We start from the raw sequence: 57,671 nt of genomic DNA on the forward strand, positions 1-57,671 counted from the left end.
GCCATGACCGGCTCGCCCGGCTGGAGAAGGAGAACGCGGCCCTCAAGGCGAAGCTCGGCAGCGACGACCGCAACCGCAGCCGCCTCAATCAGCTCGACAGGATGCTGAAGATCGCGGGTGAGGGCCAGTACGGCATCAAGGGCGCCCAGGTCATCGCCATAGGAGCGGCCCAGGGCTTCTCCTGGACCATCACCATCGACGTCGGCGCGGGCGACGGCATCAAGCGCGACATGACCGTCCTCAACGGCGACGGACTCGTGGGGCGGGTCACCACCGTCGGACCCGGCACCGCCACGGTGCTGCTCGCCAGCGATCCCGACTTCACCGTCGGCACCCGTCTGGAGGGCAGCGACGAACTCGGCTTCGCCTCCGGGCAGGGCGACCGCCCGCTGCGTGTCGAACTCCTCAACGGCAAGGCGGAGGTGAAGAAGGGGGACCGGCTCGTCACCTTCGGCTCGCAGGCCGACCGGCCCTTCGTGCCCGGCGTGCCCGTGGGCGTCGTCTCCCGTGTCGACCCCTCCGGCGGTGGTCTGACCCGGACCCTGTCCGTCACGCCGTACGTCGGCTTCACCAAGCTCGACATCGTCGGCGTCGTCGTCCAGGCCCCGAAGAAGAACCCGCGTGACGAGGTGCTCCCGGCCAAGCCCAAGCCGACCCCGACCCCGACGGTGACCGTCACGGTGACCCCGTCCGCGAACGCGGGCGGCACCACCGACCAGCAGCAGAACTACGGCAGCGACCAGCGACAGAACGACAGCACCGGCCGGCCGCAGGACGGCAGCACCGATGAGCCGCGGAACGGCGGCACCGATCAGCCGCAGACCGACACGACCGATCAGCAGCAGTAGGAGCTGAATCCCCCATGCGCGTCAACCGGATCCTGCTCTCCATCGCCCTGGTCGTCATCGCCCTGGTGCTTCAGGTGAGCGTCCTCGCCCGCCTGCATCTGCCGGGCGCCGTCCCCGATCTGCTGCTGCTCACCGTCCTCGGCCTTGCCCTGGTGTACGGCCATGTCGGCGGCGCCCTCGTCGGCTTCGGCGCGGGCCTGCTCGCCGACGTCGCGCCGCCCGCCGACCACGCCGCCGGCCGCTACGCCCTGGTGCTGTGCGTCATCGGCTACCTCGCCGGGCTCGCCAAACCCGACTACGGCCGGCTCAAGTCGGCCACCGGTTCCATGCTTGTGGTGGTCGCCGCCGCGATCGGCTCGACCCTGCTGTACGCGGGCGTCGGCGCCCTCGTCGGCGACACCGCCGCCCGCCATGTCGGCCTCGGCGGACTGCTGTTCACCGCCGCCCTGTACGACCTGCTGCTGGCGCCGTTCGTGGTGCCCGGGATCATGGCCCTGGCCCGCCGCGCCGAGAACGACCCGCTCGCCGAGAGCGGGTCGGCGGCCAAGGGCACGGACATCTCCTCCGGCTGGCTCTCCTCCGGCACGGGGCTGCGCATCGGCGGCCAGCGCGGCGGCCTCGGCGGTCTGAAGGCCAAGGCCCGCATCCGCAGCACCCGCGTCGGCCGTATCAAGGGAGTCAAGAGGCTGTGAGACCACGGCAGTTCACGACGGGCGTACACAGCTTCATCGGATATGACACAGGCACACACTGAGAGGGGGCGGCAACCACAGTGACCAACGCCGACCCGTCTCCCACCACCCTCAGCGGAATGGGCTCCGCCCATGACTAACATCCCCGAGACCGGGCGGACCCCACGGGTTCAGATCCGGCTCGTCGTCATCCAGATCCTCGTCCTCTCCCTGCTCGGCACCCTCGGTGGCCGGCTGTGGTACCTGCAGATCCGCGAGGGCGCCGCCTATCAGAAGGAGGCGTCCGGCAACCACGTCCAGCAGGTCGTGGCGCCCGCCGTGCGCGGCGCGATCCTGGACGCGCGCGGCGTGCCGCTCGCCGACAACGAGACCCGGCTGGTCGTCTCCGCCTCCCGTACCGAACTGCTCAAGCAGAAGGACGACGGCAAGGCGGTCCTCACCAAACTGGCCGACGTCCTCGGCATGTCCCCCGAGGAGGTCATGCAGAAGGTCCGGCTGTGCGACGCCAAGACCCCGCAGCCGTGCTGGAACGGCTCGCCGTACCAGCCGATCCCGATCACCGACGAGGCCACCCCCCAGCAGGCCCTGCAGATCCGCGAGCGCTCCGAGGACTTCCCCGGCATCACCGCCGAGCCGGAGGCCGTGCGCCGCTACCCGGGACCCGGCAAGGCCAACACCGCCCAGGTGCTCGGCTATCTCTCGCCGGTCACCGACGACGAGATCCAGCAGGCCAAGGACAGCGACTCGCCGTATCTGCGCTCCGACATGGTCGGCCGCAGCGGTCTTGAGCGCCAGTACGACAAGGAGTTGCGCGGCAAGGCCGGTGTCACCCGCTACGAGGTCGACAACCTCGGCCGTGTCATCGGCCAGGCCGAGTCCGACGCCGCCGAACCCGGTGCCAACCTGGTCACCAGCATCGACTCCCGGGTGCAGCGCGTCGCCGAGTTCGAGTTGGACAAGGCGATGAAGACGGCCCGCCAGCAGTTCGACAAGATCACCGGGACGAACTACAAGGCGGACTCCGGTGCCGTCGTCGTCATGGAGGCCAAGACCGGCCGGGTCGTCGCCATGGCCTCCGCGCCGACGTACGACCCGAACGTATGGGTCGGCGGCATCTCCGCCAAGGACTACCAGGCCCTCACCGGGAAGAATTCCGACTACCCGCTGCTCAACAGGGCCATACAGGGTCAGTCCGCGCCCGGTTCGACGTTCAAGGTGGTCTCCACGGCCGCCGCGGTCGAGGCCGGCTACGTCTGGAACGGCGGCTACCCCTGCACCAGTTCGTACTCGGTCGGCAACCAGGTCTTCAAGAACTTCGAGGGCGAGAACTTCGGACCCATCTCGCTCGGCCGGGCCCTTGAGGTCTCCTGCGACACCGTCTTCTACGGCCTCGCCCACAACGAGTGGAAGAAGGACGGCGGCATCAACCCGAAGAAGGGCCAGACCAAGGACTACTTCTTCAAGGCCGCCCACCAGTTCGGCCTCGGCAAGGAGACCGGCATCGACCTGCCCAACGAGGTCACCGGCCGTGTCCCCGACCGCCAGTGGAAGCAGGCGTACTGGGAGGCCAACAAGGACGCCTGGTGCAAGAGCGGCAAGAAGGACGGCTCCTACGTCGAGAAGATCGCCTACGAGAACTGCCTCGAAGGCAACCAGATGCGCGCCGGTGACGAGATCAACTACTCCATCGGGCAGGGCGACACCCTTGTCACCCCGATCCAGGAGGCCGTGATCTACGGTGCCCTCGCCAACGGCGGCACCATGTACGCGCCGACCCTGGGCAAGGCGGTCATCAGCGCCGACGGCAAGACCGTCCAGGAGATCAAGCCCAAGGCGCAGGGCAAGCTGCCGATCAACCAGGCCACGATCAAAGGCATGGACGACGCCCTCGCGGGCGTGGTCACCCGCGGCACCGCCGCCTGGAAGTTCGGCGGCTGGCCGCAGGACAAGATCCCGCTGCACGCCAAGACCGGCACCGCCGAGGTCTACGGCAAACAGACCACGTCCTGGCTCGCCACGTACTCCAAGGACTACACGGTCATCATGACCATCGCCCAGGCCGGTACGGGCTCCGGGGCCTCCGGTGAGGCCGTGCGCAACATCTACAACGCGCTGTACGGCGTCCAGGCGGACGGCTCCACCGACAACAAGAAGGCGCTGCTGCCCACCCCGCAGAAGGGCCTGCCGAAGGTCCGCACGGACGGCACGATCAGCTCCCCGAAGATCTCCGACGACCCGGTCAAGGACGTGCTGACCTCCCCGTCGCCTTCGGCGTCCGCGGACGGCACACCGCCCGCGGCGACCACCTCGCCCGGCACGGGCAACAGCAACACCCGCAGACGGCGGCCACGCCGCCGGGGCAGCCGGAGGATGCTCACATGACCGGCGCGAACAGTTTCTCCGTCTCCGGGTACGGGCCCGAGCGGGCCGGCTGGACCCGCCTCTTCGCCCGCGACTCACTGGCCCGCCGTCTCGACTGGCCGATACTGCTCGCCGCCCTCGCCCTGTCCCTGCTGGGCTCCCTGCTGGTCTACTCCGCGACCCGCAACCGCACCGAGATCAACCAGGGCGACCCGTACTACTTCCTCCTCCGCCACCTCATGAACACCGGCATCGGGCTCGGCCTGATGATCGGCACCGTCTGGCTCGGCCACCGCGCCCTGCGCAACGCCGTACCGATCCTGTACGGCCTCTCGCTCCTCGGCGTGCTGCTGGTGCTCACCCCGCTCGGCTCCACGGTCAACGGCGCCCACTCGTGGATCGTGTTCGGCGGCGGCTTCTCGCTCCAGCCGTCCGAGTTTGTGAAGATCACCATCATCCTGGGCATGGCCATGCTGCTCGGGGCCCGGGTCGACGCGGGCGACAAGAAGTACCCCGACCACCGCACGGTCCTACAGGCCCTGGGGCTGGCCGCCGTACCGATCCTCATCGTGCTGCTCATGCCCGACCTCGGCTCGGTCATGGTCATGGTCATCATCGTCCTGGGCGTGCTGCTCGCCTCCGGCGCGTCCAACCGCTGGATCTTCGGCCTGATCGCGGCGGGCGCCTTCGGCGCGATCGCCGTGTGGCAGCTGCACATCCTGGACGACTACCAGATCAACCGGTTCGCCGCCTTCGCCAACCCGAGCCTCGACCCGTCCGGCGTCGGCTACAACACCAACCAGGCCCGGATCGCGATCGGTTCGGGCGGGCTGATGGGCGCCGGCCTGTTCCACGGCTCACAGACCACCGGCCAGTTCGTACCGGAACAGCAGACGGACTTCGTCTTCACGGTCGCCGGCGAGGAACTGGGATTCGTCGGCGCGGGCCTGATCATCCTGCTGCTCGGCGTGGTCCTGTGGCGGGCCTGCCGGATCGCCCGCGAGACGACCGAGCTGTACGGCACCATCGTCGCCGCCGGGATCGTCGCCTGGTTCGCCTTCCAGGCCTTCGAGAACATCGGCATGACCCTCGGCATCATGCCGGTGACCGGACTGCCCCTGCCGTTCGTCTCCTACGGCGGCACATCGATGTTCGCGGTGTGGGTGGCGGTGGGGCTGTTGCAGTCGATCCGGGTGCAGCGCCCGATGTCCGCCTGAGCCCGGCCGGCCGGGTTCACCCGGGTGACGGCGGGAGCCTTCCCGCTCTTCACCCGGGCCTGACCCTGCCGTCCCGGCCCGGCTGCCATTAGATTCGGTCCATGGCGGATGCGAAGCGTGAGATCGAGCGCAAGTACGAAGCCGACGAGAGCGGACTGCCCGACCTGACCGGCGTCGCGGGGGTGGCGGACGTCCTGGACCGGGGCGTCGTGCAGCTCGACGCCACCTACTACGACACCGCCGACGAGCGCCTGGCCGCGCACGCCGTCACCCTGCGCCGCCGCACCGGCGGCAGCGACGCCGGCTGGCACCTCAAGCTCCCGGTCGCCCCCGGCGTCCGCGACGAGATCCGGGCGCCGCTCTCCGACCGCGTCCCCAACACCCTCGCCGCCCTCACCCGCTCCCGGACCCGTGACGCCGCACTGATCCCCGTCGTCCGGCTGCGCTCCGCCCGCGACCTGCGCCACCTCGTCGACGCCGACGGCACCCTGCTCGCCGAGGTCAGCGTGGACACCGTCACCGCCGAACGGCTCACCGGCCACGGCGGCACCGCCCGGTGGACCGAGATCGAGGTGGAACTCGCCGAAGGAACCGCCCCCGGCTTCCTCGACAAGGTGGACAAACGGCTGCGCAAGGCGGGCGTACGGCCGTCCGCGTCCCCGTCCAAGCTGGCCCGCGCCCTCGCCGACACCGCCCCGCCGGACGGCACGGGCCGCCCCGAACGACCCAGGACACCCGCCGAACCCGTCACCGCCGGCGACCACGTCCTCGCCTACGTCCGCGCCCAACGCGACGCGATCATCGAACTCGACCCGGCCGTACGGCGCGACGAGTACGACTCCGTGCACCGCATGCGCGTCGCCACCCGCCGGATGCGCAGCGCCCTGCGCTGCTACGGCAAGATCCTCGACCGCACCGCCACCGACCCCGTCGGCGACGAGCTGAAGTGGCTCGCCGCCGAACTGGGCGTGGACCGCGACCGCGAAGTGCTCACCGAACGCGTCACCGCCGCCCTCGGCGAGCTGCCCCGCACCCTCGTCTCAGGACCCGTCCGCGCCCGGCTGCGCACCTGGGCGAAGGCCCGCCGCGGCGGATCGCGCCGCCGGCTCGCCGGCGTCCTGGACTCCCGGCGCTATCTGACCCTGCTCGACACCCTCGACGCCCTGGTCACCGAGCCCCCACTGCTCCCGGCCGCGGCCGGAAAACCGAAAAAGGTGATCACCAAGGCCCTGCGCAAGGAGTTCGCCAAGGTCTCGGCGCTGATCGAGCAGGCGATCGACCTCCCGCCCAGCCGCGAACGCGACGTGGCGGTCCACGAGGCCCGCAAGAAGTCCAAACGGACCCGGTACGCCGCGGAGGCCGCCACCCCGGCGCTCGGCGACCCGGCCGCCGGCCTCGCCGAGGCCATGAAGTCCCTGCAGACCCTGCTCGGCGACCACCAGGACAGCGTCATGGCCCGCCAGGCGCTGCGCGAGCTGTCCGCCGTCGCCCACGCGGCCGGGGAGAACACGTTCACCTACGGGGTGCTGTACGGGCACGAGGAGCAGCGGGCGGCGGCGGTCGAGGCCGAGCTGCCCGCGGCCTGGCGCGAGGCCGCGTCCCGGGCGCCCGGCTGAGCGTGCGGGGGAGGCCCCCGAGCGGGTTACGCTTGGTGGTCACCCTCCCCCAGCCTTCGGCCGGGGGCGCCCCCAGCCCAGCTCACGAAGGTTCGCGAGATGCCTGCCGAAGCCGCCGAGGCCGCGGAATCCGTCTTCCCACAGCTCGAAGCTCTGCTCCCGCATGTGCAGAAGCCGATCCAGTACGTCGGCGGAGAGCTCAACTCCACGGTCAAGCCGTGGGACTCCTGCGACGTCCGCTGGGCGCTCATGTACCCGGACGCGTACGAGGTCGGCCTGCCCAACCAGGGCGTCATGATCCTCTACGAGGTCCTCAACGAGCAGGACGGCGTCCTCGCCGAGCGCACCTACAGCGTCTGGCCGGACCTGGAGGCGCTGATGCGTGAGCACGGCGTACCGCAGTTCACGGTGGACAGCCACCGCCCGGTCCGCGCCTTCGACGTGTTCGGCCTGTCCTTCTCCACGGAGCTGGGCTACACGAACATGCTGACGGCCCTGGAACTGGCCGGGATCCCGCTGGAGTCGCGCGAGCGCACGACCGACGACCCGATCGTGCTGGCCGGCGGCCACGCGGCCTTCAACCCGGAGCCGATCGCCGACTTCATCGACGCGGCCGTGATCGGCGACGGCGAACAGGCCGTGCTCGACCTGACCCGGATCATCCGCGAGTGGAAGGCCGAGGGCCGCCCCGGCGGCCGCGAGGAGGTCCTGTTCCGGCTCGCCAAGACGGGCGGGGTGTACGTCCCGGCGTTCTACGACGTCGAATACCTCCCCGACGGCCGTATCGCCCGAGTGGTCCCCAACAAGTCGGGCGTCCCATGGCGCGTCTCCAAGCACACGGTGATGGACCTCGACGAGTGGCCCTACCCCAAGCAGCCGCTGGTGCCGCTCGCGGAGACGGTCCACGAACGCATGTCGGTGGAGATCTTCCGCGGCTGCACGCGCGGCTGCCGCTTCTGCCAGGCAGGCATGATCACCCGCCCGGTGCGCGAGCGCTCCATCACCGGCATCGGCGAGATGGTCGACAAGGGCCTGACGGCGACGGGCTTCGAGGAGGTCGGCCTGCTGTCGCTGTCGTCGGCCGACCACTCGGAGATCGGCGACATCGCCAAGGGCCTGGCCGACCGCTACGAGGACGACAAGATCGGTCTGTCCCTGCCCTCCACCCGCGTGGACGCCTTCAACATCGATCTGGCAAACGAACTGACCCGCAACGGCCGCCGCTCCGGCCTGACCTTCGCCCCGGAGGGCGGCTCGGAACGCATCCGCAAGGTCATCAACAAGATGGTCTCGGAGAACGACCTGATCCGTACGGTGGCGACGGCCTACGGCAACGGCTGGCGCCAGGTGAAGCTGTACTTCATGTGCGGCCTGCCGACCGAGACCGACGAGGACGTCCTCCAGATCGCCGACATGGCGACCCGTGTCATCCAGAAGGGCCGCGAGGTCTCCGGCTCCAACGACATCCGCTGCACCGTCTCGATCGGCGGTTTCGTCCCCAAGCCGCACACGCCCTTCCAGTGGGCCCCGCAGCTGTCGGCCGAGGAGACGGACGCCCGCCTGGAGAAACTGCGGGACAAGATCCGCGGCGACAAGAAGTACGGCCGCTCGATCGGCTTCCGCTACCACGACGGCAAGCCCGGCATCGTCGAGGGCCTGCTCTCCCGCGGCGACCGCCGCATCGGCGCGGTGATCCGCGCGGTCTACGAGGACGGCGGCCGCTTCGACGGCTGGCGCGAGCACTTCTCCTACGACCGCTGGATGGCCTGCGCCGACAAGGCCCTGGCCCCGTTCGGCGTCGACGTCGACTGGTACACCACCCGCGAGCGCGGCTACGAGGAGGTCCTCCCCTGGGACCACCTCGACTCGGGCCTCGACAAGGACTGGCTCTGGGAGGACTGGCAGGACGCCCTCGACGAAACAGAGGTCGAAGACTGCCGCTGGACCCCTTGCTTCGACTGCGGGGTGTGCCCGCAGTTCGACACATGGCCACAAGTAGGACCGACGGGCAAGAAGCTGCTCCCGCTTGAGGTCAAGAAGTAGCCGTGACCAGCGGCGATGCCGTCCAGAGGATGGCTGAGACGCTCGCTGGCATGAGCGAGGCGGAGCGTACCGAGATCCTTCGGGGCCTCGGGACAAGGCAGAGGGAGCAGGCTTCCCGCCCTGTGCGGCGCACGCCGCTCCCTGCTCCTCGGCAAGATCCGGGCATCGTCTCGGCGGTCGAGTGGGTGTAGCTGACGAGAGGCGTCCGGACAGTTCCAGCCGGGCGCCTCTCGCGCCTCTGCGGCGTTCGTAGGGCTTGGCCTGACCCGGGTTAGGGATCGTTCCTCGGAGGCCCGTGTAGGGCCTTGTGTGCCCGTGGCCTCCGGCTGTACCCACGGGGTCCAACCGGTGATCAGATCCGGCGAGTCGTGGCCAGGGGGCGCGCGCGCTCGGTCAGCTCGCGCACGTGCGGGTTTCGCGCGTGCGGGCGGAGGGCGGAGAGCATGGCGCGGAAGCGGTCGTCGGCGCGGCCGGACTGGACGTGGGGGTAGTCGTCGAGAGCCAGGTGCCAGGTCTGGACTGCTTCTTCCAGCCGACCAGCTTCTAGCTTCCACTCGGCCAGCATCGAGCGGTGTCGGACCTTGGCCCGCCGGTACACGGTGGGCCTGACTTTCTCGGACTGTTCAAGGGCACGGATGGCTCCCTCGCGGTCTCCCAGCTCGTAGCTGACCTGGGAGACGTGGTAGCTCAGGGATGCGGGATCGTAAGAGCCGTGGGCCTTGGCCTTTGCCTCTGCCTTCTCCATGGCTACCTCGGCCTCTCGGAGCATCGCCCACGCTCCGCGCCGGTCGCCGGTCTGTGCGGCGGCGTGTGCCTGCTGTCCGGCGAGGAACGCGCGCATCCTCGGTCCTGCTTCGGGGGAGGCGGCCGACGCTGCGTCTGCGTACCGCAAGGCCGCTGCGCCGTGGCCGAGTTCGACAGCTTGGACGCTCATGCCGCGCAGGGTGGTGCAGTAGGTGAGGTGGTCTCCGGCTGCGCCGGCAAGCTCCAGGGCCTTCATGTAGTAGCTCTGGCCGAGCATGTCCAAACGCTCGTCAACGGCCATGTACCCGGTCAGGTAGAGGTGATCGGCAGCGGCCGAGAGCATGGCCTTGCGTACGGGGTCGGAGGCTGTGGCCTGTAGGTACGGCGCGATGTTGTTCACCATGAAAGCGGCGGCCATGGGCCGGGCGGTGCGCCCGCCGAACTGGTCATCCAGTTCACTGATGCGCTCGGTCATGGCCACCACGGATTCGACGTCGGCCATGCCGATCCTGGCGTGCGGGTTGGTCTTGATCTGTTCGAAGCGTGAGAGTACGTCGGGCCAGCCAGGGATGGTCAGTGCGACTGAGTACAGGCCCGCTGTGAGTACGCCCCTTCGAGATGGGTCCATGTCCATGCTCCCGAGATCGATCAGTCCTGCAACGGTATCCGTCGCCTCGGGCTTGACGTCGGGCTGATCGGCGAAGCCAACCTCGAACTCGGTTACCTGCCTGCCGAGTTTGCGGGTGAGGGCTTCCAGTACGACGGGCCGGTACTTGGCCATGGGGCGTGTACCAGATAACCAGTGAGACACGGCGGACTCGTCGTACTTCAACCGACGGCCGGTCTCAGTGCCGACCCGGTTGACCGCACGTGCGAACTCGCCGAGATTCCAGCGGGTCTCGGCATACAGGGCCGCGAGCTTGTAGTTCGGCGTGCGTACGCGTGCTGCCACGAGGCCGCCCCCCTGGGCCAGGTTTCAAGGGTTTCAAGGTACCGCCAGGCTCCTTCCATGTTCACGGCCAGCGCACACCTGTTGACTCAGAGTCGTGCCACGCGGGGCGATGAGCAGGACCTTCCGCCGCGCGTGGCCAACCAAGCCGACAGGCGTAGCGAAGCTGCGCCCCACCCGGAACGGAGACTCAGGTGACCACTGTCGACACCGCGACGATCACGGTCGAACTGCCCGACGCGTTCGACCCGCGCTGGAACCGCCTGCCCGGTATCACCGTGGACGGCAAGAAGATCACCCTCGACCCGGCCGAGTACTTCTTCCGGTTCGAGGCCAACACCTGGCTCGTCATCGACTGGCAGACCGTGACGGACGGCCTGCTGAACGTGGACGAGACCGAGACCGCCACCGTCGAACAGATGGCGCTGGAGTTCGTGAAGGCTCACGGCCGCTCGACCAGCGACGCGGGCGAGGTCCTGGCCATCGCCTACCAGGTGTACACGTACCTGTTCCGCGAGGAGCACCTCGCCACGCTCGGCCTGCCGGACGTCACGGCCGATCACCTGAAGATGCTCCGCGAGGCGGCCACCTTCATGGCCCTGAACAAGGTCGAACTCGACGGCCACATCTCCAACGTGGGCCCGTGCTGGTTCTTTCCCTCCGCGACCGGCGTGGTCTTCGACCTCTCCGACGAGGGCGGCCAGATGCTGGACGAGGTCTACCACGGCGGCTGGTTCAACGAGCACCGCCGCATCGAGGGCATCAAGGCCCATGCCGCGCTCGGCGGTCGGCTGGTTCACGGCTGCCAGTCCAAGCCCGACCAGACCGGCGGCGTCGTCGCCCCCTACGGCGCGTCGATGGCCACGTTCGGCAAGGAACTCGCCGAGATGAAGGCCGAGTGGATCGAGCAGGTCGGGTCCTACCGGGTGACCGCCGCCTGATCCCAACGTTGATCTCCGGTCCGGGGTGGCAAGCGCGCTGTCGCCCCGGGCCTGGCCCACTGACCCACCCACGAACGAACGGAACCGCCCCCGTGGACAGCAAGCTCACCGCCGCCATCCTCGCCGACATCTGCGCCCGCACCGGCCAGCCGTTCCCCACCCGTGAAGAGATGCGGGTGTGGGACATGTCGGGTGTCGAGCGCTTGCGCTTCCCCCCGCACATGCACACCGCGATCTACAAGTACGCCGTCGAACCGTTCGCCACGGAGGACGAGATCCTTCGGGCCGCCCGCCTGTCCGGCATCCCCGTGCCGGAGGTCATCGGCTCCACCGTCCGAGACGGAACCCTCGGCATGGTCATCGAGGACCTGGGCGAAGAGATCCGCGAAGCACAGGACCCTGACGGCATCGTGGCCGCTGTCGCCCTGCACCAGGCACCCGCCGCCCCGGCGCTACGGGAGATGGACGAGGACGCGCTTGCCGCTCTGCCCGAACTCGCACTCGGTCATCTGCGCCGCCTGCGTGATGCCGGCCGCTGGAACGAGGACACCGCCGAGCTGTCGTTTGCGCTCGGCTCCCTCGCAGCGTCGGCGGAGAAGCGGGCGACCGGCGCTGGGCTGGCCCCGTACGGCTGGGTGCACTCCGAGTTCCACCCGACCAGCCTCCACATCGGCGAGGACGGCTGGCGCTTGCTCGACTTCGCCCGTGCGTTCACCGGCCCCGGCCTGCTCGACCTCGCGTCCTGGCACGGCACCACAGGAGACCCTGACCCGGCGAGGCTGCGCGCCTTCATCGAGGCGTACGTGAACGCTGGCGGTAACAAGGACGCGCTTGCCGAGCGCGGCGGCTTGCCTGCCGAACGGTGGGCGCTGGGCTGGCATCGGGTGTGGGCGAGTGAGTGGTTCATGGAGCAGGCGCTTCGCTGGATCAACAACCCCGAGGATGACCCGGTCTACATCAAGGTCGTCCGCAAGCACCTGCTCGCCGCAGTCAGGCTGCTGGAGGCGTGACGTGGACGCTTGGGACGCTCACGCTGCCCAGCGCCTGGCAGACGGGCCGCTGCGCCCCCTCGAACCGTCCGCTCGGATGGAGTGGACGCAGCGCCCCGGCATCGGCCCCGGCGCGGAGATCCTCGGCGAGGACCTGGCAGGGCGACGCGTGGTGGAACTGGGGTGCGGCCCCGGCCACAACGCCGCCCATCTGACCAGCCTCGGCGCGAAGGTCACCGGAGTGGACCGATCGAAGGGGCAGGTTCAACGGGCCTGCGCCCACTACGGACACCACGGAACTGAGTTCGTCCACTCCCGAGCGCTGGGGTACCTCACCCGGGAGAGCGAACGCCTGGATGCCGTCGTCTCGGTCTTCGGAGCGATGGGCTTGGCCGAACCATCCAGGTTGCTTGGCGCTTGCTCCCGCCGCCTCGGACGCAAGGGCGTGCTCGCCTTCTCGGTACCGCATCCCCAGCGAACCGGCACCATCCCGGTCAGTCCCCGCACCCGTGACCGCATGACGCTGCCGGACGGAACCGCCACGACGGTTGACCGGTGGGAGATCGACCCGGCCGCTTGGGTGCGGGCGGTCAACCGCGCCGGACTGCTGATCACCGGAGTGCACAACCTCTTCGCCCCGGCTGACGCTCGCTGGCCGACCACCTTGCTGATCACCGCACGGAAGCCCTGACACCCGACCGAACCCGGGAGGCACCGATGCACCACACCCCGTATCTGCTGTTGGACATCGACGGCGTCTTCATCCCGTTCCCCGGACCGGGCGGCGCCACCCCAGCTACCCACCCTCGCCACACGGTCACCACTGACGACGTGGCCAAGCCGTTCGATGTCTGGCTCAACCCCGATCACGGCAAGCTCATCACCGACGCCAGCGGCACCGGGCTGATCCGGCCCGTGTGGTGCACGAGCTGGCGCAACGATGCCCGCCGCGTCATCGCCCCGCTCATGGGCGTGCCGGACTTCGATCACATCGAACTGCCCAACCTGCCGATCACGACCAGCCACCCCGACGGCTACCTGTGGAAGCGCAACCACGTCGCGGACTGGCTCGCAACCGCCCCGGCCGTGTGGATCGACGACGACTTCACCCACCTCGACCACCAGTGGGCGGCAGACCGAACCGCGTTCGGGAACCCGACCCTGCTGATCGAGCCTGACCCGCACGTCGGCATCCAGCCCGAGCACATCGCAACCGCTCTGGAGTGGGCCGCCGCCCTCTTACCTGCAAGGGAGGCGGCTTGATGCACGACCGGTAGACCTTGGCGGCTCCCTCACCGCCACGGTTTCAGGGCCGTTCATGTGGCAGTGAAGGCGCGAGCCCCGGGAAAAGCGCAGGTCAGGCCGACGAGTCGCCTCGGCCGGCACCCGGACGGGTGCGCGAGAACGAGGGGTGCACCCTCCCCGGAAGGGGAGCAGGGGAGGGCGTGCCTCGACGGCCTACGCGGCGTCGTCCTTCATGCCGGGCCGGTCCGCGCAGTATGCCCATGCCAGCGCGAGCGCGGGCGAGGTCGTCGCCACGCCACTGGCCACCATGCGTGGCGCGGTGGTCGAGTCGAACAGCTTGTGACAGGCGCGGCACAGCGGCAGGTTCCGAGACGGGTCCGTGGTGTACGGCCTGCCCGCATCCCTGCCGTGGCTCATGCGCTTCTCGTTCGGGTCCGTGTGGGAGTACGCCCAGTCCTGCGCTTGCGCTCCGCACTTCCAGCACAGGTACAGGCTGGCACTGCCCCGCCGTCCCTTGGTGCGGCTGTGTGCGCCGTCATACGTGATGTCGTCCCCCTTGTACCGAGGGTCGGCGTGCTCGGTCCGATCCGAGCAGCGCACTGTTACTCCGTTGGCCAGGTTGCTCAGGCTGTACTCCTGCACGGTGCCGCAGTCGCACCGGCACAGGACGCGCTCAGAACCGTTGACCTTGCCGAGCCGCTCGACGAGTACGAGTTCGATGAAGCGGTGCCCCGGCTTGTAGCGCTGCCTGCTCGGCCGCGTCTTCGGGTAGCCCTTGGGGACATACGAGTAACGCCCCGCCTCACGGTCCCTCTGTCGACGGGCCCGGTCCCTGCACAGTTCGCCGCAGTACCGGGCTTGCGGGCGCTTGCCCGTCAGTGGCTCATCGCAGTGAGCGCAGCGGCGAAGTGCCAGGCTTGTCTCGGTCTTGCTCAAGAGTGACTTGTCTCCTTACGTCGTGGCGGCCGAAGGCCGCACAGTCGCTTCCTGCCTTACGTCTTGGGCAGGACCTTGCTCCCCCTTCCTTCCTTCGCCGCTGCTCCCCCGAAGGGGGCCAACAAGATAGAGAAGACGCGAACGTTTCCCCAGGTCAGAGCCCGTGTCGGTAAGCGTCACGCGTTTACTGGGTACAACCGGGGGATGTACTCACCGGTCCGTGTGGATACGGCACGGCGCGGGGGCACCGCTTCTCTTCTGGAACAGGTGGCCAGGCAGGACGAGGCACGGCACACCAGACCGGGGCGAGATGAGGTCGAGATCCTTGGCGCGCTTGACCGCAGCGTTCGCGCTCTGCTTGGACAGTGCCTTGCCGCTTTCGCCCAGCAGGGCGGCCAGCTTCCCGGGGCCGAAGCTCGCGTGCCCGTCTCTGTCTGCCCACCCCAGGGCGGCGAAGTAGACCCGGAGGTAGTTGTCGTACCGAGGGTCCTGAGCCATGCGCCGGTACTCGTGCTGAGAGACGCCGCCCCACGGGCGGCCGGGGCCGAAGCTGATGCTCATCGGCCGGTCGCCTCAGTGCCGGCGCAGCCGTCGTGAGCCTCTCCGTCGACGAGCGGCGCGGCGCAGACCTCACAGGTCCAGACGATTTCGATGGTGATGTTCAAAGGGTGGCGACCTCCCGGCGGCGGCCGAAGGCAGCGCGTAGCTGTACCTCGGCGGGTGAGTGGAAGTCGCGCAGTACCGTCCTGCGCTTCGGGGTGCCCTTGGCTTCCCCTGCCAGCCCCTTGGGATGGCGGCCCCTTCACGGAGTGGCCAGCTCTACCGCCGTCACACGGCGGGAGCTACGGTGTCCGCTCCTCGAAAGAGCGGGAGGAACTTCTTACACGGCAGGTTGTTCGGTCGTCAACCTGATCAACCGAGCCCCCGCCCTTCCACGGTGGGTGAGACAGGGCGGGGGCATGGGTCCGTCAGAGCTTGGCGGCGAAGTCGTCGCTCTTGATGACAAGGCGTTCGCGCACGTCGCGAGGGATCTTCAGGCGCAGGTGCACGGACGGGGCGCGCACTCCCTTGACCTTGGTCCGCTTTACCTCGCACGTGATGCCTACGCGGCGCAGGTCCTCGGCCATGGCTTCCATGCCCCCCTCCTTCCACGTCTCGCGGAAGGTCTTCCCGTTGTGGACGAGGGTCCAGCGGTCCTGAGTGGTCTCGGGGTCGATCGCGTTCAGTTCGTCGGTGAGCTTGTCGAGCGTCTTCTCTGCCTGCTCCCGCGTGAACCGCGTCTTCGTGTAGCGGCCTCCCGGCTCAAGCCCCGCCATGTAGTAGGTGATGGTCTCTTCGAGTCGCTTCACCTCGGCCCGAGCCTCAGCCCCCTGTGCGTACTCGCGGACCTGAACGGGGAAGTCGCCGAGAACCTGTAGGACGTCTTCGACTAGGACGTCGTATACACCCTGCGGGTCCGGTGCCCCGAGCCCCCCGCTCTTGCACTTCTGGCACCGGAGGTATCGGTACTGGCCGAACTTGTTGTTCGTGACGTGCACTGTCATGTTCGACGTGCAGTCGGAGCAGGTCAGTACGCCGAGGAACTGCGTTGCACCGTGCGTCTGGCGCTGGGGCTGGTTCTTGCCGCGTCGGTCGATCGCCTCTTGGACCTCGTGGAACTCGGTCTCGGTGAAGATGGGCTCGGCCACCCTGATCGGCTTGCCGTCGTGTCCGAGTATCAGCTTCGACTTGCGCACCCCGCCGTTCTTGTTCTCCTCCACCCGGAACCCCATGAGTGCCGGATTGCGGAGGCGTCGGAGGAGCGTCGTTGGGGTGAGCCCTGGGGACATGAGTCCGGAGCGGACCAGGCAGCGAACCATGCGCCGGGCAGACACTCCCCGAAGTGCCATGCGGCGAGCCCAGTGCAGCGCCTTGTAGGCGTTCGGCTCGATCGCAAGGCGCGGCTTTCCGTCCGCCTTCGTGGTGACGTAGCCGTATGCAGGCTTGCCAACGAACCACGCGTCTTGAGTCCGCGTGTAGTCCCAGAGTGACGCGACCCGAGTCGATGTGTTCGCCGCCTCGATCTCGGCGATGCCGCCGATGAGCGTGACCATGATGCGGCCAGCAGTCGACTTGAGGTCGATCTGATCGTGCTTCGAGATGAGGTTCTTCCCGTACCGCTCGCACCACTCGATCATCGTTGAGAGATCCGACATGCGAGGGATGAAGCGGTCGAGCTTCCAGAAGAACAGCACATCGAACTCGGGTGACCGGTTGTTGAGCCAGTCGCCGAGTTCCTTCCGCTTCCACGGTGGCACCTTCGTCGCCGAAACGTTCAGGTCGGAGGCGATGCCGACCACGCGATACCCCCCGTCCCTGGCCAGCGCGCGGAGGTCAAGCTCCTGTCGTACAGGCGACGTAGTGTCGTCGGTAAGTACAGACAGGCGGATGGACAGGAGCGCCCGGGGGGCGTCCTCGGGTAGCAGGGCCTCCGCCTTCTTCAGCTCTTCCAGTTGGGCCAGGTCCGAGGCGGTCCACTCGGTCTCTACGTCGTACGTCTTCACGTCGGCGGACACTACTGCATGGTTTTGAGGCTGTGTCTGTATGGCCGCAGATGGACACCCACATCCAAACCGGCCCGACCGGCAAGAAGTTGCTGCCGCTGACGGTCAAGAACGCTGGTCAGACGCCCACTTCGAGTGGTCACGCGCACTGAGGTGAGCGAGCCACTTGATCGGGTGATGGAGGCCCTGGCGGGGGTGAGCGAGGAGGAGGTAGCGGCTGCGCTGGCTGCTGCCGGCATTGATGGACGTCGGTCGATGACCCCGAAGCCGAGCCTCCGTACACCCCTGCCAAAGCCGGCAAGCTCCTCGCGCATCCGCTCAGCAGCCTCCCACGCACCCGACCATGGTCGAGGCCAACTCCAGAGCCGGGGAGGGGAAGACATGGCGGACGAGGCGGCAATCCGCGCTGTGGCGCGCCGCGCTGACCACGTGTACTGGGTACGGGAGTGGCCCGACAAGCCGGCCTGGCGGGACCGGCTTCGCCGATGGGTTGACCCCGCGTCGTACCACTTCGACCGGACCGCCACCCCACTGGAACCCTGGGGCGACCGGCCCGCCGGCTACTACGAGCGAACAGGCTGGCGCATCCGTGCGGCCTACGTCGGATCCAACCTCGCTTTCGAGGCCGAGTACGTGGTCTGCAATCCGTGCAAGATCGGCTGGGTGGAAGCACACTCACTCCTACGAGGGCCATAGGCGCTGCGGCCTCGCCTCAGCCGCTCTCCGGTCCCTGCGCCATATCTACCCTGGAGTGCAGTGGCACACGGGCGGCGGTCATTTCCGCGAGTCCGAGCCCTTCTGGAGTTCCGTCAGCGTCGGCGTGCCCGGCGGCTACACCCAGCGGGGAAGATGCCGCCATGTGGAACCGCGGCAAGCGCGGTGAGCGTTAAGGCACTCCCAGATCCGTGACCCGGGGACCCATGATGGCCGCCCGTCTCAGTTTCCGTCATTCAGCCCCGTTCACGGTCGTTCAGGCGAGACCTGAAGCCGTCCACGTGCCTTCAGCCAGTCACCCATGAACCTAGGTGCACGCCCCTGCACGCACCCCATCACCCCACCACCACAGTTGGAAAGAGTGCACGTCACACTTCAAGCCATGCGACCTGTTTTCAACCGCTGGCGCTCGTCGGTCTCCTTAGGATGCCGGGTATGAAGGTTCTGGAGATCATGCGACGGATCAAGGGCTTCAGCACGCCACTGGGAGGCGTTGATTGGGACCTGCCGACTCCGCAACGGGCCGTTGCCAGGAAAGTCATCGTCTACCTGGAGGACCGTAGGGTTCTCACGAGGACCCGCATAGGCATGATCGCGGTTGAGGAACGAGAACACTGTCTCGCGTCCGTGCAGGAGATCAGAGAGACGCTGACCCAGATCTTGATGGAGCCTGAGACAGGAGATGAACTCGCCGAGAGCCTCAGGGCGATGCGGGCTGCGTGCCGACGATTCCTCAACATTGTGGGATCTGACCACTCCGGATGGAACCATGATCACATCGACGACGCCACATTCGGTGCCGCGCTTGGCGAACTGCGAGCAGTCTTCGGGATCCAGATCGGCATCATCGCCGCGCGCTACAAGATTGACTTGCCCGAGGAGCTGGTAGCCATCCTTCCCGCCTCTGACGTTGATGGCGAATAGCCCCCTGCGGCCTCACTGACCTGCACCACTATCGCACCAGATCGAGCGCGGGAACAGCGAGGAATCACAGGGCAAGCGACCCAGCGCAACGAGGCCACCGCCCGGCCGTTGGCCCAGGTCAGCGCCCGAACCGCCACCCAAACACCGCAGCTCCCAAGCGCTGGGCGAGCGTCGAAGTGGAGTGGGTCTGAGGCGTGCCCGGGACGGTGCTGTAGCGACTCTGGACTGAGAGCGGCCCCGCGCCGGATGCACGGGGCCGTTCCTCGGCGGTACCTCAGACGGTCTGGTCCTGAGCGTATGAGACGAACGAGGACCAAGCCGAGGGGCTGAGTACCAGTACCCCAACTTCTGGAGCCTTGCTGTCACGGACGGGAACCGTGCCAGACGCGATCTTGGAGGGCGCCCACTCAAGGCAGTTCCCTCCCTCTGGGCCGCTATAGCTGGACTTGACCCACCTGACCTGGGCCAAGCGCTGATTACGGTTCACAGCTTCTCCAAGTACTCAGAGATGACGCTTGCGCTTTGATGGGCCGACAGCGCTTCGCCTACGAGGTCAGTGTAGGCACCCACGGCTGCCCTGACGTGCTCGGGATCTCATGGCTGCTGATGGCGCTTGTGGCCGTCGGCGGCCCGTGCACCCTGTACGCATGCTGGTGACCTGCGTGCTCTGCTGATTTCGGTTGCCCTTGGCAAGTTGATGTCCAGGACCGCGATTGCTGGATAAAGTCGGTTTGTCACAACTGGTTGCGGGGGCAACCAGAGTTCGGTCGGCGCTGCCGACGTCCTGGGGAGGGCCTGAGGGCATGAGTCGTCGCTCTGCTGGTTTCGTCAACACATGGGCTGAAGCGCAGCGCCAGTACCAGCGGCAGATCGAAGCCGAGCAGAGGCGACGCCGAGAGGAAGCCCGGCAAGCACGGGACTATCAGCGACGTGTCGCTCAGGGGCACCGGGAGTATCGGCAGGCGGAGGCCAGGCGGCGTACCGAAGAGCTGGATGCGCAGGTCGCCGCCTTGCAGGGGCTGCTGACCGCGGGATGCCAGGCGTCGGCCTTCAGGGCGTCGTCCCTGATGCGTGTGGAAGACATTCCGCCGTTCGACCCCGGCCGGCTCGCATGGCCGGTACGCATGCCGGATCCGAACCAGTACCAGGCGCAGGGCGGCTGGACGACCAACCGGCGTGCCCAGGCGCAGGCTGAGGCGCGATCCCGCTTTGAGCGCGACTGGCACGCGGCACAGGCCGCGGAGGCGCAGCGACAGCAGCAGTTAGCCGCCGCCCGGCGCGACCACGACCGGCGGGCTGAGGCGCAACGGGCCGAGATCCGCCGGCACAACGCCGGCATCACCGAGGCCACCGCGGGTGTCCGGCGGGGCGACCCCGAATCCGTGGTCGAGTACTTCTCGGCCGCCCTGTACTCGTCCACTGCCTGGCCCGAAGGATTTCCCCGGCAGGCGGTGGCGGCCTTCGATTCGGCGGCACGGCAGTTGGTACTGGACTGGGAGCTGCCCGGGTACGACGTTGTTCCGGAAGCGAAATCGGTGAGGTACGTGCCGGCCCAGGACCAGGACAAGGAAACGGTGCGTCCTGTGACGCAGCGCCGTGCGCTGTACCGGGAGGTGCTGGCACAGAGTGTGCTGTTGGTCCTGCACCAGCTGTTCGCGGCGGACGAGTACGGCATCCTCGACTCGGTCGCGCTGAACGGCTTCGTGGATGCCCATGATCCTGCGACAGGCAGGCGGGCGCATATCTTCCTGGCGACCGTCATGGCCCAGCGAGCGGCCTTCACCGAGCTGCATCTGGAACAGGTGGACGCGACCAGCTGTCTGACGGGGCCGCTACGGGGACAGCTCACGACCCGGCCCGACCAACTCACCTCCGTACGCCCCGGCCGACAGCCCGAGGACGTCGGTGACCATGTCGGCACCCGTGGCGGAGGTGACGAGGAGCCGGACCTGTACGAGATGGATCCGATCGCCTTCGAGTTCCTCGTCGCCGACCTTTTCCGCGCCATGGGGATGCAGGCGGTGACGACACAGCGATCGAACGACGGTGGCGTGGATGTCGACGCGCTGGACCCCACTCCCATCCGGGGCGGCAAGATCATCGTCCAGGTGAAGCGCTACCGCAACACCGTGCCACCCACCGCGGTACGTGACCTGTACGGCACGGTCCAGGACATCGGCGCCAACAAGGGCGTTCTGGTGACCACTTCGGGCTTCGGCCCCGGCTCGCACACCTTCGCCCGCGGCAAGCCACTGGAGCTGGTCCCGGGCACCGAACTCGTCGATCTGCTGCACCGGCACGGGCTCCGTGGACGGCTGGGGGAGGGCGGGCGGCCGGCCCCCGCGCGGCCGGCCCCCGCGCGGCCGGCGCCTTCCGGTCCCGTGACTCCGCCCGATGACTACAACGTGCTGGGCATGACGTGGTCCGGCAGTGTCGCGCTGGACGTCTGCGCGCTGGTCTGCCGTGGCAACCGAGTCCTCAGTGAGGAGCACTTCGTCTTCTTCAACAACCTCCGGACCCCGGACGGCTCGGTGCGTGCGGTGCCGGCTGCGACGCCGGACAAGGCGGCGATACGTGTCTCCTTCGACACGTTGCCCGAGGACGCTGACCGGTTCGTTCTGGTGGCGGCTGTTGATCCGGAGGTGAACCCGGACGCCGATCTGTCAGGTTTCACCGATGCCTGTATCCGCTTGCTCGACCCGGCCATGACTGAACTCGGCCGTCTTGAGGTCTCCGACGGCCGCTCCGGTGAAACGGCGTTGGTGCTCGGTTCCTTCCGGCACAGACCAAATGGCGACTGGGACTTCGTCCTTGGTGGGAAGGGGTACACCGGGGGTCTGGAGCAACTCGTCCAGGATTACGGCATCGAAGTGGAGTAAAGCCACTGGCTTCGCACTGAGGCACTGAGACGGGGCGGCCCCGCAAGGGTGTGTTGCGGGGCCGGGGTGGGGGTCAGGCGCTGGTGAGGGCGCATTGGCCGCGGTCGGCCTTCGTCGGGCCCGCGGCGGTGGGGCGCACGTCGAAGTCGAACATGGCGGTGGGCACGTACAGCGAGCAGCATGCGTTGGGGATGTCGACGATGCCGCTGATGCGTCCCTCGACGGGCGCGGAGCCGAGCAGCAGGTAGGCCTGTTCGCCGCTGTAGCCGAACCTCTTGAAGTACTCGACGGCGTTGAGGCAGGCCCGCCGGTAGGCCAGCGTGGCGTCCATGTAGAAGTTGGTGTCCGTGTCGTGGTCGACGGAGACACCGATGAAACTCATGAACTCCGTGTAGCGCGGCTCGACGTTGCCGGGCATGAACACCGGGTTGGTGGTGATGCCGTACGATTCCATGCCGCCCTTGATCAGGTCGACATGGAAGTCGATGTAGCCGCCCATCTCGACAGCGCCGCAGAAGGTGATCTCTCCGTCGCCCTGGCTGAAGTGCAGGTCGCCCGCGGAGAGTTTGGCGTCCTGGACGTACACGGGGAAGAAGGCCCGTGAGCCGCGGGTCATGTTCTTGATGTCCTGGTTGCCGCCGTTCTCGCGGGCCGGCACCGTGCGTGCGCCTTGCTCGGCGATGCGGGTGGCCAGGTCCCCGGTGGCCGTTCCGGCGAGCGCGTTGTTGGCTTCCGGAACCAGGGCGAGGGGCGGGACCCGGTTCGGGTCGGTGTCGATCAGCGCCTTCTCGCGAGCGTTCCAGCGGTCGAGCATTTCGGCCGACGGCGCCGTTCCGAACAGCCCGGGGTGGGTGATCCCGGTGTAGCGGATGCCGGGCAGGTGGCGGGAGACCGCCTGTTGGCCGTGGAAGTTCCAGATGGCCTTGTAGGAGTCCGGGAAGTAGTCGGTCAGGAACCCTCCGCCGTTGGCCTTGGCGAAGATGCCGGTGTAGCCCCAGCCCTGGCCGGCCGCGTCCCCGCGCTGCTGCGGTACGGGACCGAGGTCGAGGATGTCGACGACGAGCAGGTCGCCGGGTTCGGCACCCTCCACGCCGATCGGCCCGCTGAGCATGTGGGGGGTGGTCAGGTCGATGTCGCGTACGTCGTTGGCGGAGTCGTTGTCACCTATCTGGCAGTCGGTCCAGTCACGGCACTCGACGCGGAACTCGGCTCCTGGCTTGACCATGGTCACGTTGGGGACGTCGGGGTGCCACCTGTTGTGCCCCGGTACGTCCTGCTCGCGCATGGATTTGCTCTGGTCGACGGTGAAGAGAACTTCAGGCATGGCAACTTCCTCATTGCTTCTGGTCCGGTCACGTGGGTGTGCTCGACTCGGTCGTCGAAGCGGCGGAGGCCGGACGGTTCCGGGTGTTCCGGGTGAGTGGCCACAGCGCCCCGAACACCACGACCGCGAAGGCCCCGAGGGCGATGGCTGTCTCGTCGGGGTGCTTCCAGTAGCCGGAGAGCAGCAGAGCGGCGGGGATCACGCCCGTCACCCAGCCCTCGATCGCCGTGACCCAGCCCGTATAGGCGGTGAGCGCTTCCTTCTTGAGACCGAGCAGCAAGAAGAACAGGAGCCACAGGAAAGACCAGTAGAGCCAGATGACCCCGAACGGGTTGTCCTTCACGAGCCGGAAATTGACGAATGAATAGCCCAGGGCCGCGATGGCCACGAAGAGCGAGTAATAGCCGACACCGGTGGTGTCGAGGACGATCAGGAGGCCGATGCCCACATAGAGGTAGGTGAAGCCGAACAGATAGAGCCCGGACGCCGCGAGTATCTTCTTGGGGTCGTTGTCGGCCACGAAGATGAGGTAGGTCGGCGTCAGGACCTGGAGCGCGCCCACGAACAGGTTGAACACCGCCGCCGAGCGGGCTTCGACCTTTCCCAGCAGGAGCAGTCCGTTGATGTAGAGCACCGCACCGACGAAGAGCAGTCCCACGTTCGCCACGGGGAGGCACCTCCTAGAGCCCGCCTGGGCAGCGGATGCACGCCCTCAGGGGCGCGGCAACCGCGGCAGCGCGGGGTGCGTACGATGGCGCACCCCCGTGCCCGGCGGGAGTTCGGAGACCACCGCCGGGGCCTCACGGGACTGTTCCTCCCTGGCCCGCAGGGCAGCGGCCGCATGCGAGGTCCCCGAAAGGCCGGGGGAGGAGAACACACGTCTCGCTTCGCCCGCGCATTCAGGGCATCCATGGGCTTTGGGCGCCGTTCCGATGGCCAGCTTCACATCGAATGGGCCGCACCGGCTGCACACATACTCGTAGGTTGCCATCAGCAGCCTCCGGGAGCAGTTGTCCCTCTTCCAGGAGACGTCCGGCAATTCCGTGTGTCAAATCCGCGAGCGGCGGCTTACGTCGGCCCCGAGCCACGACTTCCATCGGCACGCGAGCCATGGCTTCCATCGGCCGCGAGCCGCGGCTCCCGCCGGCCGGTGCCGTACGATTCACGGGCGGAGTGGCAGGAGGCCAGAACGTGCGCGCCGTGCCCGATCGGCCGCCGGAAGGGTCCGCAGTGGCAGAGGCTCGTCAGCGCCGTAACGCACCCCACGGACACGCTCAGGTGCTGACCGTGATCGCCGTGGGCGGGGCGATCGGCGCCTGCGCCCGCTATGCGGCGGCGCTGCTGTGGCCGACCGGCGCGGCCGGTTTCCCCTGGACGACGCTGGGCGTGAACGCCGTCGGATGTCTCGTCATCGGTGTCTTCCTGGTGGCGATCACCGAGGGCTGGTCCGCGCACCCGTTGCTGCGCCCGTTCTTCGGCACCGGGGTCCTCGGCGGCTTCACGACCTTCTCCACGTACTGCGCCGACATCGAGCGCCTGGTGCGCGAGGACCGGGTCGGCCTCGCGCTGGGATACCTGGTGGCGACCGTCGTGCTGGCGCTGGTGGCCGTGCGGATCGGCGCGGTCACCGCCCGCCGGTTCACCCTGGCGAGGAGGCGACCGCGTCGATGAGGTTTCTGCTCGTCGCGCTCGGCGGCGCCGTCGGCGCCCCCTTGAGGTACCTGATCGACCGGGCTGTCGAGGCCCGTCACGACACCGCCTTCCCGTGGGGCACCTTCGCCGCCAACGCGGCCGGGTCGGCGATCCTGGGCGCGCTGACCGGGGCGGCCCTGGCCACCGCAGTCCCGCAGGAGGTGCGGCTGCTCCTCGGTACCGGCCTGTGCGGCGCCCTGACCACGTACTCCACGTTCTCGTACGAGACGCTGCGCCTGGCCGAGGCCGGCTCGCGGTTTTTCGCGGCGGCCAATGTGATCGTCTCGGTCCTCGCGGGACTGGGGTCGGTCTACCTCGGTCTGGCCGTCGCCGAGGCCGTATTCCGCTAGCCGGAAGATCAAATACCTGGCCGGGAAGATCCAGAAATCCGGGCAGCGGTATGCCCTGTGCCCGCTGTGAGCCGATTCACCAGGAATTTACTGGACGTGCGAGGCCCGGGCCTTTAGCTTCTTTAAATAAGTTCGTTTTTCTCTGTGCGGAGCAGTCTGCACTGCGCACCAGTGACTCGCGCTGAACGGAGTGCACATCGGGAAGGTGGATCAGTGAGCAGCATGGACGCCGTATGGGTACGAGGCGTGAACGGCATTCAGATGCATCACGTGACCGACCTTCAAGACGCCGGACGATTCCTGGGCAACGCGGCGATGGCGCTGCGGGCGGCCCATGTGCGGACCGGCGCCGACCACTACTCCAGCCTCGCCGCCGAACTGAAGGCCCTGGTGGAGCGGGTGCGCCGGCTGGAGGACGAGGCGCGGTCCGGCATGCACGACCTGCACTCCACCGACCCGGAGCGGTTCGCGCGCTGCCGGGACGGCCATGAGCCGTGGCCCGGCGAGATCGAGGCGGGGTTCATCCCACGTCACACCTGCCAGGACGAGTGCCTTTACCACGACCGCGGGGTCATCGAAGCCCTCACACAGTGCATCTGCGGTCGCCCGCCGTGCCGCGCCTGCGAAATCGGCGGCAAGCTCTGAGCCGGCGGCAAGGCCCGCATCGGCGACAGGGTCTGCCCAGGCGGCCGGATCCGGCGAACGGCGGACGGCCTCCGCGGGACTGATCACCGGGGCGAGCTGCCCGGCGCGCGGGTCCCGGGCGCCCCGACGGGACGGTTGAATCGGACGAAACGGGGGAACCGGGAGTTGTCCGATTCCACGGAGACGCCCCGAAGGAGGTGCGTCCGATGTCAACAGGCGCGCTTGCGGCGATCGTCGTCCTGGCGGTCGTGGTCGTCGTACTGGCCGCTGTGACGGCCTCGCTCTTGATGAGGCGACGTCGGCTCCGTGAGCGTTTCGGCCCCGAGTACGAGCGGACGGTCGAGGGGTCGGGGGGCCGGCTGGCCGGCGAGCGTGAACTCAGGGAGCGGGAACGGCGGCACGACACCCTGGAGATCAAGCCGCTGCCCGCCGCCGCACGCGAGCGGTACGTGGGTGAATGGCGCGGCGTCCAGGAGGAGTTCGTGGACCGGCCGCGGGACGCGGTGCACGACGCTGACCGGCTGGTGACCTCCCTCATGCACGAACGCGGCTACCCGACCGAGGGGTACGAACAGCAGATGAAGGACCTCTCGGTGGAACACGGCAGCACCCTCGAACACTACCGGTCCGCCCACGAGATCGAGGCGCTCAGCACCCGTCAGCAGGCCACCACCGAGCAACTGCGCGGCGCCATGGTCCATTACCGGGCGCTCTTCGACGAGTTGCTCTCCGAAGGCGGCAGGGCCCAGCCCGCCCGCTGACGGAGATGCCCCCGATGACCCCGCGTCGCCACCGGTCCTTCTGACCGGCGGACAGGCGCCGGCGCAAGCCGACACGCGCGGCCGGACGCCCGGCCGCGCGATCGTACTTTCGCGCATTAAATGTTGTCATCAGGCGCCCGGATACCCCTTGAGGGCGATTCAATCCCCCGAATGTCCGACACCTGGCCCACGGTGGTGCTCGTTAAGTGACCGTGATCTGGAAAGAGGGATGCGGAGCCATGAACCACCCGTCGGTCGTTGACGAATGCGGGTCGGTCGGCGGGGGGTCTGGACCCAGCCACTGCTCGGACCTGCTCGATGATTTCCTGGACAAGATCAGAAAAATGGAGAGCGAATATCTGCGCGCTCTCGACGGAACGTGCTGAGCGGGAGCGCGGAGGAATTATCGGATGGACGGGAATTACGACGAGGCCGGTCTCTACAACCGTCACTACGCCCTGAGAACCGACCCGGACACGCTCACCCAGCCCGCGTACGACACGGTGTCCCTGTCGGCGCAGCAGAGCTGGCACCCCCCGGCGCCGGAGGCCACCCACGCCTGGGACCTGGACGACGAACTGGCCCGGATGCTGTCCACCGCGGCCGCCACGGGCCCCGTGCCCCGCGTGACCCGGCGCCCGCAGCGCAGAAGCGGCCGACGGCGACTGCGCACGGAGTCCCACTTCCTGGACGGCGGCCACCGGGTCACCCATGTGACGGTCCTGATCGTGGCGATCACACTGTGCGCCGCGTCCATGCTGGGCTGGTCCGTCTCCTACTCGTACGGGCAACTGCGCACCATCGCCTTCTCCGTGCTGCCCTCGAACCTCGCGCAGTGGTGGCCGCTCACGGTGTACGGGCCCTGGTTCGTGGCGGCCCTGTCCATCCTGCGGGCGACGGTGCAGCGCCGCAGCGCACGGCGGTCCTGGGGGGTCATCCTGGCGGCCTCGGCCATGGCGGTGGCGCTGTGCGTCAGCCACTCCTCGCGCTCGCTGCTGTCGTACGTGATGCTCGGAATCCCGCCGATCACCGCCCTGGTGTGCTTCTGGGAGCTGGTCGGCCAGGTCTCCCCCCGGTTCCGTCCCCGGCACGGCGCGCACGCGCAGCGCAACTCCAAGACCTGACGGCGCGCCCCTTGACGTGAAGCCCTGATCGGCGCCAGACGCGTCACGCCCCCCGGGCCCGCCGCATCCGTACGGGCGTTCGGCGCGTCTATGCCGGTATGGATCTCGAAAAGCCGCCGCCACCACCGCCGTCCGAGCCGCGGACCCCGGAGGGGTGTCTCGTCGTCGCGATCCGGATGCCCGTGCGGATCGTCGTGCTCGTGCTGGTGGTGCCGGTACGGATCGCATGGGACGCCCTGGTCGCGGCCGGGCGGCTGCTCACCGACTCCGTGCTGCGGCCGCTCGGGCGGGCCCTGCTGTGGCTCGGCCGTACCGTTCTCGTCCGGCCCCTGGTCGCGCTGTGGCGGCACGTCGTCGTGCCCGCGGGCAAGGCGCTCGGCCTGCTCGGACACCTCCTCGTCGTGGTACCGCTGGAGTGGCTGTACCGGTATGTGCTGACGCCCGTCGGACACGCACTCGCCTGGCTCGCGCGGGCGGCCGGTACCGGGCTGGCGTGGCTGTACGCGCGCGTGCTCGCCCCGGCCGGCCGCGGCATCGGCCGGTTCCTGAAGGGCGCCGGGACGCTGCTCGCCGCCCTGGGCACCGGGGTGTTCGCCGTCGTCGCCTGGCTGCTGCGCCATGTGCTCGTGGTCCCCGCGCAATGGCTGTACGTCCATCTCCTCGCGCCCGTCGGACGGGCCCTGGCCTGGTTGGTCGGCGCGCTCGTCACCGGGATCGGAGCCGTCCTGTACTGGACGGCCCGCATCCTGGTGGTGCTGCCCGCCCTCGCGCTGTGGCGCTGGGTGCTTGTGCCCGTCGGCCGGGTCCTCGCCGTCGTCGCCCGGGAGATCGGGACGGCGCTCGGCCACGCCTGGCGGGTCGCCGGGTACGTCTCGCGCGCCGTCGGACGCCTCCTCGCGACCCTCTTCCGATGGCTCCTGGTGGAGCCGGTGCGCTGGGCGTACCGGACGGTTCTCACTCCCGTCGGGCATGTCCTCAGGGACGCGGTCCTGCGACCCGCCGCCGAGATCGCGCGGGCCGTGGGCCGGGGCACCCGGCAGGCGCTGGCCGGCGCGCGCGAGACGGTACGCCAGGTGCGCGCCGATGTCCGCAGGGCCCTGTTCGGCGAGCCGCGGCGGCCCGAGCCGGTCGAGCGCCGGGAACTCGACGGCCGTGAGACACGTACTCTTGGTAGCAGTACGACCGCACTCACTAAGGACTGAACGACACTGGGCAAGCGACAGCCCGAAGGCCCGCCGCCCGCACCGGCGGTGCAGCGCATCCGACTGCGCTACACCAAGCGCGGCCGCCTCCGGTTCACCAGCCACCGTGACTTCCAGCGCGCCTTCGAGCGTGCGCTGCGCCGTGCCGAGGTGCCGATGGCGTACTCGGCGGGGTTCACGCCGCACCCGAAGGTGTCGTACGCCAATGCCGCACCCACCGGCACGGGCAGTGAGGCGGAGTACCTGGAGATCGCGCTCGCCGATGTCCGAGACCCGGACATGCTGCGTGTTCTGCTCGACGAGTCGCTGCCCGCCGGGCTCGACGTGGTCGACGCGGTCGAGGCCCGCACGGCGGGGCTCGCCGACCGGCTGACCGCCTCCGTGTGGGAGCTGCGGCTGGACGGCGTCGACCCGGCCGACGCGGCACGCGCGGTGAAGGCCTTCACCGAGGCCGGCACCGTCGAGGTGCAGCGCAGGACCAAGAACGGCGTGCGCACGTTCGACGCCCGCGCCGCCGTCGTCGCTCTTGAGTGCCTGGCGAGTGCGGAAACGTACAGTTCGCAGCCTGATAGGCCGACCGGCCAGCCCTGTGCGATACTGCGGCTGGTTGTTCGGCACGTGACGCCTGCCGTACGACCCGACGACGTCCTGTCCGGTCTCCGCGCCGTGGCCGACCTGGCGCCGCCGGTCCCCGCAGCGGTGACCAGGCTGGCGCAGGGGCTGTTCGATGAAGAGACCGGCACGGTGACCGACCCGCTCGCGCCCGACCGCGAGGCAGCAGCGACCGCGCCGCAACCGGCCGCCGCCACTGCCGCCGCGACGGCGCCGGTGCCGGAAGGTCCCGCGTAGGGACGGGCGTCGTAGCGCCGCCCTCGGACTCGGGAGCCACCTGGGTCGGGCAGCGCACCGACCAGAAGACTTTCGCCAGGCCGTAGGCAACACGGCGTACGGAACCGGCGAGACAGGACACAGAGAGCTCCCGTGCGGCGCCCGCGCCCCGGACGGCGGTCATCGCGCATCGAGCGGGCCGCGGACGTCAGCGGCGGTCGATCGAGCGGATCGACGCCGGACCAGGCGCGGCGCCCGGGAGCCTGACGGGAGAAACGCCCGCATGCTCGAACCGATCGAACCCGCCGAGGGTTCCGAACCCAATACCCCGAGCGACACCCTGCCGCCGCGCAGGCGTCGCCGTGCCGCCTCACGCCCGGCGGGTCCGCCCACCGAGGCCGAGGCCAACGCCGAGGTGACCGCCGAGACCACCGCGGGTGCCGAGGCGCCTGTGACCGTCGTGACCGGCGAGTCAGTAGAGGCTCAAGAAGCAGTAGAGACTGAAGAGATCGCAGAGGCCGAAGAGATCCAAAGGACCGAAGAGATCCAAGGGGCTGAAGAGGCGGCGGCGAGTGAGTCCGCGGTCGCCGAAGTACCCGTCGTCGAGGAGCCTGCGCCCCCCGTTCGTACGCGTCGTCGTGCGACCCGCCGGGCCTCCGCGCCCGCCGGGTCACCCACCGGCGCGGAGACCGTCGTACCGGCCGCGGGGCCGGTGGCCGAGGAGCAGGCCGAGACCGCGTCCGCCGAGTCCGGTGCGCCCGCTGAGGTGCGCGCCGTCGAGGTGTCGGCCTCGGTTGAGGAGTCCGCGCCCGCTGCTCGCCCGCGTCGTCGGGTCGCGCGGCGCGCGTCCGCGCCGGCCGGTGCTCCGGTTGCCGCGCAGGACGTCGTCGTTGAGACCGTTGTGCCGGTGACCGCCGAGGCCACCGGGGCGCCCGCGCCTGAAACCGGTGCCGGGAGCGGCGAGACCGGTGTCGAGAGCGTCGAAACCGGTGTCGAGAGTGCTGAGGCCGCGCCCGTCGCTCGTCCGCGTCGTCGGGCCACGCGCCGTGTGTCCGCGCCCTCCGGTGCCCCGGCTGCCGAGGCGGCCGAGGTCGTGGAGAGTGCCGAGGCCGCCGCGCCCGTCGTGGAACCAGTAGAGGTCCCGGTCACCGCCGAGACCCCCGTCGCCGTCGAGGTGCCTGCCGGGGCCGAGGAGACCGGGGCGCGGCGCGTCCGTCGTCGGGCCGCACGCCGGGTGTCCGCGCCCGCCGGCGCGCCCGCCGCCGAGACAGGACCCGCCGCCGAGGGCGGACCGACCGCCGAGGGCGGTCCCGCCGTCGCGGCCGGTGCCGTCGCGGAGACCCGTGTCGCCGGCAGTGGCGCCGAGGCCGCGCGGTCCGTCGCGGTGGAGACCAAGGCCACCGAGTCCGCCGAGGAGCACGCTCCGCGTCGTACCCGTCGTCGGGTGGTGCGGCAGGCCGCCTCCGGGTTCTCCGAGCCCGCGCGGCAGCCCGCACAGCAGTCCGCCGAGGAACACGACCAGGAGCCCGCCGCGGACGCCGGGGCCGAGGCGCCGCGCAAGCGCGCGCGGCCCGCCGTCGCCGTGTTCCAGGCGCCCGTGTTCACCGAGCCGAAGTTCCAGACCCCGCAGCGGGCCGCCGCCGAAGCCGCCGCGGAGGCCGCCCAGACGGAGGAGACCGAGGAAACCGAGGAAACCGTCGAGGAGCAGGCCGAGACCGGTACGCGGCGCCGCCGTCGCCGCCGGGGCACCGGCTACGGCGACGAGGCCCCGGCCGTCGGCACCCACGCCGAGGACAGCGCCGAAGAACCGCAGGAGCCGGAGGAGTCGGCCGAGGACGCCGACGCCGACGGCGACGAGGCGGAGGAGACCGGTTCGCGTCGTCGTCGCCGTCGTGGCGGCCGGCGCCGCCGTCGCGGTGACTCCGGTGACGGTGAGGCCGGCGAGGGTGTGGACGCCGAGTCCGACGAACTCGCCGCCGACCAGGCGGCGCAGGACGCCGAGGACACGGCCGAGCAGGAGGAAGAGGACGCCGAGGACGTGCACGCCGAGGAGAGCGGCGGCTCCAGCTCCAGCAGCCGGCGCCGTCGTCGGCGGCGCCGCCGCGCCGGTGACACCTCCGTCGACACGGAGCCCGGCGAGGGCGACCCGGAGCGCACGGTCGTCAAGGTCCGTGAGCCCCGCAAGCCCTCCGAGCCGTCCGACGAGGTGCAGTCCATCAAGGGCTCCACGCGGCTCGAAGCCAAGAAGCAGCGCCGCCGCGAGGGCCGCGAGCAGGGCCGTCGCCGTGTCCCGATCATCACCGAGGCAGAGTTCCTGGCCCGCCGTGAGGCCGTCGAGCGCGTGATGGTCGTCCGGCAGAACGGCGACCGCACGCAGATCGGCGTCCTGGAGGACGGCGTGCTCGTCGAGCACTACGTCAACAAGGAGCAGTCGACCTCGTACGTCGGCAACGTCTACCTCGGCAAGGTGCAGAACGTGCTGCCGTCGATGGAGGCCGCCTTCATCGACATCGGCAAGGGCCGCAACGCCGTGCTCTACGCCGGCGAGGTCAACTTCGAGGCGCTCGGGCTCGCGAACGGCCCGCGCCGCATCGAGTCCGCGCTGAAGTCCGGCCAGTCCGTGCTCGTCCAGGTCACGAAGGACCCCATCGGGCACAAGGGCGCGCGTCTGACCAGCCAGGTCTCGCTGCCAGGCCGCTACCTCGTGTATGTGCCCGAGGGCTCCATGACCGGCATCAGCCGCAAGCTGCCCGACACCGAGCGGGCGCGGCTGAAGACCATCCTCAAGAAGATCGTCCCCGAGAACGCGGGCGTCATCGTGCGCACCGCCGCCGAGGGCGCGAGCGAGGAGGAGCTGCGCCGGGACGTCGAGCGGCTCCAGGCGCAGTGGGAGGACATCCGGAAGAAGGCGAAGAGCGGCGGCTCCAGTGCGCCTTCGCTGCTGTACGGCGAGCCGGACATGACCGTCCGGGTCGTGCGCGACATCTTCAACGAGGACTTCTCCAAGGTCATCGTCAGCGGTGACGACGCCTGGGAGACCGTCCACGGGTACGTCGCGCACGTCGCGCCGGACCTCGCCGACCGGCTGCAGAAGTGGACCAGCGAGGTCGACGTCTTCGCCACGTACCGGATCGACGAGCAGCTGGCCAAGGCGCTTGACCGCAAGGTCTGGCTGCCCAGCGGCGGTTCGCTGGTCATCGACCGGACCGAGGCGATGGTCGTCATCGACGTCAACACCGGCAAGTTCACCGGTCAGGGCGGCAACCTGGAGGAGACCGTCACCAGGAACAACCTGGAGGCGGCGGAGGAGATCGTGCGCCAGCTGCGGCTGCGCGACCTCGGGGGCATCATCGTCATCGACTTCATCGACATGGTGCTGGAGTCCAACCGGGACCTGGTGCTGCGGCGCCTGCTGGAGTGCCTGGGCCGGGACCGCACGAAGCACCAGGTCGCGGAGGTGACCTCGCTGGGCCTGGTGCAGATGACCCGCAAGCGGGTCGGCCAGGGCCTGCTGGAGTCCTTCTCGGAGACCTGCGTCCACTGCAACGGCCGCGGCGTCATCGTGCACATGGAGCAGCCGACGTCCGTGGGCGGCGGCGGCAAGCGCAAGAAGCGCGGGCGCGGCGGCGACGGTCAGGTGCATGAGGCCGAGGCCGCGGTCGCCGAGGTGACCGTGACCGCCGAACAGGAGGCGGAGAGCGAGGCCGAGGTCGCGGCGGAGGCCGCCGTGCCGGTCGCGCTCCCCGCGCCCGACTTCGCGCCCGACGAGGAGCTGTACAGCAGCGTCGCCGAGGCGGAGGCCGCGGCGTCCGGCCGCGGGCGCACCCGGCGCCGGGCGAGCCGCAGGGCCTCGGCTCCGGCGGGCGCGCCCAGGGGCGAGTCGGTACGGCCGGAGGCGACGGCCCCCGAGGCTGCCGCGCCGGTCGCGGCCAAGGCCACGGCCGAGGCGGAGGCCGAGCGGCCGGTGCGGCCGGTGCCCGCCGCCGAGGCGCAGGCCGAGCCGGTGGCGGTGGAGGACCCGGCCGTCGCCGCGCCCCCCGCCGCCGAGGAGGCCGCGCCGACCGGTCGTACGCGTCGTCGCGCGACCCGGAAGGTGTCGGCACCGGCCGGTTCCCCCGCGGGTGCCGAGGCGGCCGTGGTGACGGTCACCGAGGCAGCGCCCGCGGCCGAGGAGCCGGCGGCCGAACCGGCGCCCGAGCCCGCGGCACCGGCCGCGGAGGAGTCCGCGGAGGCGGCCGCCCCGGTCCGTCCGCGGCGCCGCGCCGTGCGCAAGGCCACCGCGCCGACCGCCACCGAGGAGGCCGCCGTGATGGTCGTCCCGTCGACCGCGGCGGAGGAGACGGCCGAGAGCGAGCCGCAGACGGACGCCCCGGCCACCGGTGAGTCGGCTGAGTCGGCCGAGGAGGCCGAGGCAGAAGCGGCTCCGGCCAAGAAGGCGGCCCGCAAGACCGCCAAGAAGGCCACGGCGAAGAAGGCCGCCACCAAGAAGACCGCGGCCAAGAAGACGGCCGCGAAGAAGACGACGGCCAAGAAGGCGGCGAAGACCGCCAAGACGGCCGCCGCCAAGTCGACGGCGAAGAAGACCGCGGTCTCGGCCGCCGCCGACGAGAGCTGACCGCGCACGACGCGGAGTGCCGCCGACGCGGGTGCGGCCGGTCCCTGTGACCGGCCGCACCCCGGTGGGACGGGGCCCGGTTTGACCCTCCCGGTCAGCTCCCCGTAACCTTGACCGTCGGCGTGTCCGTCCACAGAGGCACGCCACATCCCCGTAAACCTCTTCCTCCCGGGCACAGGGTTGGCCGGGAGAGGTCGTCCGTGCTGTTCCGGTCGGCTGGCCTGCGGGGTGCCGTTTCCGAGCGAAAGAGAGATCTGCGTGTACGCCATCGTGCGCAGCGGCGGCCGCCAGCACAAGGTTGCTGTCGGCGACATCGTCGAGGTTGACAAGATTTCCACCGCCAAGGTTGGCGACACGGTCGAGCTCTCGACCCTGCTCGTTGTCGACGGCGACGCTGTGACCAGCGACCCGTGGGTGCTGGCCGGCATCAAGGTCCAGGCCGAGGTCGTGGACCACCACAAGGGCCAGAAGATCGACATTCTGCGCTACAAGAACAAGACCGGCTACCGTCGTCGCCAGGGCCACCGCCAGCAGTACACGGCGATCAAGGTCACCGCGATCCCCGCGGCTGCGAAGTAAGGACTGAGGAGACATGGCACACAAGAAGGGCGCATCGTCCACCCGGAACGGTCGCGACTCCAACGCCCAGCGGCTCGGCGTGAAGCGCTTCGGCGGTCAGGTCGTGAACGCGGGTGAGATCCTCGTCCGCCAGCGCGGCACCCACTTCCACCCGGGCGCGGGCGTCGGCCGTGGCGGCGACGACACGCTGTTCGCGCTGCAGGCCGGTGCGGTGGAGTTCGGTACGCTCCGTGGCCGCAAGGTCGTGAACATCGTCCCGGTCGCCTGACCCAGGCTCCCGACCGTACGTTTCGCGAGGCGGACCTCACTTCCCGGGTGGGAAGGCGGGTCCGCCTTTCGCGTGTTTACCCAGCACGTCATTCGTATCCCCGGCCGTCGGCCGGGGCATCCCCAGGAGGCACCCACCATGACCACCTTCGTGGACCGCGTCGAACTGCATGTCGCCGCGGGTAGCGGAGGTCACGGCTGTGCCTCCGTACACCGTGAGAAGTTCAAGCCGCTGGGCGGCCCGGACGGCGGCAACGGCGGGCGCGGCGGCGATGTGATCCTGACCGTCGACCAGTCGGTCACCACGCTGCTCGACTACCACCACTCCCCGCACCGCAAGGCCACCAACGGCAAGCCGGGCGAGGGCGGCAACCGCTCCGGCAAGGACGGCCAGGACCTGATTCTGCCGGTACCGGACGGCACCGTCGTACTGGACAAGGCGGGCCGGGTGCTCGCCGACCTGGTCGGGCACGGCACGTCGTACGTCGCCGCGCAGGGCGGCCGGGGCGGGCTCGGCAACGCGGCGCTGGCCTCGGCCCGGCGCAAGGCGCCCGGGTTCGCGCTGCTCGGCGAGCCGGGTGACCTCCAGGACATCGTGCTGGAGTTGAAGACGGTCGCCGATGTGGCCCTCGTCGGCTATCCGAGCGCGGGCAAGTCCTCGCTGATCTCGGTGCTGAGCGCGGCCAAGCCGAAGATCGCGGACTACCCCTTCACCACCCTTGTGCCGAACCTGGGCGTGGTGACCGCGGGCGCGACCGTGTACACCGTCGCCGATGTGCCGGGGCTGATCCCCGGCGCCAGCCAGGGCAAGGGGCTCGGCCTGGAGTTCCTGCGGCATGTGGAGCGGTGCAGCGTGCTGGTGCATGTGCTGGACACGGCGACCCTGGAGTCCGACCGCGACCCCCTCTCCGACCTCGACGTCATCGAGGAGGAGCTGAAGCAGTACGGCGGGCTCGGCGACCGTCCCCGGATCGTCGTCCTCAACAAGGTCGACGTGCCGGACGGCAAGGACCTGGCCGAGATGGTGCGACCTGACCTGGAGGCGCGCGGCTACCGCGTCTTCGAGGTGTCCGCGGTGGCGCACATCGGCCTGAAGGAAATGTCGTACGGGCTCGGTGAGCTGGTGGCCGCGGCACGGGCCGCGAGGCCGAAGGAGGAGGCGACGCGGATCGTCATCCGGCCGAAGGCGGTCGACGACGCGGGCTTCACGGTGACGCCCGAGGACGACGGTCTGTTCCGGGTGCGCGGCGAGAAGCCGGAACGCTGGGTGCGGCAGACCGACTTCAGCAACGACGAGGCCGTCGGCTACCTCGCCGACCGGCTCAACCGCCTCGGTGTGGAGGAGGAGTTGCTGAAGGCGGGCGCCCGCGCCGGGGACGGTGTCGCGATCGGCCCCGAGGAGAACGCGGTCGTCTTCGACTGGGAGCCGTCGGTGATGGCGGGCGCGGAGATGCTCGGCCGGCGCGGCGAGGACCACCGGCTCGAGGAGCAGCGGCCCGCCGTCCAGCGGCGGCGCGAGCGGCAGGCCGAACGCGACGAGGCCACCCGCGAGTTCGACACCTTCGACCCCTTCGAGTGAGCCACGCGGTTCCCGGGCCGGCCGGCACGGCAGCCGAGTTGACCTGCTGATCTGACGTCAGACCCGTTGCGCCCCGGCCACGTTCGCGTGGCCGGGGGCCGCGACGGGTCTTTTGCTGTCCGTCTATTTGTCATGCACGCGCATGCCTGTGTTCAGGGGGCGGGTCGTCGGCCGTGGCAGCTTCCGTATGTCCATGCCCAAGAGGTCACTGTGGCAAGGGAGTCCGCGCATGACCGGAGCAGTATCGCCCGACCGTCGTCGTCTGCTGACCGCCGGTGCCGCCGTGCTCGGCGCCGCCGCCTCCGCCCCGCTGTGGCTGCCCACCACGGCCCGGGCGGCCGAAACAGCGCTGCCCGACGGGGTGTTCGGCGTCGGCGTGGCCTCCGGCGACCCCCTGCCCGACGGCATCGTGCTGTGGACCCGGCTCGCCCCCGACCCGCTGAACGGCGGCGGGATGCCCGACGCCGTCGTCCCGGTGCAGTGGGAGATCGCCGAGGACGAGCGGTTCCGGCGGACCGTGCGCCGGGGCGTGGCCCGGGCCCGGCCCGAGTACGGCCACAGCGTCCACGTGGATGTACGGGGGCTGCGCCCCGAGCGCGCCTACTGGTACCGCTTCCGGGCCGGCGGCCGGCTCTCGCCCACCGGCCGCACCCGCACCGCGCCCGCCCCGCACCGTGCGGGCGGCTCGCTGCGCCTGGCGCTCGCCTCCTGCCAGAACTGGCAGCACGGCTACTTCACCCCGTACGCCGACATGCTCGCCCAGGACCCCGACGTCGTGCTCTTCGTCGGCGACTACATCTACGAGTCGGCGCCGTCGGCGACGGCGGTGCGCCGTCACGAGGGCACGGGGGAGCCGTACACACTGGCCGAGTACCGCAACCGCTACGCCCAGTACCGCACCGACCCGGACCTGGCCGCGATGCACGCGCACGCGCCCTGGGTGGTCACCTTCGACGACCACGAGGTCGACAACGACTTCGCAGGGCAGGTCCCGCAGGATCCCGACAAGCAGTCGCACGACGCGTTCGTGGCCCGGCTGACCGCGGCGTACCAGGCGTACTACGAGCACATGCCGGTGCGCGCGAGCGCGATCCCGAACGGCCCGCACATCCGGATGCACCGCCGGCTGGACTTCGGCCGGCTGGTCCGGCTCAACGTCCTGGACACCCGGCAGTTCCGCAGCGACCAGGCCACCACCCAGGCCGGCGCGCAGGACCCGTCGCTGACGATGCTCGGCGCCGGGCAGAAGCGGTGGCTGCTCGACGGACTGCACGGCTCCCCGGCCCGCTGGAACCTGATCGCCTCGCAGATCATGATGGCCGAGACCGATCTGCTCCCCGGCGAGGGCAAACTCTGGTACTACGACGCCTGGGACGGCTACCAGGCCGAACGCAACGCCCTGCTCAAGGAGTTCAGGTCCGTACGCAATCCGGTGGTGCTCAGCGGCGACCGGCACCTGACGATGATCAGCGATCTGAAGGCGGACTTCGCCGATCCGGACTCGGACGTCGTCGGCGCCGAGTTCGTCGGCACCTCCGTCTCCAGCAACGGCGACCAGGACCAGGCGGCCTTCCACGCGCAGTGGGACCCGCTGAAGGCGGACAACCCGCACTGGAAGGTGATCGACGCCCACCGGGGCTACCACCTCTTCGACATCGGCCGCGGCGGTATCGACGCGCGGGTACGGGCCGTGAACACGGTGGTCGCGCCGCGGGCGAGCGCGAGCACACTGGCCGCGCTGCGAGTGGAGGCGGACATGCCGGGCGTCCACCTGAAGTGACGGCGCGTTCACGGGAGCGCCCCGGGACCCATCACTGACTCACCGCTCTCCCAGGGCGTTCTCAGGCAAGTCTCAGGTACGTCTCCTACCCTCCGTTGACCATGGAGACGGACTGTACGAGAGACGACATCCCGGTGAACACGACCTCCATACGGGCCGGGCGCACCGCCGCGCCCGGGATGATGCGTCGCTTCGAGGGGCTGATCGGGCTGCCCGGAAATCTCCCGCGGTCGGTTCCGGGCGCCGCGAATCGTTCACCCGCCCGCGCCGAGACCGAAATGCTGCGGAATCTTGATGTGGAATTCCGTGGCAATGATCTGCCGGATGAGCCGTATTCACGGCCGGCTGGTAACGGTGCGGTCATGCATATGAAGAACACGTGCAGTCCTGCGCCGCGGAACGTGAAGATCCTCACGCTTCGACGGGCGGTCGAGGCCGCCGCCGGGATCGCCGCCGGGATCGCCGTCGGGACGGCGGAGTGGATCGGCGCCTCGGGCGTGCCCTGATCGCCCTTAAGAACGCAGCTCGGGCGCTGTACGGGGCGCCGGCCGGGGCCGCCGCGGCGCCCGTGCGGCACACCGCGCGGGCCGAGGCGCGCACCGTGCACCAGACGCCGTCGAAGGAACCGGTGCGAGTGCTCGGCCACCGCTGTCGCCAGCGGCTGCGGCACCGCTGAGCCGACGACACGTCACGTTCTGCGAGGCCAAAGCCCTGTGGAGTTACTCACAGCAATTCACCGGGCCTCTTCCGCAGGGCATCGCCTGCCCCAGGCCCGGAAGGTGAATGACAGGTTGCGCGCACATATGCAACGAAGGGCGCTCACCTTGCACTGCGGTTACCCGAAGTGGGACCATTTCCGGGTTCCCTGACGCCCCAAGGTAGGTCACCTGTGTCCCAGCACATAGCCAAGCCCCGTACCACCGCAGTGATCCTGGCCGGTGGCACCGGCCAGCGGGTGGGTCTGTCGATCCCCAAGCAGCTGCTGAAGATCGCCGGCAAGGCAGTCATCGAGCACACCCTGACCACCTTCGAGAACACCGACTCGATCGACGACGTCATCGTGCTGATGGCGCCGGGCTATGTGCCGGACGTGGAAAAGATCGTCGCCAGGGCTGGGTTCACCAAGGTCAAGGAGATCATCGAGGGCGGCTCCACCCGCAACGAGACCACCGAGCGGGCCATCACCGCCCTCGGCGCGGACCTGGCCCCGGGCGAGGACCTCAACGTCCTCTTCCACGACGCCGTACGCCCCCTGCTGTCCCGGCGCGTCATCGACGACTGCGTCACCGCCCTGGAGCGCTACCAGGCCGTCGACGTCGCCATCCCGTCCGCGGACACCATCATCGTCACGCGCACCCACGGCGAGGACGGCGAGTTCATCACCGAGATCCCGGACCGCTCCCGGCTGCGCCGCGGCCAGACCCCGCAGGCCTTCAAGCTGTCCACGATCCGCCGCGCCTACGAGGTCGCCGCCGGCGACCCCAGCTTCCAGGCCACCGACGACTGCTCGGTCGTGCTCAAGTACCTGCCCGACGTGCCGATCCACGTCGTGGCGGGTGACGAGTACAACATGAAGGTGACCCAGCCGGTCGACGTGTTCATCGCCGACAAGCTCTTCCAGCTCGGCTCCACCGCCGCGCCCGAGCAGAAGGGCGAGGAAGCCTACCGGGAACTGCTCGCCGGCCGGACCGTGGTGATCTTCGGCGGCTCGTACGGCATCGGCAAGGATATCGCCGAACTCGCCGGGGCCTACGGCGCTCAGGTCTACGCCCTCGGCCGCTCCACCACCGGCACCCACGTGGAGAACCCCGAGGAGGTCGACGACGCGCTGTCCAGGGCGTACGCGGAGACCGGCCGGATCGACCACGTCGTCAACACCGCGGGAGTGCTGCGCATCGGCAAGCTCGCCGAGACCGACAACGCCACCATCGAGGAGGCGCTGAAGGTCAACTACCTGGCGCCGGTGCAGATCGCGCGCTCCGCGTACAAGTACCTGGCCGAGACCAGGGGGCAGTTGCTGCTGTACACCTCCAGCAGCTACACCCGCGGCCGGGCCGAGTACAGCCTGTACTCCTCCACCAAGGCCGCCATGGTGAACCTCACCCAGGCGCTGTCCGACGAGTGGGCCGGCGACGGCATCCGTGTCAACTGCGTCAACCCGGAGCGCACCGCCACCCCGATGCGCACCAAGGCCTTCGGTCAGGAGCCCGCGGGCACCCTGCTCTCCTCCGAGGCCGTGGCCCGTACTTCGCTCGATGTGCTGCTGTCCGAGCTGACCGGGCATGTCATCGATGTCCGCCAGCAGGATCCGACGGCCGGTGCCAGCAGGGCGTCCGGCTTCGAGCAGGCATTGGCGGGCGTCCTTGACCGTCAGGACGGCGTGGCATAATCGGCAGCCAATAAGCATCTGTCATTCAGGCCCCTGTGGCTGCGCGTTAGCGGAGCATTCACAGGGGCCTGAATCCTTAGGACTCCCAGACCGTCCGTAAGGTCTCATTCCGGCTGTTCTGTCAGCAAAAAGGTTCTCCGTGATATCCACCGCCATTCGCGTCGCCCGGGTGGGAAGCGCGGCCGAGCTGGCCGCGGCGGCCCTCATGATGCTGGGCTTCCCCTGCCTCATGGTGGCCGCGCTCGTCCCGAGTGTGTACGCCTTCGCGGCCGCGGCCGCAGTGACCTACCTCGCGGACCACTACCTGCACCACAAGGGCAGCTACCTGATCAACCGCCTCGGCAAGGTACGCGCCGGGCTGTCGATCCGCTTCCTGATCCGGCAGCTGCTCCTGGTCCTGCTGCTGGCCCGGATGTCCCTCGCGGACAACCTGATCTTCTACGGTGCGATCGCCTGCTTCATCGCCTTCTTCGCCCTCCAGGCCCCGCACGGCGCGCTGGTCACCCTGATCCGCAACCGCCGCCGCATGCCGGTCGCCACCCGCAACATCGACCTGAAGTCCCGCATCCGCATACCGGACGCCCCGCCGCAGCGCCTGCTGCACCGCTCCGCCGAGAAGATGCTCCACCTCGACCTGTTCGCGGTCGTCGGCATCCTGGTCGGCGACGCGCTGGACAGGCCCGTGTACGGCTACGCGGGCATCGGTCTGACGGTGCTGCTCGCCCTGCTGTACGTCCTCGCGCTCATGCCCTACGTACGCGGCCGCAAGATACCGCCGAACGCCGAGCAGGTGCTGGCGGCCGTCGACGGCTGGCTGACCGCCTACAAGCCGGAGACGGTGCTCTACTTCTCCGGGTCCAAGGACTCCGCGTACCAGGTCAACATGTGGCTGGAGACCATGGAGCAGCTGGACACCCGGCCGCTGGTCATCCTGCGCGAGCGGGTCATCCTGCAGAACCTCGCCCCGACCACGGTCCCCGTCGTCTGTGTGCCCGGCGGTGTGCATCTGATGAACATGAACCTGTCCACGGTGCGGGTCGCGCTGTACGCGGCGAACGTCGGCAAGAACATCCACCTGCTGCGCGTACCGACCATGAAGCACGTCTTCATCGGCCACGGCGACAGCGACAAGCTCGCCAGCGTCAACCCGTTCAGCAAGGTCTACGACGAGGTGTGGACCGCGGGCCGCGCGGGCCGCGACCGCTACGCCATCGCCGACGTGGGCGTCCGCGACGAGGACATCGTCGAGGTCGGACGCCCGCAGCTGGCGCCCATCCGGGCCTGGCAGGGCGTGCCCGAGGACCGGATGCCGACCGTGCTGTACGCGCCCACCTGGGAGGGCTGGGACGACAACCCGGGCAACACCTCGATCCTGCTCGCCGGTGAGAATATCGTGCGCCGGCTGGTGCAGGCCGACCCGCCCGTCCGCGTCCTCTACAAGCCGCACCCCTTCACCGGCACCCGCAGCGCCCGGGCCAAGGCCGCCCACGAGCGGATCATCGCCCTGGTCGAGAAGGCCGCCGCGGAGCGCGCCGCCGACTCCCGCTTCCCCGCCGAACCGGCCGCGCAGGCACAGGCCAGGACCGAGCTGGCCCGCATCGAGGCCCGGCTCGCCGAGCTGTCAGGCGCCGGCGGCCAGAAGGGCGACGAGGCCGAGGCGACCCGGGACGGCGTCGTCGACGTCACCAGGCACGAGGAGATCGCCCGGCTGCGCACCGAGTGGAACGCCGCCTACTGGCGCTCCTTCCCGGCGCACGAGCACCGGGTCGTCGCGGGCGCCGAGCCGCGCCTGTACGACTGCTTCAACGTCTCCGACGGGATGGTCTCCGACATCTCCAGCGTGGTCTCCGACTTCATCGCGAGCGGCAAGCCCTACGCGGTCACGGACTCCGCCGAGCTGGGTGTGGAGGAGTTCAAACGGCAGAACACGGCCGTGCGCGCCGCGGTGATCCTGTCCAACGGCGCCCAGGAGCTGGGCGGTCTGCTGGCCGCCGTACGCGACCCGGCGGCCGACCCGCTGGCCGACGACCGCGCGGAGCTGAAGCGGTATCTGCTCGGCCCGGACGAGCCGACGTCCATCGACCAGTTCAACGCCGCGGTGGCCGGCCTCGCCCGCAAGGCCGAGACCCGCAATCTCGGCCAGGCGAACCGGGCCGCGGCCGGTGGCGCTGAGGCGGGCGCGCTGGCGGAACTGCTGCCCGGGCAGCGGCTGTCGTCCGCGGGTGAGACGGACGGTGTGACGACGGGCTGACACCCCGCCGAAGCCGAGGCCCGGTCTTCCCGGAGAGTGATCTCCGGAAGACCGGGCCCTTTTCTCTTCAGCCCTCTCTTCAGCTTCCGCTTCAGCCTTCTCTTCGGATTCCTCATCGGAACGCTTCCGGATTTCTCACCGCGCCTTCTTACCGTCGGCTCTCGTCGCTCCTGAGTGATTCTTACCGGCCGTGCGTACTGTCCGATGTCACCCATTACCGCCCCCTGCCTGTCCGTTCGTTGTGTGACGTGCATCACTGTTTGAGTGGCGCGAGGCAACCGGCACGCCCCGCTTCCCGTCTAACAGGTTGCGATTGAGGCGATACGGGGGAAATGTTCCATTGACTAGGGGGAAACGTGACCGTCGTGACGCAGCCTGATGTGAGCGTGATCATCGGGGCGTACGAAGCGATGCCGTACCTGGTCGAGTGCCTGAAGTCCGTCGAGGCACAGACCATCGACCCGGGGCGCATCGAGGTCATCGCGGTCGATGACGGCTCCACCGACGGGACGGGGGAGTACCTGGAGGAGTTCGCGGCCCGCGCCCCCATGACGGTCACCGTGATCCGGCAGGAGAACTCCGGCGGCCCCAGCGGCCCGCGCAACGTCGGCCTCGGCAAGGCGGGCGGACGCTATGTGTTCTTCCTCGACGCCGACGACCGGCTCGGGCCCGAGGCCCTGGAACGCATGGTCGCCATGGCCGACGAGAACGGCACGGATGTGGTCCTCGGCCGGGTCGAGGGCATCAACCGCACCCCGCCCAAGTCGATGTGGGGCAAGACGCTCGGCCGTACCGACGTCTTCTCCTCCAACATCAAGTTCACGCTGAGCGCGCAGAAGCTGTTCCGCCGGGCGCTGCTGGACCGGCACGGGATGCGCTTCGACGAGTCCCTGTGGACCGGCGAGGACGCGCTGTTCACCATGGAGGCGTATCTTCGGGCCGACGGTGTCTCCGTGCTCGCCGACTACACCTGCTACTACCTGGTGGGCCGCGAGGACGGCAAGCACGTCACGAAGACCGGCGGCTACGCGCTCCGCTTCGACTCCGCCCGCGCCCTGATGAACCTGATCGCCGAGATGGTCCCGGCCGGCGGCCGGCGCGATGCCCTGATGGTCCGGCCCTTCCTGGTGACGCTCCTGCCGCAGTTCGGGCCCAGATACCTGAAGGACAGCGAGGAGGTCAGACGGGACAAGTTCGCGTTGGCCAAGCCGCTGATGGACGCCCACTGGACGCCCGGGGTCGCCCAGCGGCTCAAGGTGCACGAGCGCCTGCGGCTGCATCTGGTGGCGACCGGCCGCCCGGACCTCCTCGTGGACATCGTGGAGTTCGTCCGGGCGAAACGGCAGGCCGCCGCCGTGCTGGAGCGGCGGGGCACCCGTGTCTACCTCATCTACCCGCACTTCCGCTCCCGCGCGGCCGGCATTCCCGACAGCCTCTACCTCGCCGATGCCCGCGAGGCCCGCGCCTTCGAGGGGTACCGCGAGGCGAGCGCCAACTCCTTCCTCCGCCGAGCCCTCCGCAAAATCCGCCGCACCCTCCCCCCGGGCGGCTTCGGCACGGCGGCCTGACGGGGCCGCGCCCTGTGAGCCTGGGGGCCGGTGTACGGCCGTACGCCGGTTTCGGGGGGTCGAGGTGGCGGGCCGTCGCCGTGTTGGAGCGGCGGGTCAGCGGCGTAGATCTTGCCCCCGGCGCGGTCGGCCCGGCCGCATTGTCCGTAGCGGCCTCCGGTGCCCGCACGACGCCCGTCCGCCGGACGGGCATCGCCCGCCCGTCCGCCGGACGGGCATCGCCCGCCCGTCCGCCGGACGGTCATCGCCCGGCCGGCTACGGCGCCTTTGTGACCAAAGCGTTCGGGACGGTGAGCCGTGCGGTCCGCCACAGCCACGGCACGTCCCGGCCGAACGACCACACCAGCGAGCCCAGCGCCGGCAGCACCACCGCGAAGTCCGCGGCGAGCGGCAGCAGTTGCGAACCCGCCAGCAGCAGACAGACGCCCTGCATTTCGCACCCGGCGGCTTCGGGGCGGCGGCGGGCTGAGGGGTCCGGATCTCATCGGGCCGGAGCCCTGGCGCAAGGACGGTGCGTCGACGTCGGCGTTTGCCCCCGGAGTCGACACCGGGTTCCGGCGCAGTGCGCACGCGAGCGCGACGATCACCGTCCACGCGCGGCCCTGGACGACGGTGGCCCGGCGGGTGGCACATTCCACCGGTTCGGCAGGACCAGCCCCGGGGTTGGTCCCCTACCCGGTCTGGAGCCCTGAGGGCTTCGGGTCGCGCCCTCCGCAAGGTGCGCCGCACGCTCCCCGGGGCGGCTTCGGGGCGGCGGCGGGCTGAGCTTAGCAGGGCTCACACGGCCGGAACCGGTGTGCGGTCAGGGCCGTACGCCGGTTCCGGACACCGTGGGGGTGGCTGGTCAGTTCTGTTGGCGGCCCGGCTGGAGGGCGCGGCGCAGGGGGCGGCCCATCGCGCGGCGGGCCCGGCGGTACACCGACGTCGTCGACGGGGCCGCGGCAGCCGCCTTGGCACCGGCCCGGGCCCGCGCCAGCTCGCGCTTCAACTGGGTGTTGTCCAGCGTCAGTTCGCCCACCCGGCGGTGCAGCCAGCTCATCCGGGAGAGCAGCGAGGCGGCATCCGCGTCGAGCCAGGGGCGCACCCCCGGAGGGAACGTCAGCGCCCGTATCCGCTCCTCGAACGCCGCCCCGCCGTCGCCGTGCGTGAACGTGTTCTCAAGGCCGTTCTTGTCCAGGAACGCCGTGAACCGCTCGAACCGCTCCCGATGGCCCCCGACCAGCCCCGTGAAGTCGGCCTGCTCGTACAGCCGCGCCGGGTCCGCGGACTCGGGGTCCTCGACGACCTGGTCGAGCCGCCGGTACGGAATGTCGAAGTAGCGGCACAGCTCCAGCGTCCGCGAGTCCCCGCACAGCACCGTCGCGGGCGTCCCGGCCAGCAGCGCCGCGATGTTGCCGTGGATCCGGGAGCCGAAGGAGAAGTCGAACCCGCGCAGGTCGCCGATCCAGGTGACGGGGTCGATATAGACCCGTACCTTGTCCTCCCCGTACATCGGGTGGTCCGGATGCGTCGGCATCCCGGTCACCTTGCCGTTCGGGTCCGACAGGTCCCGCCAGTGCAACTGCCGCGCGTCGCTGAGGTTCTGGCCGACGAAACGCAGGTCCGGGTAGCGCCGATGGGTGCGGGTGATGATCTCGTCCAGGCCGGCCTTCACCGCGGTGTGCGAACCGTTGACGGCGATCCGGGAGTCCGGCGTCAGCTCCGGCGCCCGCTTGTGCACGTCGAGCCGGCTGCCGTTCAAGAACAGCGAGGGGCAGCCGATGACCTCGACGTCCCGGAACCCCATGTCTTTGAGGTACTGCTCGGTGAACTCGCCGCGCACACCGATCGACGCGCTGCGGTCCAGCACCGCGGCACAGAAGTCCCGCACGGCGGGCTCGATCCGCTTCAGCCGCGCCGGGTCGTAGCTCACCCCGGTCTGCGCGCCGACCCCGAGCACCACCACGGGGATCTTCAGCCGGGAGATGAGCCGCGTCAGCCGGTTGAGACCGCCCTCGAACGACGGCCGGAAGGCGTTGGCCAGCGGCACCACGAAGGCGTCGTACTCCTCGTTGATCCTGGCCGCCGCGGACGCGTCCGCCCCTATGCCGTTCGAGACGACTTCGTTGTCCGGTGTCTCCAGGATCTTGTGCGCGGCATCACTGAAGATCAGGTTGCCGGCGTTGGTGGCGATGACGTCCCGGTGGAGGGCCTCCTCCAGCGACACGACGTCATAGGGACTCTTCCCCGATCTGAGGAGTATGCGCTTGGCGCGACGAACTGTGTGTGGCACAGCGTTCAAGTTAAGTTTGCGCCGCCTTTAATTTCTATACGCAATCAGTGCAACCTTTTTGCCCTGTGCGAAACGTGTTCGCCTCGTCACGCACCGTCTGTCCGGGGAGTGAAACGCCGCGCGGCCCGGGATCCCGTTCGCGTAGATTGCCGCACAGGGCAGCCGGACCTGATCGAGGAGACAGAGCGCAGGTGGCATGGGTGAGGCAGGCCGTGGGTGAAGCCCGCAGGATCGTCGTCAAGGTGGGTTCCTCCTCGCTGACCACCGCCTCGGGCGGCCTGGACGCCGACCGTGTCGACGCGCTCGTCGACGTCCTCGCCCGCAGCCGCAGCGGCGGGGAACGCGAGATCGTCCTGGTCTCCTCCGGCGCCATCGCCGCCGGCCTCGCACCGCTGGGCCTGCGCCGCCGCCCCAAGGACCTCGCCCGCCAGCAGGCGGCTGCCAGCGTCGGCCAGGGCCTGCTCGTCGCCCGCTACACCGCCTCCTTCGCCCGCTACGGCGTCCGCGTCGGCCAGGTCCTGCTCACCTCGGACGACATGAGCCGCCGCGCCCACCACCGCAACGCCTCCCGCACCCTCGACAAGCTCCTCGCCATGGGCGCCCTGCCCGTCGTCAACGAGAACGACACCGTCGCCACCGCCGAGATCCGCTTCGGGGACAACGACCGTCTCGCCGCTCTCGTCGCCCACCTCGTCCACGCCGACCTCCTCGTGCTGCTCTCCGACGTGGACGGCGTCTACGACGGCGACCCCGCCAGGCCCGGGACCTCGCGGATAGCGGAGGTGCGCGGTCCCGCCGACCTCGAAGGCGTCGAGATCGGCAGCGCCGGCCGGGCCGGGGTCGGGACCGGCGGCATGGTCACCAAGGTCGAGGCCGCCCGGATCGCGGCCGCCGCCGGCATCCCCGTGGTGCTCACCAGCGCCGTCCACGCCGCCGTCGCGCTGGCCGGCGGCGACACCGGCACCTACTTCCACCCCACCGGCAAGCGCTCCGCCGACCGGCTGCTGTGGCTCCAGCACGCTTCCACCCCGCAGGGCTCGCTGACCCTGGACGACGGCGCGGTGCAGGCCGTCGTGCACCGCCGCACCTCGCTGCTGCCCGCCGGGATCGCCGCCGTGGAGGGCGACTTCAGCGCCGGCGACCCCGTGGAACTGCGCGACACCCGGGGGCACGCGGTGGCCCGCGGCCTCGTCAACTTCGACGCCAAGGAGATCCCTCAGCTGCTAGGACGTTCGACCCGGGAACTGGCGCGCGAGCTGGGCCGGGCGTACGAACGCGAGGTCGTACACAGGGACGATCTGGTGATCCTGCACCCGTAAAACAGGGCGTAACGACGCCCCCGGTGGGGGACGTTCCGTAAAACCGCCCCACGGAGCCGCGCGGCCTGCTCAACTTTGTTCCAGGACGTGCCCCAGCGGCACGATCATCCTTCCGAGCGCTGGGTTGAAGGAGGCCGCCGTGAGACGAGTGCGCCCTGGGGCTGCGGCGTCCCGTGGTGCTCTGACGAGTGTCACGGCCGGGGAGTCCTACGAGGAGCCGAAGGACCTGCCCCGCCTGTGGCATGTCACCCTCAGCGTCTCCGGCGAGGCGGTGTCCCTGACGGAGCTGCGCCGCGGCCTCGAACAACTCGCCCATGACCATCCCTTCCTGCTGACCAGCAGATACGCCAACGATCACGCCGAGATCCGCTACTGGGAAGAGGCCCGTGACCTGCACGACGCGGCGGCCGTCGCCCTGCGCCTGTGGGGCGAGCACCGCCAGACCGCGGGACTGCCCCCGTGGGAGATCGTCGGCCTGGAGGTCATCGACCGCGAGACCTACCACCAGCGCATCGCCGACGGCTATGGCCCGGCACCCGCGACCCCGGTCGGGGTTCATCCCTTTTGACCCGTCTCGCGGTGTGGAACGACCCCTGTCCGGCCTCGCACCGCGCACTACCCTTCCCTCATGACCACGCTCTCGCCGTACGACGCCATGTCCCCGGTCACCCGGGCCGCCTACCGCGCCCAGGCCGCGGCCGCCGACCTCGCGCCGCTGCCGCGCGCCGTGAAGGACGACGCGCTGCTCGCCATCGCGGACGCCCTGGAGGTCAGGACCGGCGAGATCGTCGAGGCCAACGCCAAGGATGTCGCCAAGGCCCGTGCGGCCGGCACCAGCGAGGCGATCGTGGACCGGCTGACCCTCACCCCGGAGCGGGTGCGGGCCATCGCCGCCGACGTCCGGCACGTCGCCGCGCTGCCCGACCCGGTCGGCGAGGTCGTCCGCGGCTCCACCCTCCCCAACGGCATCGATCTGCGCCAGGTCCGTGTCCCGCTCGGCGTGGTCGGCATCATCTACGAGGCCCGCCCGAACGTCACCGCGGACGCCGCCGCACTGTGCCTGAAGTCCGGCAACGCGGTCCTGCTGCGCGGCTCGGCCTCCGCCTACGAGTCGAACACCGCGCTGGTCCGGGTGATCCGGGACGCCGTCGGCGGGGCAGGGCTGCCCGCCGACGCCGTGCAGCTCGTGCCCGGCGAGAGCCGGGAGAGCGTCCGCGAGCTGATGCGCGCCCGCGGCCTGGTCGACGTCCTCATCCCGCGCGGCGGCGCCTCCCTCATCCGTACGGTCGTCTCCGAGTCCACGGTGCCGGTCATCGAGACCGGCACCGGAAACTGCCACGTCTACGTCGACGCCCAGGCCGACCTCGACATGGCCGTAGAGATCCTGATCAACTCCAAGGCCCAGCGGGTCAGCGTCTGCAACGCCGCCGAGACCCTGCTGGTCCACCAGGACATCGCCGCCGCCTTCCTGCCCCGCGCCCTGGACGCCCTCGCCGAGGCCGGGATCACCGTCCACGCCGACGAGCGGGTCCTCGCCCACGCCGCGGGCTCCAGGGCCACCGTGGTCGAGGCGACCCCGGAGGACTGGGAGACCGAGTACCTCTCCCACGACATCGCCGCCGCGGTCGTGGACTCGCTGGACAAGGCCGTCGAACACATCCGGCTGTGGACCTCGGGCCACACCGAGGCGATCGTCACCACCTCGCAGCAGGCGGCCCGCCGCTTCACCCAGCTGGTCGACTCCACCACCGTCGCCGTGAACGCCTCCACCCGCTTCACCGACGGCGGCCAGTTCGGCTTCGGCGCGGAGATCGGCATCTCCACGCAGAAGCTGCACGCCCGCGGGCCGATGGGCCTGCCGGAGCTGACCAGCACCAAGTACATCGTGACCGGCGACGGACACGTGCGCTGACCGGTACGCCCGGCACCGCGCCGAAGGCGTCTCAGCAGGCGGATGAATTTCCATACCGTCTGCCCAAATTGACCCCCCAGGTCTACTCTGGAACGGTGCCGGAGGACGTGGGGGGCACGCCGTTCCCTGACGGCTGGGAGCCCGACGACGACCACGACCACGGGGTGTCGGACGAAGAGTTCGCCTCCGTGGTCTTCGACGAGGCCTTCGTACGGGCGGCCGTGGTGCACGAGCCGACCGCCGTCGAACGCCTCCTGGCCGCCGCACAGGCCAGAGCCGAGGCCTCCGAGGCGGAGGCCCGCCGCGCCCACGCCCGAGGCGAGCGGTACGACGAGGGGTACGGCCCCGACGGACACGGTTTCGGCCATGACCGCGACCTCGATGACTGGGACGACTCCGACTATCCGGACGGCCACTACGGCGTCGCGGGCTACGGCAGACCTGTCCGCTGGCACCGCCCTGTCGCCTGGGTGCTCGCCGTCGTGATGGGCGTCGGCATGGTCGCGCTGGCCTTCGCCGCGGTCTACCGCGGCGCCTCCTCGGGCAGCCGGGACCAGGTCCCGCAGCCCGCCTCCACCGGGCTTGAGCAGGGCACGGCGGCTCCCTCCGGCTCCGCCGACCACCCCCAGTCGGCCGTCTCCGCGGTGCCCCGCACACCCTGAACGCCCGCGCACGCTTGTGGTGAGAACCTGTCAGAACTTGTCGTGTACCAGGGCGTTTACCTGAGCCTCCTGAGACCTACCCTGAAAGTATGGGCGGGCCTGGAGACCCACCTGAGGGGACACCCGAGGGCGCTCCCGGTGGTGGGGAGGACGAGTACCGATCCGTCGTCTTCGACGAGTCGTTCGTTCGTGCTGCCCGCCTCCAGGAGTTCTCCGCGCAGGAGCGCATGGCCGATCACGCGCCCGCCGTGCGCCGCCGCCCGCATCTGTATCGCGGGCTGTCCCGGCAGGCCCTGATTCTCGTGGTGCTGATCGCCGTCGCCTTCGGCACCGCGATCTACATGGGTGTGCGCCATCCCTACGGCGCACCCCGGGTCCGGGAAGCCGTGCCTCCGCTGCGCATGACCGTCATCCCGCTCGTCCCGCAGGGCAAGGTGCCCGGGGCGAGCGACGCCGAATACCTGTACGAACACAGTCCCGCGGCGCAGTTCAGCATCGGCGCCGAGGGCATTCCGCTGCCCGCCTCCCGGCGCACCGAGCACTTCTCCGAAAGCCAGGTCCTGGCCGCCCTGACCTCGGCGAAGGACTACCTCGTCAGCTCCTCGCTCGACCCCGAGGTGCTGGACGGCAGCCAGATCCGGCCCGCGCGCATGCTGCTCAACCCGGACCAGCTCGACCAGTTCGACCAGAGCTTCCAGCGTCCCGCCGCGGACGGCCGGCACGCGGCCACCGGATGGCTGGTCCGCTTCGACCCCACCCGGGCCGAGCTGGCCGACCAGAAGATCCGGGTGCAGGGCTCGCTGCAGGCCGTCGAGACGGACTCGGGGACCCTGGAGGTCACCGCGGACCACACCTTCGTCTACGCGCTCAAGCCCACCGGCGCCGGCGACAAGGCACGGGTCTCCCTGTTCACCGTCCGCCGCGAGCTGACCTTCCGCTTCGGCCAGGACGACCTGCGGCTGCACCAGGTACAGCTGGCCGTCTCCTCCGTGCAGGCGGGCCCCCTGTCCTGCGCGGAGGACTCCGCCAGTCGTCTACGCCCGCTGCTGGCCGACCAGACCGCCAAGGCGGGCGGCCCGGCAGGCACGGACCCCTACGCGACAGGAACGGCAACGGCCCTGTGCGGAACCCTGGCCACAGCAGCCCAACCAACCCCATAACCCCCGGCGCCGCTCCCCGCCATGGGTACAACCCCGGGCCCCTCTTGGGCTCCTGCCCCCGGTCCGTCTTGTAGCGCGTTCCCGGTCCTGTCCTCGGGGCGCGACCGCGGGCCGGTCTTGGGGCGCGGCCATTGGGCCCACCTGGCTTTCGGCCCGTCTTGGGACACGGCCCGGGCTTGTCATGGCGCGCGGACCTGGGCCCGTCATGAGGCGCGCCCCGGGGCCGTCCTGGCCCGGGCCCATCCTGTGGCGCGGTCTTACGGTCGGCGCGGCTGCGGGCCCGTCCTGTGGCGCGGCCCTGCGGTTCGTGTGCCTGTGGGCCCGTTGGCTGTTGTTCCGCGGGGTGGGGCGGGACGGGTGGTGGTTGGGTCAGGTTTCGGGGCTGGTGTCGCCGGGGGGCGTGTTCTTCGGGGGCGGGGGGCTGGTGAAGCCGTCGAAGCCTCGGCGCACCCGGCCGCCCAGGGTCCCGGCGCCGCCCGCGAGGTCCGAGACCAGCTTCATCAGCGGGTCCTTGGAACTCTTCACATCGCTGGCGTAACTGGCCGCGGACTCCTTGAACGAGTCACTGACCGAGGTGTCCTTGTCCTCGTCGCGCCGCGGGTAGTGACCGTCCATGATCCGCTGGTAGTCGCGGGTCTCGGCCCACCGCTTCAGCTCGGCCGCACGGACCGTGGTGAAGGGATGGGAGCGGGGCAGCACGTTCAGGATCTTCAGCACCGAGTCGCGCAGGTCACCGCCCGCCTCGTACTCCTCGGCCTGCTTCAGGAACGCGTCCACGTTCATCTCGTGCAGATGGTTGCCACCGGCTATCTTCATCAGCCCGCGCATCGAGGCCCGCAGGTCCTGCCCCACCAGCAGGCCCGCCCGGTCCGCCGACAGCTCCGACTTGCGGAACCACTCCCGCAGCGCGGTCACGATCGCCATGATCGCGAGGTTGCCCAGCGGGATCCAGGCGACCTTGAGCGCGAGGGTGGTCAGGAACAGCAGGATCGTGCGGTACACCGCGTGCCCGGACAGGGCGTGCCCCACCTCATGGCCGACGACCGCCCGCATCTCCTCCTCGTCGAGCAGTTCGACCAGGCCGGTGGTGACGACGATGATCGGCTCGTCCAGGCCGATGCACATCGCGTTCGGCTGCGGGTCCTGGGTGACGTACATCGGCGGGACCTTCTCCAGGTCCAGGATGTAGCAGGCGTCCCGCAGCATGTCGTTCAGATGCGCGAACTGCTGGTCCGAGACACGCACCGAATCGGACAGGAACAGCAGGCGCAGGCTCCGCTCCGGAAGCAGCCCGCTGAGCGCCTTGAAGACCGTGTCGAAGCCGCTCAGCCGGCGCAGCGCCACCAGGGCGGAACGGTCGGCGGGGTGCTCGTACGCACGCGAGGAGATCCCGGGGAAGCGCCTGCGCTGTCTGCCCGGCATGTGCTCGTGCTCGTGGTGCTCATGGCCGTCGTCGGTCATGTCGTCCCCCATGTGCGTTGGTGTGCCCGATGTGCCCCCGAGGCGGGGCCCAGCCTAGGCGGAGTTACCGTGGACGGGCAGTACAGCCGAAGGAGTCCACATCATGGAGCACACCCCCGCGACCGCCTGGCTGGTCGAGGCCGCCGATGCCGCACCGCAGCACGGGACGGGGAATCTCCTCCGGATCGTCCTGGTCGTGATGGTCCTGGGTTGTGTGGTGACCGCTTGGTTCCTGCTACGTGGGTACAAACAGAAGGACGACTGAGCCCCCGGGAAGGTTCCCCGCCTCCCGGAAGGTTCGCCACCTCGGGGAACGATCCCCGCCGTGACCCACCCGTCGGCAACGGCGGAGTCGACGTGATCGCCGTCGCGGCGCCCGCTTACCATGGGCCGACATCTTTATCCCGCCCACACCGGATAGGTCCTGCCGAAGATGAGCTTCCACAGCACCGCTGCCCAGTTGGCCACCCTCGCCGCCGAGGGCGAGGAGCGCGGCGGCAACCACGAAAGCCTCAGCCCGCTCGTGACCGGTGGCAGCGCGCTGCTCATCCTGTTGCTCCTGCTGTGGATTACCACCCGCTTCAACCGCGACCGCTGAACCCGGCGGCCCGCCCCGGGTGCCGTACCGGGGGTTGACGGGCGGACCCCGTGGACCGGGCCGGTAGGGTCTGCACGCATGGGAGAGCAGGACATGCCTACCGGTCCGGCGGCCGACGCGACGAGCGGCACGGTGCGGACCCCGCAGGACCGTCCGGGCGGCGGCCCCGCGCACTCGGGCAAGCGCCGTCTCGGCGTCATGGGCGGAACGTTCGACCCGATCCACCACGGGCACCTGGTGGCGGCCAGCGAGGTCGCCGCGCAGTTCCATCTCGACGAGGTGGTGTTCGTGCCCACCGGCCAGCCCTGGCAGAAGTCCCACCGCAAGGTCTCCCCGGCGGAGGACCGCTATCTGATGACGGTCATCGCGACCGCCGAGAACCCGCAGTTCTCGGTCAGCCGCATCGACATCGACCGCGGCGGCCCCACCTACACCGTGGACACCCTGCGTGACCTGCGCGCGCTCAACCCGGACACGGATCTGTTCTTCATCACCGGTGCCGACGCCCTCGCCCAGCTGCTGACCTGGCGGGACACCGAGGAACTGTTCTCCCTCGCGCACTTCGTCGGGGTCACCCGCCCCGGCCACCATCTGACCGACGCCGGGCTCCCGGAGGGCGGGGTCTCGCTCGTCGAGGTTCCCGCGCTGGCCATCTCCTCCACAGACTGCCGTGCGAGAGTCGCCAAGGGCGATCCCATCTGGTACATGGTGCCGGACGGAGTCGTGCGCTATATCGACAAGCGCGAGCTGTACCGCGGCGAGTGAGCCGAGAGGGGCACCGGTGAACGACCGATACGACCCGGGGTACGGGGCCGACCAGTACGAACTCGTCGGCTACGACGAGTACGGGCAGCCCGTGTACCGCCAGATCCCGGCACAGCAGGCCCCGCAGCAGGCGTACGACCCGTACGCGCAGCAGGGCTACGGCTACGACCCGTACGCGACCGGACAGCAGCAGCCGGTGCCGCCGTACGACTCGTACGACACCGGCCGGCAACAACCCGTGCCGCCCTACGACACCGGCCGGCAGCAGCCGGTTCCGCCTTACGACACCGGCCCGCAGCAGCCCGTGCCGCCGTACGACTCCTACGACTCCGCCTACGATCCGTACGCCACCGGCGGGACGGGGGGGATGCCCACCGCGGGCGGCACGGCCGCCTACGACCCCTACGGGCGGCAGGCGGCGGGTGCCCAGCAGCCCCGGGTCGCCGAGCAGACCGCCCACATCCCGCAGCAGCCCGGCCCGTCCGAGGTACCGGACGAATCCCCGGCCGACCGCGAACGGGACTACCGCACCGAGCAGTTCGCCTTCGTGGAGGAGCCGGACGGTGACTCCGGGGACGTCATCGACTGGCTGAAGTTCACCGAGAACCGCACCGAACGCCGCGAGGAGGCCCGCCGCCGCGCCCGCAGCCGCGTCATCGCCCTGGTCGTCGTCCTCGCCCTGGTCGCGGCCGGCGGCGTCGGCTACCTCTGGTACGCCGGAAAGCTGCCCGGCCTGTCCTCGTCCGACGCCAAGTCCGGCACCTCGACGGCGGCCGGCGCCCAGAAGCGCGATGTGATCGTCGTCCATCTGCACAACACCGCGAAGGGCGGCACATCAACGGCGCTGCTCGTCGACAACACCACCACCAAGCAGGGCACCACCGTCCTGCTGCCGAACTCCCTCACCCTGTCCGACGACTCCGGCGCCGTGACCACCCTCGCCAAGTCGGTCGACGACGACGGCTCCGGCGGCACCCGCGACCAGCTCGACACCGTCCTCGGCACGAACATCGAGGGCACCTGGCGGCTGGACACCCCCTACCTGCAGAACCTCGTCGAACTCGTCGGCAACATCGACGTCGACACCAACACCGACGTCCCCGACCCGGACAGCAAGAAGAAGGGCACCGCCCCGCTCGTCCATGAGGGCAAGAGCCAGACCCTCAGCGGCAAGGCGGCCGTCGCCTACGCCACCTACCGCGGCTCAGGCGAGGCCGAGAACGCCCAGCTGGAGCGGTTCGGCCAGGTCCTACAGGGCGTCCTGCGCAAGATGTCCTCCGACGCCGAGGCAGCGACCGTCACCGTGCAGACGCTGGGGCAGATCATCGAGCCGCCGCTGTCCGACAAGAACCTCGGCGCCTTGCTCGCGAAGCTCGCCGATCTCGCCAAGGGCGGCGACTACAGGACGGCCCTGCTGCCCGTGCGGTCCGACGGCACGCTCAGCGCCCAGACCAGCGCCGGCGTCGTCAAGGACATCCTCGGTGGCACCGCGAAGAGCCCCGATCAGGGCTCGGCCGTCCGGGTCTCCGTGCAGAACGCCACCGGCGTCAAGGACAACAGCGAAAAGGCCCGTGTGGTCCTCCTCAACGGCGGCTTCACCTTCCTTGAGGGCGGCACCGCGGACGCCGCCGAGTCCGCCTCGAAGGTGCTCTACTCCGACGCCGCCCACAAGGACGACGCCACGGAGGTCGCCAAGACCCTGGGGCTGCCCGACGGCGCCGTGACGAAGGGCACGGTCGCCTCGAACGCCGACGTCTCGGTGGTCCTGGGCCAGGACTACAAGCCGTCGTCCTCCTGACGGACGGCTCCGGAAGGCGGCGCGGGCACCCCAGGTGATCCGATAATCACGTGGGGTGCCCCGGGCGGTCCGTGAGACCCTTGATGGCGAGTGACCGCCGACGGGCCGTGCCGAGTCGGGGTCGCCGCCACGCCCGCAGCCGACCTGTGCCCCCGACCGAAAGTCAATCTTGTAGTGACCGCCACTGATCGTTCCCTCGAACTCATCAACACCGCCGCCCAGGCGGCCGCCGACAAGCTCGCCCACGACGTCATCGCGTACGACGTGAGCGATGTGCTGTCGATCACGGACGCCTTCCTGCTGGCCTCCGCACCCAACGACCGCCAGGTCAAGTCCATCGTCGACGAGATCGAGGAACGGCTCCAGAAGGAGCTAGGCGCCAAACCGGTGCGCCGCGAGGGCGACCGCGAGGCCCGCTGGGTCCTGCTCGACTACGTCGACATCGTCGTCCACGTCCAGCACAGCGAGGAGCGCGTCTTCTACGCCCTGGAGCGGCTGTGGAAGGACTGCCCCGAGATCGAGCTGCCGGCCGACGCCGAGGCCACCCGCGGCAAGGCGGAGGAGCACGCACGGCTGCAGGCCGCCGAGGACGCGGCCGAGGCGGGCGGGGACTGGCGATGAGCACCACCGTTGAGGTGACGGGACGCACCGGCCGGGGGCGGCGCATCATCCTGTGGCGGCACGGCCAGACCGCCTGGAACGTGGAGCGCCGCTTCCAGGGCTCCACGGACGTCGAGCTGACCGAGACCGGCGTCGGCCAGGCCCGCCGCGCCGCCCGGCTGCTCGCCTCCCTGCGGCCCGACGCGATCGTCGCCTCGGACCTGCGGCGGGCCGCGAACACGGCCGCCGAGCTGTCCGCGCTCACCGGCCTCGATGTCACCCGCGACGAGGCGCTGCGCGAGACCTACGCGGGCGCCTGGCAGGGGCTGACGCACGAGGAGATCATCGACCGGTACGGCGCGGAGTACGCCGCGTGGAAGCGCGGCGAGCCGGTCCGGCGCGGCGGCGGCGAACTGGACACCGAGGTCGCCGACCGGGCGGCACCCGTCGTGCTGCGGCACGCCGAGAAGCTGCCCGAGGACGGCACCCTCGTGGTGGTCAGCCACGGCGGCACCATCCGCACCACCAT

General features: G+C 69.9%; 51 protein-coding genes (2 of these 51 cut by a window edge). 40 read left to right on the top strand and 11 right to left on the bottom strand.

Going from position 1 to position 57,671, the window contains the following annotated elements; genetic code table 11:
- The 6 genes from mreC to ABT245_RS08320 form a co-directional block, all read left to right on the top strand.
- Positions 1-848, top strand: the 3' portion of a protein-coding gene (mreC, locus tag ABT245_RS08295) for a rod shape-determining protein MreC (RefSeq protein WP_351730338.1). 214 nt of this gene lie to the left of the window's left edge; only the last 848 of its 1,062 coding nucleotides appear in the window; its start codon lies off the left edge, out of view; it ends in the stop codon at positions 846-848.
- A 14-nt stretch (positions 849-862) separates the two neighbouring features.
- The gene (mreD, locus tag ABT245_RS08300; protein WP_351730340.1) at positions 863-1,540 is read left to right on the top strand and encodes a rod shape-determining protein MreD; all 678 of its coding nucleotides are present in this window, start codon (positions 863-865) and stop codon (positions 1,538-1,540) included.
- Positions 1,541-1,672: 132 nt separating this feature from the next.
- The gene (gene mrdA, locus ABT245_RS08305) at positions 1,673-3,922 is read left to right on the top strand and encodes a penicillin-binding protein 2 (protein WP_351730342.1); all 2,250 of its coding nucleotides are present in this window, start codon (positions 1,673-1,675) and stop codon (positions 3,920-3,922) included.
- Positions 3,919-5,118 (top strand): rod shape-determining protein RodA, encoded by a 1,200-nt coding sequence (gene rodA / locus ABT245_RS08310; protein WP_351730343.1) that lies wholly within the window; start codon positions 3,919-3,921, stop codon positions 5,116-5,118. The genes mrdA and rodA overlap by 4 nt, the downstream gene beginning before the upstream one ends.
- A 101-nt stretch (positions 5,119-5,219) precedes the next feature.
- Complete coding sequence (locus tag ABT245_RS08315) at positions 5,220-6,734, top strand: CYTH and CHAD domain-containing protein (protein WP_351730345.1); 1,515 nt, start codon at positions 5,220-5,222, stop codon at positions 6,732-6,734.
- 99 nt (positions 6,735-6,833) lie between these two features.
- Complete coding sequence (locus tag ABT245_RS08320) at positions 6,834-8,777, top strand: TIGR03960 family B12-binding radical SAM protein (protein ID WP_351730347.1); 1,944 nt, start codon at positions 6,834-6,836, stop codon at positions 8,775-8,777.
- A 352-nt stretch (positions 8,778-9,129) separates the two neighbouring features.
- On the opposite strand, the gene ABT245_RS08325 is transcribed toward ABT245_RS08320, so the two are convergent.
- Entirely contained in the window at positions 9,130-10,473 is a 1,344-nt protein-coding gene (locus tag ABT245_RS08325; RefSeq protein WP_351730349.1) for an NsdA family TPR-like regulatory protein, read from the bottom strand.
- 191 nt (positions 10,474-10,664) lie between these two features.
- Here ABT245_RS08325 and ABT245_RS08330 point away from each other — a divergent pair, with 191 nt between their 5' ends.
- The 4 genes from ABT245_RS08330 to ABT245_RS08345 all read left to right on the top strand — a co-directional run bounded on the left by ABT245_RS08330 (position 10,665) and on the right by ABT245_RS08345 (position 13,663).
- The gene (locus ABT245_RS08330) at positions 10,665-11,411 is read left to right on the top strand and encodes a hypothetical protein (RefSeq protein WP_351730352.1); all 747 of its coding nucleotides are present in this window, start codon (positions 10,665-10,667) and stop codon (positions 11,409-11,411) included.
- Between the two features lie 92 nt (positions 11,412-11,503).
- Entirely contained in the window at positions 11,504-12,421 is a 918-nt protein-coding gene (locus tag ABT245_RS08335) for a phosphotransferase family protein (protein WP_502982078.1), read from the top strand.
- A gap of 76 nt (positions 12,422-12,497) precedes the next feature.
- Positions 12,498-13,091, top strand: a complete 594-nt coding sequence (locus tag ABT245_RS08340) for a class I SAM-dependent methyltransferase (protein WP_351730354.1) — start codon at positions 12,498-12,500, stop codon at positions 13,089-13,091.
- 26 nt (positions 13,092-13,117) lie between these two features.
- Positions 13,118-13,663: an HAD domain-containing protein gene (locus tag ABT245_RS08345; protein ID WP_351730357.1), complete on the top strand. Its 546-nt coding sequence runs from the start codon at positions 13,118-13,120 to the stop codon at positions 13,661-13,663.
- A 195-nt stretch (positions 13,664-13,858) separates the two neighbouring features.
- Here the strand turns inward: ABT245_RS08345 and ABT245_RS08350 are convergent, their stop codons facing one another.
- The 3 genes from ABT245_RS08350 to ABT245_RS08360 all read right to left on the bottom strand — a co-directional run bounded on the left by ABT245_RS08350 (position 13,859) and on the right by ABT245_RS08360 (position 17,136).
- Positions 13,859-14,581 carry a hypothetical protein gene (locus ABT245_RS08350; protein ID WP_351730359.1) on the bottom strand — a complete coding sequence of 241 codons (723 nt, stop codon included), beginning with the start codon at positions 14,579-14,581 and terminating at the stop codon, positions 13,859-13,861.
- A 210-nt stretch (positions 14,582-14,791) separates the two neighbouring features.
- Complete coding sequence (locus ABT245_RS08355) at positions 14,792-15,142, bottom strand: hypothetical protein (protein ID WP_351730362.1); 351 nt, start codon at positions 15,140-15,142, stop codon at positions 14,792-14,794.
- Between the two features lie 407 nt (positions 15,143-15,549).
- Complete coding sequence (locus ABT245_RS08360) at positions 15,550-17,136, bottom strand: recombinase family protein (protein WP_351730364.1); 1,587 nt, start codon at positions 17,134-17,136, stop codon at positions 15,550-15,552.
- Between the two features lie 369 nt (positions 17,137-17,505).
- Here ABT245_RS08360 and ABT245_RS08365 point away from each other — a divergent pair, with 369 nt between their 5' ends.
- Both ABT245_RS08365 and ABT245_RS08370 read left to right on the top strand, forming a co-directional pair.
- On the top strand, positions 17,506-17,820 hold the full coding sequence (locus ABT245_RS08365; RefSeq protein WP_351730367.1) for a hypothetical protein: 315 nt from the start codon (positions 17,506-17,508) through the stop codon (positions 17,818-17,820).
- 453 nt (positions 17,821-18,273) lie between these two features.
- Positions 18,274-18,762 carry a DUF6650 family protein gene (locus ABT245_RS08370; RefSeq protein ID WP_351730369.1) on the top strand — a complete coding sequence of 163 codons (489 nt, stop codon included), beginning with the start codon at positions 18,274-18,276 and terminating at the stop codon, positions 18,760-18,762.
- 274 nt (positions 18,763-19,036) lie between these two features.
- Here the strand turns inward: ABT245_RS08370 and ABT245_RS08375 are convergent, their stop codons facing one another.
- Entirely contained in the window at positions 19,037-19,249 is a 213-nt protein-coding gene (locus ABT245_RS08375) for a DUF397 domain-containing protein (protein WP_351730371.1), read from the bottom strand.
- Between the two features lie 316 nt (positions 19,250-19,565).
- On the opposite strand from ABT245_RS08375, the gene ABT245_RS08380 reads away from it, so the two are divergent.
- A complete protein-coding gene (locus ABT245_RS08380) occupies positions 19,566-21,641 on the top strand; it encodes a restriction endonuclease (RefSeq protein ID WP_351730373.1) in 2,076 nt (691 codons plus the stop codon).
- 73 nt (positions 21,642-21,714) lie between these two features.
- On the opposite strand, the gene fmdA is transcribed toward ABT245_RS08380, so the two are convergent.
- From fmdA to ABT245_RS08395, 3 genes are read right to left on the bottom strand one after another with little or no spacing between them, the layout of a single operon-like run.
- Complete coding sequence (gene fmdA / locus ABT245_RS08385) at positions 21,715-22,965, bottom strand: formamidase (RefSeq protein WP_351730375.1); 1,251 nt, start codon at positions 22,963-22,965, stop codon at positions 21,715-21,717.
- 28 nt (positions 22,966-22,993) lie between these two features.
- The gene (locus ABT245_RS08390; protein ID WP_351730378.1) at positions 22,994-23,632 is read right to left on the bottom strand and encodes an AmiS/UreI family transporter; all 639 of its coding nucleotides are present in this window, start codon (positions 23,630-23,632) and stop codon (positions 22,994-22,996) included.
- A 45-nt stretch (positions 23,633-23,677) separates the two neighbouring features.
- Positions 23,678-23,956, bottom strand: a complete 279-nt coding sequence (locus ABT245_RS08395) for an FmdB family zinc ribbon protein (RefSeq protein ID WP_351730380.1) — start codon at positions 23,954-23,956, stop codon at positions 23,678-23,680.
- Between the two features lie 239 nt (positions 23,957-24,195).
- Between ABT245_RS08395 and crcB (ABT245_RS08400) the strand changes: the two genes are divergently transcribed.
- The 16 genes from crcB (ABT245_RS08400) to ABT245_RS08475 all read left to right on the top strand — a co-directional run bounded on the left by crcB (ABT245_RS08400) (position 24,196) and on the right by ABT245_RS08475 (position 44,595).
- The gene (gene crcB, locus ABT245_RS08400) at positions 24,196-24,636 is read left to right on the top strand and encodes a fluoride efflux transporter CrcB (RefSeq protein WP_351730382.1); all 441 of its coding nucleotides are present in this window, start codon (positions 24,196-24,198) and stop codon (positions 24,634-24,636) included.
- A complete protein-coding gene (crcB, locus tag ABT245_RS08405) occupies positions 24,633-25,007 on the top strand; it encodes a fluoride efflux transporter CrcB (protein WP_351730385.1) in 375 nt (124 codons plus the stop codon). Before crcB (ABT245_RS08400) ends, crcB (ABT245_RS08405) begins: the two co-directional genes overlap by 4 nt.
- A gap of 222 nt (positions 25,008-25,229) precedes the next feature.
- A complete protein-coding gene (locus ABT245_RS08410; protein ID WP_351730694.1) occupies positions 25,230-25,652 on the top strand; it encodes a hypothetical protein in 423 nt (140 codons plus the stop codon).
- A 206-nt stretch (positions 25,653-25,858) separates the two neighbouring features.
- The gene (locus ABT245_RS08415) at positions 25,859-26,413 is read left to right on the top strand and encodes a hypothetical protein (RefSeq protein WP_351730388.1); all 555 of its coding nucleotides are present in this window, start codon (positions 25,859-25,861) and stop codon (positions 26,411-26,413) included.
- Between the two features lie 410 nt (positions 26,414-26,823).
- Positions 26,824-27,537, top strand: coding sequence for a DUF2637 domain-containing protein (locus tag ABT245_RS08420; protein ID WP_351730390.1), 714 nt, complete (start codon positions 26,824-26,826; stop codon positions 27,535-27,537).
- Positions 27,538-27,635: 98 nt separating this feature from the next.
- Entirely contained in the window at positions 27,636-28,739 is a 1,104-nt protein-coding gene (locus ABT245_RS08425; protein ID WP_351730393.1) for a hypothetical protein, read from the top strand.
- A gap of 48 nt (positions 28,740-28,787) precedes the next feature.
- Entirely contained in the window at positions 28,788-29,588 is an 801-nt protein-coding gene (locus ABT245_RS08430; protein ID WP_351730396.1) for a TIGR03936 family radical SAM-associated protein, read from the top strand.
- Between the two features lie 262 nt (positions 29,589-29,850).
- A complete protein-coding gene (locus ABT245_RS08435) occupies positions 29,851-34,182 on the top strand; it encodes an Rne/Rng family ribonuclease (protein ID WP_351730399.1) in 4,332 nt (1,443 codons plus the stop codon).
- A gap of 258 nt (positions 34,183-34,440) precedes the next feature.
- Positions 34,441-34,761: a 50S ribosomal protein L21 gene (rplU, locus tag ABT245_RS08440; protein ID WP_100826193.1), complete on the top strand. Its 321-nt coding sequence runs from the start codon at positions 34,441-34,443 to the stop codon at positions 34,759-34,761.
- Positions 34,762-34,774: 13 nt separating this feature from the next.
- Positions 34,775-35,029, top strand: a complete 255-nt coding sequence (rpmA, locus tag ABT245_RS08445) for a 50S ribosomal protein L27 (RefSeq protein WP_351730402.1) — start codon at positions 34,775-34,777, stop codon at positions 35,027-35,029.
- A gap of 138 nt (positions 35,030-35,167) precedes the next feature.
- Positions 35,168-36,607 (top strand): GTPase ObgE, encoded by a 1,440-nt coding sequence (gene obgE / locus ABT245_RS08450; RefSeq protein WP_351730406.1) that lies wholly within the window; start codon positions 35,168-35,170, stop codon positions 36,605-36,607.
- A gap of 229 nt (positions 36,608-36,836) precedes the next feature.
- Entirely contained in the window at positions 36,837-38,387 is a 1,551-nt protein-coding gene (locus ABT245_RS08455) for an alkaline phosphatase D family protein (protein ID WP_351730409.1), read from the top strand.
- A gap of 134 nt (positions 38,388-38,521) precedes the next feature.
- Entirely contained in the window at positions 38,522-38,893 is a 372-nt protein-coding gene (locus ABT245_RS08460; RefSeq protein WP_351730412.1) for a hypothetical protein, read from the top strand.
- Positions 38,894-39,276: 383 nt separating this feature from the next.
- The gene (locus ABT245_RS08465) at positions 39,277-40,776 is read left to right on the top strand and encodes an SDR family NAD(P)-dependent oxidoreductase (RefSeq protein WP_351730414.1); all 1,500 of its coding nucleotides are present in this window, start codon (positions 39,277-39,279) and stop codon (positions 40,774-40,776) included.
- Positions 40,777-40,945: 169 nt separating this feature from the next.
- The gene (locus ABT245_RS08470; RefSeq protein WP_351730696.1) at positions 40,946-43,027 is read left to right on the top strand and encodes a CDP-glycerol glycerophosphotransferase family protein; all 2,082 of its coding nucleotides are present in this window, start codon (positions 40,946-40,948) and stop codon (positions 43,025-43,027) included.
- Between the two features lie 410 nt (positions 43,028-43,437).
- Positions 43,438-44,595, top strand: a complete 1,158-nt coding sequence (locus ABT245_RS08475) for a glycosyltransferase family 2 protein (RefSeq protein ID WP_351730699.1) — start codon at positions 43,438-43,440, stop codon at positions 44,593-44,595.
- 256 nt (positions 44,596-44,851) lie between these two features.
- Here ABT245_RS08475 and ABT245_RS08480 read toward each other — a convergent pair whose 3' ends face one another.
- Together ABT245_RS08480 and ABT245_RS08485 are read right to left on the bottom strand one after the other, a co-directional pair.
- Positions 44,852-45,028, bottom strand: a complete 177-nt coding sequence (locus ABT245_RS08480) for a hypothetical protein (protein WP_502982079.1) — start codon at positions 45,026-45,028, stop codon at positions 44,852-44,854.
- A 411-nt stretch (positions 45,029-45,439) separates the two neighbouring features.
- Positions 45,440-46,867, bottom strand: coding sequence for a polysaccharide pyruvyl transferase family protein (locus ABT245_RS08485; RefSeq protein WP_351730416.1), 1,428 nt, complete (start codon positions 46,865-46,867; stop codon positions 45,440-45,442).
- 212 nt (positions 46,868-47,079) lie between these two features.
- Here ABT245_RS08485 and proB point away from each other — a divergent pair, with 212 nt between their 5' ends.
- The 5 genes from proB to ABT245_RS08510 all read left to right on the top strand — a co-directional run bounded on the left by proB (position 47,080) and on the right by ABT245_RS08510 (position 51,920).
- Complete coding sequence (gene proB, locus ABT245_RS08490; RefSeq protein WP_351730702.1) at positions 47,080-48,186, top strand: glutamate 5-kinase; 1,107 nt, start codon at positions 47,080-47,082, stop codon at positions 48,184-48,186.
- A 139-nt stretch (positions 48,187-48,325) separates the two neighbouring features.
- Positions 48,326-48,754, top strand: coding sequence for a DUF8830 family protein (locus ABT245_RS08495; protein WP_351730418.1), 429 nt, complete (start codon positions 48,326-48,328; stop codon positions 48,752-48,754).
- 60 nt (positions 48,755-48,814) lie between these two features.
- A complete protein-coding gene (locus tag ABT245_RS08500; protein ID WP_351730421.1) occupies positions 48,815-50,098 on the top strand; it encodes a glutamate-5-semialdehyde dehydrogenase in 1,284 nt (427 codons plus the stop codon).
- Positions 50,099-50,193: 95 nt separating this feature from the next.
- Positions 50,194-50,760: an SCO2584 family spore wall biosynthesis protein gene (locus tag ABT245_RS08505; protein ID WP_351730424.1), complete on the top strand. Its 567-nt coding sequence runs from the start codon at positions 50,194-50,196 to the stop codon at positions 50,758-50,760.
- An 89-nt stretch (positions 50,761-50,849) separates the two neighbouring features.
- Positions 50,850-51,920, top strand: a complete 1,071-nt coding sequence (locus tag ABT245_RS08510; protein ID WP_351730426.1) for an SCO2583 family membrane protein — start codon at positions 50,850-50,852, stop codon at positions 51,918-51,920.
- A 369-nt stretch (positions 51,921-52,289) separates the two neighbouring features.
- Here ABT245_RS08510 and ABT245_RS08515 read toward each other — a convergent pair whose 3' ends face one another.
- The gene (locus ABT245_RS08515; protein WP_351730706.1) at positions 52,290-53,381 is read right to left on the bottom strand and encodes a M48 family metallopeptidase; all 1,092 of its coding nucleotides are present in this window, start codon (positions 53,379-53,381) and stop codon (positions 52,290-52,292) included.
- A 103-nt stretch (positions 53,382-53,484) separates the two neighbouring features.
- Between ABT245_RS08515 and ABT245_RS08520 the strand changes: the two genes are divergently transcribed.
- The 6 genes from ABT245_RS08520 to ABT245_RS08545 form a co-directional block, all read left to right on the top strand.
- The gene (locus tag ABT245_RS08520) at positions 53,485-53,646 is read left to right on the top strand and encodes a hypothetical protein (protein ID WP_351730428.1); all 162 of its coding nucleotides are present in this window, start codon (positions 53,485-53,487) and stop codon (positions 53,644-53,646) included.
- A gap of 168 nt (positions 53,647-53,814) precedes the next feature.
- Positions 53,815-53,979, top strand: a complete 165-nt coding sequence (locus tag ABT245_RS08525) for a hypothetical protein (protein WP_351730430.1) — start codon at positions 53,815-53,817, stop codon at positions 53,977-53,979.
- Between the two features lie 78 nt (positions 53,980-54,057).
- Positions 54,058-54,744, top strand: coding sequence for a nicotinate-nucleotide adenylyltransferase (gene nadD, locus ABT245_RS08530; protein WP_351730432.1), 687 nt, complete (start codon positions 54,058-54,060; stop codon positions 54,742-54,744).
- Between the two features lie 16 nt (positions 54,745-54,760).
- The gene (locus ABT245_RS08535; protein ID WP_351730434.1) at positions 54,761-56,542 is read left to right on the top strand and encodes an LCP family protein; all 1,782 of its coding nucleotides are present in this window, start codon (positions 54,761-54,763) and stop codon (positions 56,540-56,542) included.
- A 174-nt stretch (positions 56,543-56,716) separates the two neighbouring features.
- On the top strand, positions 56,717-57,163 hold the full coding sequence (rsfS, locus tag ABT245_RS08540; protein ID WP_351730437.1) for a ribosome silencing factor: 447 nt from the start codon (positions 56,717-56,719) through the stop codon (positions 57,161-57,163).
- On the top strand, positions 57,160-57,671 hold the 5' portion of the coding sequence (locus tag ABT245_RS08545; RefSeq protein WP_351730439.1) for a histidine phosphatase family protein. Its footprint extends 157 nt past the window's final position; the window shows 512 of its 669 coding nt (coding positions 1-512); its start codon is at positions 57,160-57,162; the stop codon falls past the right edge of the window. The genes rsfS and ABT245_RS08545 overlap by 4 nt, the downstream gene beginning before the upstream one ends.

Origin of the sequence: Streptomyces sp. NPDC001508, from assembly GCF_040298665.1 — a bacterium.
Lineage (GTDB): Bacteria > Actinomycetota > Actinomycetes > Streptomycetales > Streptomycetaceae > Streptomyces.

What these genes read in the sequence shown, in the direction of transcription:
- ABT245_RS08480 (WP_502982079.1), bottom strand. Translation starts at nt 45,028, where the DNA reads ATGCAGGGCGTCTGTCTGCTGCTGGCGGGTTCGCAACTGCTGCCGCTC.
- ABT245_RS08415 (WP_351730388.1), top strand. Translation starts at nt 25,859, where the DNA reads ATGTCAACAGGCGCGCTTGCGGCGATCGTCGTCCTGGCGGTCGTGGTC.
- rpmA (WP_351730402.1), top strand. Translation starts at nt 34,775, where the DNA reads ATGGCACACAAGAAGGGCGCATCGTCCACCCGGAACGGTCGCGACTCC.
- ABT245_RS08525 (WP_351730430.1), top strand. Translation starts at nt 53,815, where the DNA reads ATGAGCTTCCACAGCACCGCTGCCCAGTTGGCCACCCTCGCCGCCGAG.
- ABT245_RS08510 (WP_351730426.1), top strand. Translation starts at nt 50,850, where the DNA reads ATGGGCGGGCCTGGAGACCCACCTGAGGGGACACCCGAGGGCGCTCCC.
- ABT245_RS08425 (WP_351730393.1), top strand. Translation starts at nt 27,636, where the DNA reads ATGGATCTCGAAAAGCCGCCGCCACCACCGCCGTCCGAGCCGCGGACC.
- ABT245_RS08355 (WP_351730362.1), bottom strand. Translation starts at nt 15,142, where the DNA reads ATGAGCATCAGCTTCGGCCCCGGCCGCCCGTGGGGCGGCGTCTCTCAG.
- ABT245_RS08520 (WP_351730428.1), top strand. Translation starts at nt 53,485, where the DNA reads ATGGAGCACACCCCCGCGACCGCCTGGCTGGTCGAGGCCGCCGATGCC.
- rodA (WP_351730343.1), top strand. Translation starts at nt 3,919, where the DNA reads ATGACCGGCGCGAACAGTTTCTCCGTCTCCGGGTACGGGCCCGAGCGG.
- ABT245_RS08435 (WP_351730399.1), top strand. Translation starts at nt 29,851, where the DNA reads ATGCTCGAACCGATCGAACCCGCCGAGGGTTCCGAACCCAATACCCCG.
- ABT245_RS08475 (WP_351730699.1), top strand. Translation starts at nt 43,438, where the DNA reads ATGCCGTACCTGGTCGAGTGCCTGAAGTCCGTCGAGGCACAGACCATC.
- ABT245_RS08420 (WP_351730390.1), top strand. Translation starts at nt 26,824, where the DNA reads ATGGACGGGAATTACGACGAGGCCGGTCTCTACAACCGTCACTACGCC.
- obgE (WP_351730406.1), top strand. Translation starts at nt 35,168, where the DNA reads ATGACCACCTTCGTGGACCGCGTCGAACTGCATGTCGCCGCGGGTAGC.
- mrdA (WP_351730342.1), top strand. Translation starts at nt 1,673, where the DNA reads ATGACTAACATCCCCGAGACCGGGCGGACCCCACGGGTTCAGATCCGG.
- ABT245_RS08410 (WP_351730694.1), top strand. Translation starts at nt 25,230, where the DNA reads ATGGACGCCGTATGGGTACGAGGCGTGAACGGCATTCAGATGCATCAC.
- ABT245_RS08515 (WP_351730706.1), bottom strand. Translation starts at nt 53,381, where the DNA reads ATGACCGACGACGGCCATGAGCACCACGAGCACGAGCACATGCCGGGC.
- ABT245_RS08380 (WP_351730373.1), top strand. Translation starts at nt 19,566, where the DNA reads ATGAGTCGTCGCTCTGCTGGTTTCGTCAACACATGGGCTGAAGCGCAG.
- nadD (WP_351730432.1), top strand. Translation starts at nt 54,058, where the DNA reads ATGGGAGAGCAGGACATGCCTACCGGTCCGGCGGCCGACGCGACGAGC.
- ABT245_RS08345 (WP_351730357.1), top strand. Translation starts at nt 13,118, where the DNA reads ATGCACCACACCCCGTATCTGCTGTTGGACATCGACGGCGTCTTCATC.
- ABT245_RS08395 (WP_351730380.1), bottom strand. Translation starts at nt 23,956, where the DNA reads ATGGCAACCTACGAGTATGTGTGCAGCCGGTGCGGCCCATTCGATGTG.
- ABT245_RS08455 (WP_351730409.1), top strand. Translation starts at nt 36,837, where the DNA reads ATGACCGGAGCAGTATCGCCCGACCGTCGTCGTCTGCTGACCGCCGGT.
- mreD (WP_351730340.1), top strand. Translation starts at nt 863, where the DNA reads ATGCGCGTCAACCGGATCCTGCTCTCCATCGCCCTGGTCGTCATCGCC.
- ABT245_RS08365 (WP_351730367.1), top strand. Translation starts at nt 17,506, where the DNA reads ATGGCGGACGAGGCGGCAATCCGCGCTGTGGCGCGCCGCGCTGACCAC.
- ABT245_RS08500 (WP_351730421.1), top strand. Translation starts at nt 48,815, where the DNA reads ATGACCACGCTCTCGCCGTACGACGCCATGTCCCCGGTCACCCGGGCC.
- crcB (WP_351730385.1), top strand. Translation starts at nt 24,633, where the DNA reads ATGAGGTTTCTGCTCGTCGCGCTCGGCGGCGCCGTCGGCGCCCCCTTG.
- ABT245_RS08315 (WP_351730345.1), top strand. Translation starts at nt 5,220, where the DNA reads ATGGCGGATGCGAAGCGTGAGATCGAGCGCAAGTACGAAGCCGACGAG.
- ABT245_RS08370 (WP_351730369.1), top strand. Translation starts at nt 18,274, where the DNA reads ATGAAGGTTCTGGAGATCATGCGACGGATCAAGGGCTTCAGCACGCCA.
- ABT245_RS08340 (WP_351730354.1), top strand. Translation starts at nt 12,498, where the DNA reads ATGGAGTGGACGCAGCGCCCCGGCATCGGCCCCGGCGCGGAGATCCTC.
- ABT245_RS08320 (WP_351730347.1), top strand. Translation starts at nt 6,834, where the DNA reads ATGCCTGCCGAAGCCGCCGAGGCCGCGGAATCCGTCTTCCCACAGCTC.
- fmdA (WP_351730375.1), bottom strand. Translation starts at nt 22,965, where the DNA reads ATGCCTGAAGTTCTCTTCACCGTCGACCAGAGCAAATCCATGCGCGAG.